This window comes from Malonomonas rubra DSM 5091 (assembly GCF_900142125.1).
Lineage (GTDB): Bacteria > Desulfobacterota > Desulfuromonadia > Desulfuromonadales > Geopsychrobacteraceae > Malonomonas > Malonomonas rubra.
Genome location: NZ_FQZT01000003.1, coordinates 1 through 55255 on the forward strand (window position 1 = coordinate 1; position 55255 = coordinate 55255).

The following is a 55255-nucleotide window of genomic DNA, read 5'->3' on the forward strand; positions in this document are numbered from 1 at the left end:
CCTGAAAGTGCGCAAGCGAGTCGAGGAGATCTTCGGCTGGATCAAGACGGCAGGCTTGCTCCGTAAAACCCGCCACCGGGGCCTTGATCGCGTTGAGTCTACCTTTACCCTGGCAGCGGCAGCCTACAATCTGGTCAGGATGCGCACCCTGATTTGGGGATTGTGACGAAAAGGGAGTCGATCACGCCGATTGCATCGCGATAAATCGCGAAAACGGTTCCAATGGCGCTTGAAAATGGTCAGAACTAACGAAACATAGATTGTCAAAGAGCAAAAAATTCTTCTCGGGAGGATAGAGGCCAACTCCCGGCTAGTTTTTCAACGGCCTGTTAGACTTTTGTGATAATCTATGCGCCAACCGCCATTTGCTGCGGACTGTCTGCAGGGCCGCCCGTCAGCGAAAGGTCATCGGCTGAGAAAACTCGGTCGATATCGAGAATGATGATGAACTGATCATCCTGCTTGCCCATGCCCTTGATAAAATCGGTGTTCAATCCCGTGCCCATTTTCGGTGCCGGCTCAATCTGTTTCGCTCCCAGGTCAAGCACTGCCTGCACTGAATCTGCCAGCGCACCGATCACCGCCACGTCCTCACCCAGGGTCACTTCGGTGATAATGATGCAGGTGTTCACGGTCTGTTCGGTTCTATCCATGCCGAACTTCAGGCGCATATCGACCACCGGCACAACACTGCCACGCAGGTTGATCACTCCACACATGAAATCAGGCATCTGCGGCACCTTGGTGATGCAGGTAAAATCGAGCACCTCACGCACTTTGGCGATGTCCAGGGCGAAAACTTCATCCGCCAGTTTGTAGGTCAGATATTGACCTGTTTCGAGACTCATACTTCCACTCATCTGTCACTCCTTCGGGTAAAATCGGATGCCTGTTGTTTTCACATCTATGTGGTCAATGCGCGAACCTGCCCCAGTAGATTCTCCGGTCGGCACAGGACAAATTCCGCGTCTTCGCCTGAAAAGCGAATTTCATCGCGCAACACCGACAACATTGGGACTGCAACCCCCTGCTGCTTCAATTGTGGCAACAGGTCAAGCAGCGACAAGCTCTGGCTGTGATCGTTAATTACCAGAAGGCTCGCCTGCGACGATGAGTTGGCCCGGCTGACCAGCCAGTTGAAAGCTTCCTCGCCACTTCGCACAACAGCGACACGATAATTGGCCAATTGCAGAAGAAACCGGGTTGAACTGACCTTTTCCAGCGATGAATCAAACAACAGAATCGACTGTTCACTCATAGAAAACTCACTTTCCCAGTGTTAGCTCATGCTAATTCAGCAAGGTCGATGCCAAACCCCAGAAAAACTATAAACAACCTGTTTTCACATGATTTTTGCCGACAGAGGGGACATTCAGGAGAGTCGTGGAAGGGTGTAAAAAAAGTTACGGCAGGAACATAAAAAGAGGCTAACCTCAGCAAAAGATTAGCCTTCTCAAATTTTAAATTTTTTTCACACTGTGCAAAAAGTTACTGGGTTCTGGAATCCTCTTCCCGCAATTTTTTCAATCGTTTGCTCAGTGCCGGTCGGCTGATACCGAGTAGCTGGGCAGCGATAGTCTGGTTGTTCTGCGCTCGTTTCATCGCTTCTTCGACCAACAGGTTGGCGGCTTCAGCCAACGTCGGCAATTCTTGATGAAAACTGAGCAGGGACTCGCCTGTACTTGTTCTGTCTTCTGCTTTTATCCCCTTCAGCGGATGACTGCCGATCGCTTGTTTGAATGAACTTTGCGACAACTTTCCAGTTTGATGACGGCTGACCGCATCGTACACCATCCCTGCCAGTTCACGCACATTGCCAGGAAAATGATACGTACTCAGCAGCACTTCCAGCTCCGGTGGTGGCGTCGGCACCTTTTTCCCCAGTTCGGCAGCGCTTAGCCGGAGAAAATGATCAAGCAGCAGCGGGATATCATCACGTCGGTTACGCAATGGTGGAAGCTCGATCTGGTGGGTCTTCAGCCGATAATAAAGATCTTTGCGAAATTCACCGGCATGCTGCATCTGCTCCAGATTGCGGTTGGTAGCAACCACAATCCGTGCCTGGGAACGTTTCGGCCGATCACTGCCAAGAGGGAAATACTCCCCTTCCTGCAACAATCGTAGCAGCTTGACTTGCGAACTCGGCGTCATGTCGCCAATTTCATCGAGGAACAACACTCCTGCGCCTGCCTGCTCGATCATCCCCGGCCGATCCTTATCCGCCCCGGTAAAGGCTCCTTTGCAGTGACCGAACAGGGTGTCAGAAAACATATTGTCGTCCAGCCCGGCGACATTCACCGCAACGTAAGGTGCATCCGGGTTATACAATCGAGCAATGGCCCGGGCGATCAGTTCTTTGCCGACACCACTTTCGCCGCTGATCAGGATCGGCTGTTTACTGCCTGACACCGCCTCGACATATTTCAGCAGGGTGGACATCTGCTTATTCTGGGTGATGATTTCAGAAAAAGCACCCGGGTGCTCCAGTTCATCATGAATCAAGCTTGTTTTGATGCGCTGGTTTTCACGCAAAGCTTCCTGCATACGCAGGGCTCGGCGGATACCGAGAGTCAGACGCTCCGCCTCGACACTTTTGACGAAGAAATCAAAAGCCCCCAGCCGCATGCATTCGACGGCAATCTCCAGCTGATTCAGGCCGGTCAGCACAATCACCGGGATTTCCGGGTACTCGGCCGAGATCAGTGGCAACAGTTCATCCCCGGTCAGGTAGGGCATGGTCAGATCGAGCAGAATCAGGTCGATCTTCTGCCGCTGCAGGATGCCCATCACTTCGCGGCTGTCGAGACACTGCTCCACACGAGTCAAGCCGATCCGTGCTAATGTCAGGCGCATCCCGTGCAGCCAAGCAGCCTCATCGTCGACCAGCAACAGCGTCGGGGTGTTATCCTGCGAATCGGTCATCGGTTTCATCCTTTTGCGTCGGCAGTTCTAGGGCAACAGTCGTTCCCTGCCCCGGCTCGGAAGCAAAGTGCAAACGCCCGCCATGTTCTCTGACAATGCGCGCGGCGATCGACAGTCCGAGCCCGGTGCCGCCCAGTTCCCTTCGGGTTGTAAAGAACGGATCTGTCACGTGTGGCAGGTCTGCTTCGCTGATGCCACACCCTTGGTCGGCCACTTCGATCAACATGCTCTCCCGCCCCTGGGCCATCTGCACCCGTAATTCAATCGCGCACTGGCGATCCGGCAGAGAATTACAGGCATTGAGCAACAGGTTGAGCAGAACCTGTTCAATCTGTGCCGCGTTCCCTTTCAGCAAAGACAAATCATCTGCCAGCTCGTAGTGGAAATTATCTGTCGATTTTTTCAATGTGTTGCCAGCCAATCGCAGGACCTTCTCAATCGATGGGCCGATAGCAAAAGGCCCTTCCAATTCACCGGGATCGCTGCGGACAAAGTTTTTCAGGTCATCGACGATCTGACGAATTCGCGTCGCCCCTTCCCGCAGCTCGCTCAATAATCGTGGCAGGTCCTCCCGCAGCATTGAGAATGGCAACCCGGCCAGGGTGTATTCGCCTTCGCGATCGAAACGCTCCTGCAGAATCGGCAGGGCATCGTTAAAGACATCCTCCAGCAACGGCAGGTTGAGCAGCAGCAGACCGTTCGGGTTATTGATCTCATGAGCAACACCGGCGGAGAGCTCGCCAAGGGCCGCAAGCCGTCCAGCCCGGTCCGCCTCGTCGCGCAGCTTTTTCTTCTCGGTAATATCGCTAGCCAGGTGAACAACATTGACCACTTTTCCGCTGGCATCCTTGATCGGACAGACTTTTATTCCCCAGATCCGACCATCTGCGTGCTTGCGAATGGCATCGACCGTTTTCCCGCTGGCAAAACTCTGTCTGGCAACGCAATCGTCACAGGGATCATCTGAATGCTCCCAAAGCTGATGACAAAAACGGCCGGGTATGTCGTCAAAATCATCGCCGAGTAACGCCGATGTATTACTGTTGGCCCAGACAATTTTCAGATCGCGATCAAGCAGCATCAGGGAATCGGGAATACCATCGAGCACAGTCTGAAATTCCTGCGACAGGGCTTTGTAGCGGCCCTCACTCTTTTCCAGAGTCATTTCGGCCAGCCGCCTGGCGGTGATATCGGTGTAGATGCCAAGCACGCCGGAAACTTTGCCGTCAGGGCCTTTCAGCGGCACCCGGCTGGTCAGCAGGGTCGCCAGGCTGCCATCCTCCCGCTGGTGCTGTTCCTCAAAATCGAGCAGGGGAAAATCCTTTATCATGACCTCTTGGTCACACTGTTGAAACAGCAAGGAATCCTCGCTGCCTCGTGGCAGCTCTTCTGCAGTTGTGCCGACCAGCTGCTGCGGAGAATCGAGCCCGACATCAGCAGCAAAGTTAAAGTTACCGCCGGCATAAACCAGGTCACGGTCTTTCCAGTAAATTGAATGGGGAATGTTGTTGATGATATTGCTGAACAGGTTGTTCTGCTCCAGCAGGCGGCCTGCCTCACTGCTACGCTCCGAGATGTTGCGGGCCACTAAAAGCAGACAATCCGGCTCTCCAGTCCGCTCAATCCGGCTGACCCGCACTTCAACGGGAAGGTTCAGCTCATCACCGCAGAGCAGGTTAAGTGCGTAAAGCCCAGGGACCAGCAGACGAGAGGGGCTCGCGCCTCCGACCTCCAGCTGCTGCAATGTCAACTGCTGCAAGCGTTCGCCAGACATCCTCAACAGTTTGCATGCGGCAGGATTCGCAGCCAGCAGCTGCCCCTGCAGGTCGCAAAGCAGTAGCGCATCACCTGCCTGGAGAAAAATTTCCGAGGTTAAAAAGTCTTGAGTCATGCATAAAGCAAAGCAAAAAAATCAGCAATTGTATAGCCACGGCGATCTTTTTTTCTTTGCAATCAAACGGAAAAAAGCACTACCTTGTCGCCGGGATAGATTCATATGTACAAGAGGTGGCAGCATGCAGTTGGTCTTTTTACACGGGCTCGAATCCGGCCCACATGGGGCGAAATTCCAAGCTCTGAAGAAACATTTCGGCGCAGTTATCTCGCCTGACTGCAGCGGCATTTCCGACCCGTGGCAACGACTGCAGATCATTCGGGAAACCCTGGCGGAGCAACCCGGCCCCTTTCTGCTGATCGGCTCGAGCATGGGCGGTTTGATGGCACTGTTGCTGCAGCGGGAAATCCCGCGACAAGTTGCCGGCATGCTGCTCTGCGCCCCGGCCCTGCATCGCCCGGCGGGTGAAGGTTTGACTTCGGCAGGACTGCCGCCGAGCCTCATCATCCACGGCCGACAGGACGATGTGGTGCCGATCGAAGCAAGCCGTAATTTTGGCCTGCCGCTACTGGAAGTGGATGACGATCACAGCCTGCGGGATAGCCTGCCACTGATCATTGCAGAAACGGAAAAATTGAAACAAATATTGGAACAGGAATGAAACAGGGAACACTCAAGGCCGATATTTTACTGGTGCTGACCGCCTCGATCTGGGGATTTGCTTTCGTCGCCCAGCGGGTGGGGATGGATTACGTCGGCCCCTTTACGTTCAATGCTATCCGTTTTGCTTTGGGCAGCCTGTCACTGATTCCGCTGATCCTGCTGCTGCAGAAAAACAAGCCGACGGCAGAGCTGACAGAAAAGAAATCCTTCTGGATCGGCGGGCTGCTGGCCGGGGGCGCGCTCTTCGCCGGCGCATCGCTGCAACAGGCCGGGCTGGTCTACACCACCGCGGGCAAGGCCGGCTTCATCACCGGCCTTTATGTCGTCATGGTGCCGCTGCTCGGACTGTTCTGGCGTCAGCGCCCCCACGCCGCCACCTGGATCGGTGCCCTGCTGGCGGCAATCGGCCTTTATTTTCTGAGTGTCACCGAAGAGTTCACCATCGCCTTCGGCGACCTGCTGGTTCTCTGCAGTGCTTTCTTCTGGGCAGGGCATGTGCTGCTGATCGGCTGGCTGGCGCCGCGCACCGACTCACTCAAACTGGCATCAGCCCAGTTTGCCATCTGCTCGCTGCTCAGTTTCGCCACCGCGTTCGCCATCGAAACCGTGGCGTTTGAAACCATCATGCAGGCGGCAATCCCGATCCTTTATGGCGGCCTCGGTTCGGTCGGCATCGCCTACACCCTGCAGGTCATCGCCCAGCGCGAAGCGCACCCGGCGCATTCGGCCATCATTCTCAGTATGGAAGGGGTTTTTGCAGCCATCGGCGGCTGGCTGATGCTGGGCGAGCTGCTGTCGCTGCGCAGCCTGCTCGGTTGTGCCTTGATGCTCGGGGGGATGTTGCTGTCAGAGCTGTCAAACTTTTTCGGCAGAAAAGCTGAGTCCTCTTAAACCCGCTTTACTTCAAGCAAAGATTTCTGCCGCACGGCAGGCAGACCCGACAATTCCAGCCTGGTTACGAAGTTCGGCCGGGAGTAGTTCGGCGTGCAGGTCGAGATAGGGAAAAAACTTGTCGTGCTTGCGGCTTACCCCACCACCAATAATGATCAATTCCGGCGAGAGAAGGGTTTCGACCTGGATAAAAAAGGTGTTAAGCCGCTTTGCCCAGGCTTTCCAGCCGAGATCTTCCTTTTTACGCACAGCAGCTGATGCGTACTTTTCGGCAACCCCGGTTTTCAGCCACAGGTGGCCCAGCTCACTGTTGGGATAAAGAGAACCGTTGTAAAAAAGAGCAGAGCCGATCCCGGTCCCGAGAGTCAACACCAGCACAGTCCCCTTGCGCTCGCGACCTGCACCAAAGCGCATTTCGGCCAGCCCGGCGGCGTCGGCATCGTTGATTACGCTGCAGTCGCACCCCGTGGCTGTTCGGATCAATTGTTCAACATCGATATCGATCCAGCTTTTATCGATGTTGGCCGCGCTTTTTGCCACACCATTGCTGATCACGGCCGGAAAGCCACAACCGATCGGCCCCTGCCAGTCAAACTGTGTCACCAACTCGGCGACAGTTTCCGAAACGGCCTGTGGTGTTGCCGGCTGCGGCGTCTCCAGCCGCAAACGTTCACCGACCAGACATCCTTTGTCGACATCGACCAAGGCTCCCTTGATGCCGCTACCACCGATATCGATCCCCAGAAATGTCATCAATCCTCCTGCGCGCTCGAAAAAACTTAGTATAGCCGTTTTTTTGCCCGGCGCAGTGCGCAATCGTACCGAAATGCTGCCCAGGAGTCATGTTTCCCGAGGCGGTTTCAACCTGTCTGCTTTAACCCGCAACGGCCACTGTCACAATCGTTTTTGCGTTTCGGCAGCAGATGGCGGTAACGGGCGAAAAGCTTGTAACCTCCCCGGCTGAGCAGGTCGATTCCGGGCAAACCAACCAAGGCACTGAACAGGCGATAAACTGAACCACTGGGGTACGCTTGCCAGATTGTGGTGAAGGCGTCGATACCGGTGGTGAAGTTTCCTTCACCGTCACGGACATGCAACTGGGCCATGAACTCGGCTTTGCTTTTTCCGTATTCTTCCGGCTGAAAATCTTCACGGCTGATATCGATAAACTGCAAATGCCCGTGCACATTGCGCTTGCGGTAATGATCCATCTCTTTGCTGCAAACGAGGCAGGCACCATCGTAAAATATCTGTAACGGAAATGCGGTCGCCATCGGCACCTCTCCTTTCCAGAACCTATTGGACTCATTCTACCAGCAGAACAGTCAACAACGGAAGTGCAAGCCGGCGAAATGTATACCGATACATGGGAGCAACAGGTCCTCAGCGGTTTTCTTTGTATCCAGAGGCCAGTTTGTGGTAATTTGCACAGCGTTTTCGTCGACACAAACAACCCGAAAAATAGAAAATATTCATAAAATGGCAAAAGGGGACACTAAAGGAATGTTCAGCGGCATGTTCGTGGCTTATGCCGTGCTGCTGCTGCACCTGCTGCTGATCGTCGGACTCGGTGCCGGAGTTGTTCTGATCAAAGGGATTTTCGACTTCCGCTGGTACATTCTCGGTGGGGGCACCCTGCTCCTTTGCATCTCTGCGATCCTCTTCTTCCGCTACCTGAAAGCCAGTAACAAGAGCCTGAAAGAGGCGATGAACGATCCAGCGCTGCGTGACAAAACGCTGGAAATCAGCTTTCTCGGTGGAATGGCCTCGGTCCGCGTCGGCCACAACCCGCAGATGCAAAACCAGCCACAGTTGATTGATGTGCATGAGGTTCAGGAGATCAAACAGCTGGCTGCGCCGCGCACCCAGGTCGAAGAGTTAAGCGATCTGGCAAAGATGCTGGAAAACGATCTGATTACCCGTGAAGAATTCGAGCGGATGAAAAAAGACATCGTCAACGGTCGGTGAGTGAAAAAAAGCTTGCAGATTTCGTTATGATGGTATAGATTCCTCTCCGCTTCAACGCAATGGGGCTGTAGTAGAGTTGGTTACAACGCCGGCCTGTCACGCCGGAGGTCGCGGGTTCGAGTCCCGTCAGCCCCGCCATCGCGTTGCAAACAAGTTTCAAGGGCGAATAGCTCAGCTGGGAGAGCGCCTGCCTTACAAGCAGGATGTCGGGGGTTCGAGCCCCTCTTCGCCCACCAATTTGGGGCTGTAGTAGAGTTGGTTACAACGCCGGCCTGTCACGCCGGAGGTCGCGGGTTCGAGTCCCGTCAGCCCCGCCATCTAACAATAAAAAGGCGATCCCGTTTCGGTGATCGCCTTTTTCTTTTCTCGGTGCATAGCGGGGTGATTCGATGGACGGAGCAAAAATCGACAGTCAACTCTGCAGCCAGTGTGGCGGTCGCTGCTGTCAGGGACATCCAGGGGTCTGGAGCGACCCGCAACGCTTCTTTGCCATTTTCTTTTCTGGGCAAACGCCAACTGCCGACCAACTGCGCCAACTGCTTGCCGAGCGGGATATCGAACTGCGTGATCTGGGGGGGATACTGATTCCAGCCCCGAAGAACACTGCCACCGGCTGTATAGCCCAAGGGAGCAATGGCTGCAGTTATCCGGTCGAGACCCGCCCCTGCCAATGTCTCGCCCTTATTCCGGACCTGGAAACACTCCTCGACGACACCATCCATTGCTCCCTGCCACCGGAATTCGGCTCCGGAACAGCTCGCAACAACTGGCGCCCTTTTCAGCCGCTACTACAAACAGTTGCCTCACCTGATTAATCATGTCAAAATTCCTTACATCTCCCCCGTTCTTTTGATTTATTCCTTAAAGTTCAACAACTTAAAAACTGGCTATTTTTTTGCATAACGAATATAAGTCCCTTTAATTTAAATTATGATTCCTTCCAGGAGGCTCATTCAAAATGCTGATACCGGTCATTTACCCGAACGGCAGCCATGATCAGGTCAAAGATTTCTATCTTGATTTCCTGATCAGGGAGGAAAAAATAGATCAATTCAAACGCAGCAGTGGCTGGGTGAGCATTTTTGATCACAACATTCGTGGAAAAAAAACAAGCAGTGCCTACAACGGCCCAGAACGTCGTCAGAGTTTGCTGGACAAAGAAGAGACACCATCGAACGAGATTGAGTTTTATCCACCTGCCTGAAATATCTGTTAACTCTCGACCGAATCATTCCTGCACCTTGCCAAACAACACCCGTTTCGCTAAAGTTACAAGCTATTGAACTTTTGTATCTTGATCGGGTTTTCTCATGCTGCTTCGCCACGTGCCTGCCAGAGCCTCCAAATATCTCTTCCCACTACTCCTCGCCGTAGTGCTCCTGCTTTGCCCCGGCAACAGTCAGGCAACAAATGGCTACTTACAACAGGGGATTGGAGCCAAGGAAGAAAGTCTGGCTGGAGCTGTTCTCGCCTTGCCTCAAAGCAGCATGTCTGCAGCGAGCAACCCGGCGACACTGTCTGCGACTGGCAATCGGCTCGATATTGGGCTCGACTGGTTCCGCCCCAGTCGCCATGCTGACAATAGTGACGGCAGCGGCTGGCACGAAAGCGATGGCAAAGATTACCTGATCCCGCAACTCGGCATCAGCTACCGCTGTAGCGACAGTCTTTCCTTCGGCCTGATCGGTTATGCCAACGGCGGCATGCAGACCGATTGGCGGAAAAACTTTTTTGGCACGACTCCGACCTACAGCAATTTAAGCCAACTGATTCTCGCACCTACGTTTGCTTACCGATTCAAGGAAAACCATTCTGTCGGAGCCTCCATCAACTATATCCGCCAAAGCTTTGAAGCCAGGGGTCTGCAGAACTTTGCGGCCTTCACGCCGAGCGGCAGCACTGCTTTCCTGACCAACCGGGGAGAAGATGATTCAGAGGGCTGGGGGGTTCGCTTCGGTTATTTCGGGCAGCTGACCGATCGAGTCAATATCGGCGCTTTCTGGCAACCGAAAACCAGTATGAGCAAATTTTCCCGCTACCGCGAATTACTGCCGGAACAAGGCGGGATGGATGTCCCGGAAAGCTACGGAATCGGCGTCGCGATAAAGCTGCACCCGGCTGTTTTTGTTGCTGCAGATTGGACCCACATCCGCTTTGCCGACGTCGCCACTCTCGGCAACCACAATACGATTGGAGCTACCCTGCTCGGCAGCGACAATGGGCCTGGCTTCGGTTGGCGCAATATTGATGTGATCAAGCTAGGCATAAGTTATCGGCCGACAGAAAACTGGACTTTGCGGGTCGGCTGGAACCATGGAAACAACCCGGTCCCCAGCAGCCAGACGGCAATAAACGTGTTGAGCCCGGCCACCATTACCGACCATTTTGCATGCGGACTCAGCTGGCAGCCGAACCAGAGTAATGAGATATCCCTGACTTACTGGAAAGGTTTCGGGAAGAAAGTGATCGGTGATTTTGCCGCACTCAACGGAGCCGATGCGGCAAACCTGAAAATGCGACAGGAGAATTTCGGCGTCGCTTACAGTTGGCTGTTCTGACAGATAAGAAAACGGCCACCGGACTTTCGTCGGGTGGCCGCTTTTTATTTGCTCAGTTATTCCCCGGGAGCTCCCATAGCGCGATTTCTGCCTCGCTCGATCGATTGCAACGCAAGGTATTCCTTGCCGAAACGATCCATGTTTTCAAGCTCACTGTCGTACTGATCGTAGTGAAGTTCTTCGTCCACGACCAGCTCTTCGAACAGCTTCTTCGAGACGGAATCGGCGTTGGTGCCGCACTCATTGGCCCACAGGTTGTAATCACGTGCGCTGTCGATTTCCATCTGTCGTGCCATCTTCAACATCTCGGTTACATCCTGAACTTTCTTCACATCTGCTGAAGCTTTCAGCTCAACATCTCCGCCGAGAAAAAGAATGCGCTCAGCCAGTTTTTCGGCATGCATCATCTCTTCGATGGCAGTCTTCTTGAACAGGCCTGCGAGCAGATCGTAGCCCTGGTCATCGCAGTGAAAATGAAAGTACATGTACTGCTGCAAAGCTGCGACTTCTTCTCCCACCGCTTTGTTTAACAGTTCGATACTCTTTTCGTGCATTTGCTCCTCCTGATGTAAAAGTTATTACCAGTTCTCTCCGAGCAGCTCAAAGTGAGCCTGCGGGTGAACACAAGCCGGGCACAGGCCCAGGGCTTCTTTACCAGTGTGCAGATAACCGCAATTGCGGCAACGCCAGGTTACCGTCTCTTCACGCTTGAAAACGCGATCGTTTTCAATATTGGCAAGAAAATCGTTGTAGCGTTTTTCATGCTGTTTTTCTGCAATAGAGATAGCACGCCAAGCGGCAGCAATCTCCGGGAAGCCTTCCTGATCAGCAGTATCTGCAAACGCCGGGTAGCACTCGGACCACTCTTCGTTTTCACCCATTGCCGCAGCCTTGAGGTTTTCGGCAGTTGTACCGATGACACCCGCCGGAAAGGTCGCGGTGATCTCCAGGTCACCTCCCTCGAGGAATTTGAAAAAACGCTTCGCGTGCTGACGTTCCTGCGCTGCTGTCTCCTCGAAGACATCCGCAATCTGAACGTAACCTTCCTTCTTGGCGACACCGGCAAAATAGAGGTAGCGACTGCTCGCCTGGCTTTCCCCGGCGAAAGAGGCGAGCAGGTTCTTTTCTGTTTCGGTTCCTTTAATACTAGCCATTTTCCACTCCTTGTTCTTCATGGTGTTGTATAAAATGCCGGCCTAGCCGGCTGCATGGTTGCATTAAATCAATTGTTCAGTTTAACGTGCATTTTTCAGAATTTGTGTAAAAAGTTTGCTGCAAATATAGTTTTTACTCCTACATAGTAACTGTTCTTACATATGGGGCAAAAAAAATGCTTGCCTAAACTAACCTTTCAGCAAGCATTTTTTACATGTGCCATATGCGATGACGCTTTTGCGGTTGACCTGCCCCCACCCACTGACTGTTTCAGGCAAGGACGCCTCATCGACATATTGCCACTGAAAATCCATGATCTGCTTGCAACTTTCACAGACCAGATGGTGGTGCGTTACATGCGCTGCTTCAAAGCGGGCCTGGCTTTCCACCGTCTCTACCTTATTCACCAGCCCATGACCGGCAAACGTACCGAGAGTGCGATAGACAGTGTCCAGAGAGAGGGTCGGCATTTTATCACTCAGGCGAAGGTGCAATGTTTCCGCCGATGGGTGATCGGTCGCCTTCGCCAGTTCACGAAAGATTTCGATCCGTTGCGGAGTCAAGCGTAAGCCTGCCTTGCGGCATGCATTTTCAAAGGCACTCAACTTATGTTTCAGCATTTCACTCATTGTCGCCACTCGAGCTAAGAAGATTTCCTACTTAAGAAACTAATCCAGTCATCATTCATTGTCAACTGATGAAGAAAAAAAGTTTGACAGCCAGAAACTATTTGGCTAAATTGCCAAATAGCCAAGGAGAGAGCCATGTATCAACAACGCAAAAACCATTTTGAAGCCCGCGCAAAAGTGCTAAAAGCTCTGGCCCATCCGAGCCGCCTCTACATTGTTGAGGAACTGGAAAAAGGAGAGCGCTGCGTCTGCGATTTTGCCGACGAGATCGGCGCAGACATTTCAACCATATCCAAGCATCTGTCGGTTCTCAAACAGGCCGGTCTGGTCATTGATGACAAGCGGGGCAACCAGGTTTTCTACCAGCTGCGCGTGCCTTGCATTCTCAACTTCTTCGGCTGCGTCGAATCGGTGCTGGAAGAACAGGCCAAAGAGCATAACGCCCTGCTCGGTCGCTGATATTTTTTTGCCCAAACGCTTGGCTATTTTGCCAAATAGGAACTACTTGCCATGGATATCAAAACCGAATGGAAACCGCTTTTCTGGATCATCGCCATTTTCTCGATCTGCTTCTTCCTGCCGATCGAGTTGCCACGTGTACAGGGAGCAGTGCTTGAATCCCTTTACCTGGTCAAATGGTACGCCCGCGAACACGTGCTGCTCTGCCTGGTGCCAGCCTTCTTCATCGCAGGGGCGGTCGCAGTTTTCGTCAGCCAGGCAGCGGTGATGAAATATCTCGGCCCGAACGCGAAAAAGTTGCTCGCCTACGGTGTCGCTTCGGTCTCCGGAACCATTCTCGCCGTCTGTTCCTGTACCATCCTGCCGCTGTTCGCCGGCATCTACCGCATGGGTGCCGGGCTCGGTCCGGCTTGTGCTTTTCTCTACTCCGGCCCGGCCATCAACATCCTGGCGATGGTGCTCACGGCAAGAATCCTCGGCCCGGAAATGGGCATCGCCCGTGCTGTCGGTGCCGTCGTTTTCGCCCTTATTATCGGCCTGCTGATGCATTTCTTCTTCCGCCGTGAAGAAGCGGAAAAAGCTGCCGCGGCACCGGTGATGATGGAGGAGGAAGCAGGTCGCCCGCTCTGGCAAACCGCACTTTACTTTGCCGCCATGGTCGGCATCCTGGTGTTCGCCAACTGGGGCAAAACCGATCAACCAACCGGGCTCTGGCATCTTATTTACACCTCGAAATGGTACATTGCCGCAGGCTTCTCCGTCGCCCTGGCATTGATGCTGGCAACCTGGTTCAAGCTCGGCTTCGGTCGGATTCTGCTCGCCTCACTGCCTGCCGTGCTGATGGCTTTTCTGCAACCGCAGCACCCGGAGCTGGCCTTTACCTTCGGCGTGGTCGGACTATCGGTGCTGAGCAATCTGAAATCGACCCGCGACGGGGAAATGGGTCAGTGGTTCGATGAAAGCTGGGATTTCGCTAAAAAGATTCTGCCGCTGCTACTGATCGGCGTACTGATCGCCGGCGTGCTGCTCGGCCGACCCGGTAACGAAGGACTGATTCCATCCGCCTGGGTCGCTTCGCTGGTCGGCGGCAACTCTTTCGGCGCCAACCTGTTTGCCTCGGTGTTCGGTGCCTTCATGTACTTCGCCACTCTGACTGAAGTGCCGATCCTGCAAGGGCTGCTCGGTGCTGGCATGGGCAAAGGCCCAGCCCTGGCCCTGCTGCTGGCGGGCCCGGCCCTGTCGCTGCCGAACATGCTGGTCATCCGTAGCGTCATGGGAACGAAAAAAACTGCCGTTTTTGTCCTGCTGGTGGTTATTATGGCGACCATCAGCGGACTTATTTACGGCGCTATTTATTAGCTAACAAAGGAGCCTTAAGATGAAAAAGATTCAGATTCTCGGAACCGGCTGTGCCAAATGCGAAAAACTCGCTGCCAACGCAAAACAAGCCGCTGAAAAACTCGGCCTCGACTACGAGCTGGTAAAAATCAAAGATCTGAATGAGATCATGGCCTTCGGTGTGATGACCACGCCAGGCCTGGCCGTCGACGGCAAAGTTCTGACCACCGGCAAACTGCCAAGCCCGGCTGAAATCGAGAAAATGATCGGATAAACAGATGAAGCTTTTTCTCAGCATCACCTTTTTTCTTTTGCTCTCGACCAGTGCTTGCGCAGAAGCCTTACCGAAGCTGGTCGACGTCGGTGCCGACAAGTGCATTCCCTGCATCAAGATGGCACCGATTCTTGATCAACTGAAAGAGGAGTTTGCCGGCCGGATGGACGTAAAGTTTGTCGATGCCTGGAAAAACCGATCAGAAGCAGCAAAGTACGGTGTGCGGATGATCCCGACACAGATTTTCTACGCCCCGGACGGCAGCGAACTGTACCGGCACACCGGCTTCTTCGGGCGTGAAGATATCCTCCGCACCTGGGACCGGTTCGGTTACGATTTCGGGGCGGAAACCAACTGATGCTGGAACAGGTCCTGAGCAGCTTGAGCACGGCCGTTGGCGAAGCACCACTGATCGCCTTGACGGCGGCCGTCGGCTGGGGAGTCCTGAGTATTCTGCTCTCCCCCTGCCACCTGGCCAGCATTCCGCTGATCGTCGGCTTCATCGACGGTCAGGGACGCATCAGTACTGGCCGGGCCTTCGCCATCTCCAACCTGTTTGCCGTCGGCATCCTGATCTCCATTGCCCTGATCGGTCTGCTGACAGCGCTGGCCGGGAGAATGCTCGGCGACCTCGGCCCCTGGGGTAACTGGCTGGTGGCGGGAATCTTCTTCCTTTTCGGCCTGCATCTGTTGGGATTGATCCCAATGCCCTGGTCGGGGCCGGCGCAGGTTGGCATGCAACGCAAAGGTTTGCTCGCCGCCCTGCTGCTTGGCCTGATCTTCGGTATCGCCCTCGGCCCCTGCACCTTCGCTTTCATGGGGCCGGTGCTCGGAGTCGCTTTTGCCGAAGCCGACAAAAGCACCTTTTATGCTGCGACCCTGCTGTTTGCTTACGGCCTGGGTCACTGCGCGGTTATCGTTTTCGCCGGCACCTTCACCGAAAAGGTACAAGGTTATCTCGACTGGAACGAACGCTCAAAAGGCAGTATCTGGCTGAAAAAAATCTGCGGACTATTGGTCATTACTGGCGGCATCTGGTTAATCTACTCCGCCCCCTGACATCAAAAGGAAGAACAAAAATGAAACAATTCACCTTCGCCCTGCTGACCATGCTGCTGCTCAGCAACCCGTCGGTCGCCAGCGATCAACTGCTGGAAGAATATGTCAAAAACTATGATTACGATGCCCGCCTGGAGATGAAAGCAAGCAGCAAAAAGCTGCTCGACCTGCTCGAAGACGGCAAGGCGGTGCTGGTCGATATCCGCTTCAAAGAAGAGCAGCAGGCCTGGGGACCAAGTTTCGCGCTGCAGATACCATTGAACGAATTACCGAGCAGGCTCAATGAGCTGCCGAAGGATAAAATCATCGTTACCGCCTGTCCGCACAAGGACCGGGCCATCATCGCCATGACCTACCTGCGCTCTAAAGGCATCAAGGCGAAATACCTGACCGACGGCCTGATCGGCCTGGCGGAGAATCTGCGCGGTGACGATGCGCTCTACTTTTTACAGCTGATGGAAGAGAATAAGCAATGAGCATCAAAGTCGGTATCAACGGATTCGGCCGCATGGGTCGGCTGGCAGTGCGGGCTGCCTGGGAGTGGCCGGAATTCGAAATTGTTCATATCAACGAGATCAAAGGGGGCGCCGAATGCGCTGCCCACCTGCTCGAATTCGACTCGGTCCATGGCCACTGGGACAAACAGATCGGCTTTAGCAACGACGCACTAACCATCGACGGCAAGAACATTGGTTTCAGCGAGCACAGCGCTCCGGGTGATGTTCCCTGGGATGAGCTGGGCGTCGATATCGTCATCGAAGCCTCCGGCAAGTTCCGCACCACCGAACTGCTGCAGCCCTACTATGATCGCGGGGTGAAAAAAGTGATTGTCGCCGCCCCGGTCAAGCAGGGGGCACTGAACATCGTCATGGGTGTCAACGACCACCTTTACGATCCGGCCGAACACCACCTGCTGACCGCCGCTAGCTGCACCACCAACTGCCTGGCCCCGGTGGTCAAGGTGCTGCATGAAAAGATCGGCATCGAGCACGGCGTCATCACCACCATCCACGACGCCACCAACACCCAGGTTGTCATCGATGCACCGCACAAGGATCTGCGCCGAGCGCGGGCGGCGAGCATGTCGCTGATCCCGACCACCACCGGCAGCGCCACCGCCATCACCCTGATCTACCCGGAGCTGAAAGGCAAGCTGAACGGCCACGCCATCCGCGTCCCGCTGCTGACCGGGTCGATAACCGATGCGGTGTTCGAGATGAAGCGCGAAATAACTGCCGAAGAGGTCAACCAACTGTTCCACGAAGCAGCTCAAGGTGAGTTAAAAGGCATTCTCGGAATCGAGGACCGTCCGCTGGTTTCCATCGATTTCAAGAGCGACACCCGCTCCGGCATCGTCGATGGCCCCAGCACCATGGTGGTCGACGGCAACCAGCTGAAAGTTTTCATCTGGTATGACAACGAAATGGGCTATGCCCACCGCATGATGGAACTGTGCCGGAAGGTTGCTGTAAGCCTTTAACCCGCACCTACAATTATCCCCTCTCCCCATGGGAGAGGGCTAAGGTGAGGGGCGCTCAAATGCCCCCTCATCCGGCCTTCGGCCACCTTCTCCCTTGGGGAGAAGGGAATTTTTCAGCGACGGACCCATGACCGACATCAAAAACTACAGCCTCGTCACCGCTGCCTACTGGGGCTTCACCCTCACCGACGGCGCTCTGCGCATGCTGGTGTTGTTGCACTTTCACGACCTCGGCTACAGCGCAGTGCAGATCGCTTTTCTGTTTCTGCTTTACGAGTTCTGCGGTGTGCTCACCAACCTGATCGGTGGTTGGATCGGTTCGCACATGGGACTGAAGGTGACCCTGTTCAGCGGGCTGGCGTTGCAAATCGTGGCGCTTTTTGCCCTCGGCCTGCTTGATCCAGAGTGGCCGGCGTTGCTGTCAGTCTGCTTTGTCATGGGCCTGCAGGCACTCTCCGGCATCGCCAAAGACCTGACCAAGATGAGCAGCAAAAGTGCCATAAAGGTGCTGGTGCCGGAAGATGCCGACAGCGCCCTGTTCAAATGGGTGGCGGTGCTGACCGGCTCGAAGAACGCGCTCAAAGGTGCCGGTTTCTTCCTTGGTGGTCTGCTGCTGACGCTGTTCGGTTTCCGTGTTTCTCTTTGGCTAATGTCGGCGGGACTGCTGCTGGTGCTAGCGGGGACGATGGTTTCACTGCCGGGTGAAATCGGCATGGCGAAAAAGAAAACCAAGTTCTCAGTCATTTTATCAAAAAGCCGCGACATCAACCTGCTCTCGGCAGCGCGCCTGTTCCTGTTCGGCTCACGCGATATCTGGTTCGTGGTCGGCCTGCCAGTGTTTCTTTCTGCCAGTCTCGGCTGGAGCCACACCCAGGTCGGCGGCTTCCTCGCCCTCTGGGTGATCGGCTACGGCGGCGTGCAGGCACTGGCTCCGAAGCTGCTGAAAACGGTGCTCGGCGACGGCACACCGCGCGGTGGCACCGCCACTAACGGCGCTTTTGCCCTGGCCGGCCTGACCGTGCTGATCGCCATTGGCGTGATGCTCGGACTCTCCCCTTGGCTGACCGTGGTTGCCGGACTGGCGTTGTTCGGACTGATCTTTGCCGTCAACTCCTCAGTTCATTCCTACCTGATCCTGGCTTACACCGAAGCCGATCAGGCGGCGCTGAATGTTGGCTTCTACTACATGGCCAACGCCGCCGGGCGGCTTGTCGGCACCCTGCTGTCGGGGATTGTTTTTCAACTGGCGGGGCTGGTCGGCTGTCTCTGGGTTTCGGCGGGGTTCGTACTGATTGCCGGGGGAATTTCTCTTTTTCTGCCACAAGGCAAGCAAGCATAATTGCCGCTTGCCTTTTTCCGCTAACAGGCGCAGATTCCCCGGATGCCAAACAGCAATCCCGACAATTCTCGGCAAGATGTCCTTTACGGCATCATTGCCTACACCATCTGGGGCTCTTTTCCGGTCTTCTTCAAAGCGCTGCACGGTGCGGCACCGCTGGAGATTGTCAGCCACCGGATTTTCTGGTCGGCGGTATTCCTCTGCGGCTTGCTGATTTTCAGGCACCAGTTCAGCAGTATCCTGACAACCATCAGGGATCGAGGGACACTACTGACTCTGTTCATATCAACCCTGCTGATCTCGGGAAACTGGCTGACCTTCCTGTTTGCCATTGAACGCGGCGAAGTGCTGCAATCAAGTCTCGCCTACTTCATCACGCCGCTGATCAGCGTCCTGCTCGGTTTCATTTTCCTGCGGGAACGACTCAATCGATGGCAAACCTTAAGTTTGCTGCTGGCAACCGCCGGTGTTTTCAACCTGACGTTCCAACACGGCCAGATTCCCTGGCTGGCGCTGATAATGGCATTCTCTTTCGGCTGCTACGGGCTACTGCGCAAACTGGCCCGAGTTGACGCGACCGTCGGTCTGACCGTCGAGACCAGTCTGCTGGCACCAATCGCCCTCTGCTACATCATTTTCCTCGGCAACGGTCTACAGGGACACTTCCTTAGCGGAGAGATACGACTCGACATCCTGTTGCCGCTCTCCGGCGTCGTCACGGCCATCCCGCTACTGCTGTTCGTCGCCGCCGCCCGGCGGCTGCAGCTGACCACCATCGGCTTTCTGCAATATATCACCCCCAGCCTGCACTTTCTGCTTGCCATCGGCGTCTACCGGGAACCCTTCTCCTCCAGTCAACTCACCAGTTTCCTGTTCATCTGGGCAGGGCTTGCGGTTTATTCAGCCAATGCGATTCTCAGCAGTCGAGCCAAAAGAGCGGCCGCTGTTTAATCAGCAGGGGCGATATCCCCTTTCAATTTGAGATATTGCCGGTAGATCATCGAAAAAAGAATCACCACATCGAGCAGCATAAACAGCAGAGCCACAGCCTGGGTCGCCGTGTAGGCAAGGGCATGCTTGTAGACAAAGGTGGTCAGCACCCCATAAGCGACCATCGGACAGATCAGGCCCCACTGCGATTCGTCGAAATACTGCATGCTGAACAGGTTGTTCTTGAAATAATCACGCAGCATGAAGAGGCCGAGCAAAAGGTACCAGGTCATCAGCGCGATGCCGGTTGAGACGACCATTGCAAAAACGGCATCCGGCAGCTTGGTGTGAAATTTGTGCTGGAAGTAGTAGCCATAACGCAGCAGCGAAATCGTCAGCAGGGTAATAATCGGCATGACGATGAAAAACGCCGGCAGAAATTCAATCTTCTGCGGCAGGCCGCTGGCGTAGTGCGAGCGGAACAGGCTGAAAACTTTCACCAGTAAGAGGAAAAATGCCATCGTGAAAAGAACCAGCGACAGGATAAAAACAAAATCCGCCAACCCACCATGGGCCAGATAAGCGATACCGGTCCCCGTCACTGCGGTCATCCCCATGGCGAAAGGCACCAGCAACCAGCCGAAGTGCATCTTGTCGACATCAAAGCCCTTCTGCAGCGCGATGGCCTGCAGGCGGATGGCGGTCAGCAAGGTCCAGAGCCAGAGGAGAAAATAGACGGCCGAAGCGATCGGCAGCAGCATCTCCATGTTCTCACGCATCCAGGGGACAAAGACATAGCCGAGAACCAGAGACACGTTAAACGCCATGCCGGAAGCGAGAACCGGCGAGATCAGCACCGAGTTACGTGACGTATCGTTGAGCAGCTCGCGGTACTTTTCCGGGTAAAGCTTACGCCAGCGATAATAGAGCCAGAAGCAGCCGATCAGGGCGACAATATGCAGGGCCCCGAAAAACAGCATGTGCCCCTTCATATAATTGGCCAGAAACGTCATCCCGCCCCCCACCTTTGCGGCGAAATCATTGATGACTTCGAGGTAAAGCATCCCCTTCATCGGCGGGTTTCGCTCCAAGGTGTTATTGAGAAAAGCGAAACCGGCGACAGATGTGCCACCGAAACCAAGGGCCATGATGAACCAGAGCATGTTGAAACGCTCAATCAGTGGGGAAACTTTCTGCGTTGTTGTTCTGTTTGTCATATCGCCTCACATTTTTTTACATGGAATTTATTGCAAAATCATCGGAAGAACTTTGAGGGACAAAACTACAGCATATACATTCGAGAATCAATATATTTATATCAACCAAGTCCTCAGGTTCTGTCAAGATCGGCAAACTGAGGAAAACCGCTTATTTCAACCAGCTGGAAATTCCCGGTACAAAACCGGGAAACTTAGCAGTATACTTTCCGTGACAAACCAACACGGAGCCCCGAATGAAAACTGCTTTTTTCTACATCCTGACTGCTGTTGTCCTGAGTCTGCCGGCAACAGATTCCTTTGCCCTGCGCTGTGGCAGCAAACTTGTCGCTGAGGGCGATTACAAATACAAAGTCCTGCTTGCCTGCGGCCCACCGGTTTCGCGGGAAGTGATCGGCTACATCGACCGCGAGCAGCGTGACGAGCGGATTCGGGTGATGAAAATCGAGGAATGGATCATTAAATCGAATAATGTCTATTATCGCCTGGAATTTGAGGGCAATGTGCTGGTGAATGTGGACTGGGTCGATCGCCAGTAAATTTGACAACACAGCCATCCAGGCCGGGCTTCAGCCCGGATGGCCATCCCCCTCCCAGGGTTATCCGTTTTCAGCTTTATCCAGATTATGCTTCTGGTTCAACCCGGCGATCGGCTGCATGATGTCGCGCATAATTTCCGCCGTTGCGGACTCCGCGTGATGACGAACAAATGGAGTTCCACTGTCGCCAGCAACAGCGACCCTAGGGTCGATTGGCAGGGAGCCGAGGAACGGAACTTTCATATCGCTGGCAATTTTAGCCCCACCGCCGGAGGACAGAATATGCGTAATTTCACCACACTTGGGACAGACAAAACCGTTCATGTTCTCGACCACACCGAGAACGGGCACATCCAATTGACGACAGAAAGTAATCGACTTACGCACATCAACCGCAGCCACTTTTTGCGGCGTTGTCACAATCACCGCCCCATCCAGTGAGCCGATCAACTGACAGACCGACAGAGGCTCATCCCCGGTTCCCGGAGGCGAATCGATAATTAGGTAATCGAGATCGCCCCAAACGACATCTTTCAGAAACTGCTCAATCACTCCCATTTTCCGTGGCCCGCGCCAGATTACAGCATCATCTTGATTTGTCAGCAGAAAACCGACCGACATCACTTTCAGACCATCGCAATCGATCGGCAATAAACCGTCGGCATTGCCATCAAGCAGTTTCCCTTCGACACCGAGCATGGTCGGAACACTCGGGCCATGGATATCAACATCGAGCAGACCGACTTTATTCCCGGCCTCACGCAGCGCCATTGCCAGGTTAACAGCGACTGTACTCTTGCCGACACCTCCCTTGCCGGACAGGACAGCGGTCTTGTGTTTGATGCGGCCGAGCCGGGCCTGCAGCCGATCCTGTGACTCCTGCATGTCATTCTGCTTCTGCGGGCTTTGATTTGAAGGACAAGCCGCTCCGCGCTGCTGCTGATAGTTTCGACAGGCTGCTGTTAAACTTTCTACTGCCAGCAAAGCACAATGTTCTGCGGCCTGCGGAACCTCCCCCAGAGCATCGAGAATATCCTCTGCCTGCAGTTCTTTCACTTTTTTCATCGGTTTGCCCTCGGCAAGAACCGTCAGCATGCCGCCACATGCGCGGGATGGTGCGCAGCCATCCGTCGCAAACGCTGCTTTCTTCAGCACACCCTCCTGCACGAAAAGCCAGAATTCCATTGTGTCGCCACAGTCGCCTTTGACTTTGGCATAAGCATTAAATACATTGAGAGGCCCCACATTGCGTGGGTTGTTCGCATATTCACAAGCGATGGGGGAATATCCCTCCAGTCCTTCTACAGCCATTTCTATCATCCTCCTGATTATTACGGCATTACACCCGGCAGGCCGATTGGCCAGACAAAACTTCGTACTGCTGTTCGTGTTCAACAGCGGAATAAAACAAATGGTCATCGCGCATGCTGGTTGTCAGCTTGCCCACTTTGTACAGATCAGAAAGGAGCTTGAGCGCTTCCATATTGTGGATGCCCAAGCCCGCAGCGACATCCTGAGACGTGCAGGGGCGACGACTGAGCAGAGCCAGCACTTCTGCTTCGCGCACCGGAGACAGTCCAAGCGGCTGCACCACCTGCGGCAGGGGATCGCTGATAATTTCGCAGTTGCCGGGGAAAAGTTTGGCGAATTTTTCCAGCTGCGCCTTGGCAACCGGAAAAGCGAAGTTCTCCACCGGTGGCCGGTCAACGCTGTTCAGCTGCACCCTGGTTGCACCGATCCGGCCACTGAGCTCTGCGATTTTCATGACTTCCGACTCAATTCCCGTCACCCCGGCAAGTAACAAGACTTCCAGATGAATTTCACCTTCGAATCGTTGAGCAAAAGTGACCAGTCCATCGACCATCTGCTCGAAAGACAGCTCTTTTTGGGGCCGGTTCACGTAACGGAACAACGCACTGCTGCCGGCATCGAGAGAGGGAACAACCAGATCGGCCTGCATCAACTCATCCTGCACGTCAGGCATCCACAGCAGAGACCCGTTGGTCAGGACCGCGACCGGAATATCGGTCAGCTGCTTTATCTCTCTGATCAAAACACCCAGATCCGAATTCAACGTTGGCTCTCCGGAACCGGCCAGACTGATATAGTCGGGCCGAGCACCGGCTGCCAGTTTCCGCTTCAGTTCCTCGACAATTTTTTCAGCCGGGACGTAACGCCGTCGCCTGAGGGTCAAATCGGTAGTGCGCCCAAGCTGGCAGTAAATACAGTCGTACGAGCAGACTTTATAAGGCACCATATCGATTCCGAGGGAACGCCCAAGCCGGCGAGACGGTACCGGCCCGTATAAATAGGTGTATCCATCTTCTTTTTTCGTCATATCTGCACTCCCTCACAATATCGCGCCTTCCGCTGCGTCTCTGGGTCTGCAACGAAAGGCACGTTTTTTTGACTGGCTAACATCCGGGACACTTCACCAGCATTTCATTTCTGCCACGAATCGATCAGCCGGTTATGCTTCGGTATCTTTCTCGACATCAGCCAGTCTCTTTTTAACTATCGCTAACTCCTCTTCCAAGGCCGCAGCCTGATTTTCCAGTGCCTGCGCTTCCAATTCCGGGGAAGCGACAACGTCCCATCCACTGCTTCGCCAACCGGGCTGACCAGTGGCATAAAACATGTTGCGCCGGCCCCGACCGCCAAAAGCGTTGCGTCCACCTCGAACGCCGCCACACTGCCAACCACGGCCTGCGACAATTCCGCCAGCTGTTCGTTTACTTCCGCAGTATCCTGCGCCCAACCCGGTCATTGCTCCCATTCCTTCTGGTCCTGTTCTGTCTCTTCCAGGCATAACGATCTCCTTTCATCTCCAAAATGTGTTTTCTCGGCCTCTTCTCATTCCGAGTCCCTTCGACTGGCGCATATTTCGCCCTTTTCCTGTTCCACCGGAGCAGCGGCAACCTGGCATCCTGAAATCTTCCGTTTCCAGCCGATTTTCCTGCCAACCTTGCAGCACCTGCTGCAACTCCCCTGCGACAAAAGGAATAACCTGAACACCGTAAGCGCTGATCATGTTTTGCAGCGGTTTTGAGATCGCCCCACAAACCAGCGCGTTAACTCCCAGTTCAACCAGCTGCATACAGCGCTGGGCAGGGGTTGCCGCAGCCAGGGTCAGTCTTTCCCGGGCGACAATGCGCCCCATCTCAGTCTCCACCAGCAATATTCGGCGGCTGTTATCAAAAACCGGTGAGATGCGCTGATCCCAGTATGAGAATGCGACTTTCATTCAGGTTGCTCCTTTTCCACCGCCCGATTTTCTGCTGCTACGGTTTTAAAGAGCAAAAGAAGAGCCAACTTGAAAAAAGCGCTCAACCAATCATAAACACTTGTAATAAAAGAGATATTCAGAGAAAGGCGAGAGAAGAATGAAAGCCACTTGACTGCATATTTGCAACCCTACTGGACAAACAGAGGTGCAAAAAAGCGACCCTTCAAGAAGAATTGCGTGTGCGGCCGTCTCGTTCCGGCAGGGGAATGTCAAGCTTCTTCATGCGCCGGAACAGGGTGGTTTTATGGATACCGAGTTCACGTGCCGCGGCCAGCCGGTTGAAACCGTTCCGTTCCAGGGCTGCGAGAATCGCCTGGGCGTCGAGAGCGGCACGAGCGCTGCGCAGATCAGCATCGGCTGCAGATTCTGCGCGCTGACCGGTTAACTCTGCCGGCAGGTGAGAAATATCGATCAGTCCATGGCTGCAGAGGATGAATGCCCGCTCGATGCTGTTTTCCAGCTCGCGGATGTTGCCGGGCCAATGATGTGCCATCAGTAGCGAAAGTGCCTCAGCGGCGATTCCTTGAACATTTTTCTGCTGTAGACGGTTAAAGTGAGAGATAAACTGCTCCACCAACAGAGGAACGTCTTCTTTGCGCCGCCGCAGCGGCGGCAATTCGAGCCGCACCACGTTGACCCGGTAGTAAAGATCTTCGCGGAAAAGGCCCTGTTTGACCAACTCGGCCAGATCCTTGTTGGTCGCGACAATCACCCGCACATCGGCGATCTCGGAACGGGTTGCACCGAGCGGCTCGAAGCTGCGCTCCTGCAGAACGCGCAGCAAACGCACCTGCAGAGCCGGGCTGATCTCACCGATCTCATCGAGGAAGATGGTTCCACCACGCGCCAAGGTAAAACGTCCCGGTTTGTCTTTCTGGGCACCAGTGAAAGCGCCCTTTTTGTACCCGAACAGCTCCGATTCAAGCAGTGTGTCGGGCAGCGCCCCACAGTTGACGGCAACAAAAGGGCCTTCGCTGCGCGCGCTGAGCGCATGAATGGTGCGAGCCATCACCTCTTTACCGGTGCCAGTTTCACCCAGTACCAGCACCGTACTGGGGCTGGCAGCGATGGCAGGAAGAACTTCAAACAGGCGTTGCATCAAGGGGCTGCGACTGGTCAGTTCGCCGACCCGGTAATTACCTTCCAGCTCCTGCCGCAACGCTTCCACCTCCGACAGGTCGCGAAAGGTTTCTGCCCCGCCGATCACCTTTCCGTCAGCATCGCGCAGCACCGCCGTGGAAATACTGGTCGGGATGCGGTTACCATCGGCGTCGATAATATAACCGGAGCTGCCGATGCTCGGTTTACCGGTCTGCAACGTCTTCTTCAAAGGGCAGCCCGGGCCACACATGCTGGAGCGGAAGACTTCGGAGCAGAGTTGGCCAACGGCATCATGGCGTGGCACGCCCGTGATCTCTTCTGCCGCACGGTTGAACGATGTAATACGCCATTGCAGATCGACAGTAAAGACACCATCGGAGATACTCTCCAAAATGGCTTCGGTCGGGGTCACATCTGCTGAATCCGATTTTTTCTTCTCCATCCCTGCGCTCCAAGAAAGGTTTGATCACCAGTCTACGCCTCAGAGTAGCACTTTTGCAACCACCTGTCTTTCCTGTTTCCTCGCAAAACATTCACCGATAAGAAATTGACTCCGATATCGAATTAAGGTAAATATTCAAACCTCTTTGCCACCCTAGCTCAGTTGGTAGAAATCTTGGGTCAGAGTGGCGAAGTGCTGAACTTTTAAGAGGTTAAGAGGTTATGCCACTAAATCAAGTCAGCACCACAGCTGATCGAGAGCGGCAGAACCAAATAAAACAAAAAAATAAATATTTACAAATACTTAGGCCGATGTAGCTCATTTGGTAGAGCAGTTCACTCGTAATGATCAGGTAGTCGGTTCAACTCCGATCATCGGCTCCATAAAAGCAAAGGGGGTTAGCGAAAATGCTAACCCCCTTTGCTTATTCTGAATGTCCCGAAACAAGCCCGATCGAACCACTGTGTCAATGTGTATGAATCGGCTCTGCCACCAGCTTTACCCCCAAGGCCGTACAGACTCGGCTGATGGTATCGAAGCGCGGTTTTGCCGTCGGCTTGAGTGCCCTGTACAGCGCCTCACGGGACAGACCGGTCGCCCTGGCGATGTCCGTCATCCCCTTGGCCTTGGCAATATCTCCCAAGGCGGCTGCCAGTAAGGCTGGATCATTTTCTTCCAGCACCACCGTCAGGTAAGCGGCGATATCCTCGTCATCCTTCAGAAGTTTTGCCGGGTCAAAATCTGACAGATCGTCAATGTGTAGTTTTTTAGCCATACCTTAATCCTCCAGCATACGTGCACGCTGTTTTGCGACGGCAATATCATTGCTTTGAGAACTTTTGTCTCCGCCACCAAGCATCACGATCAAAACATCTCCACGCTTCAGGTAATACATGCGCCAGCCCGGACCAAAATGCTCCCGCATTTCAAACAGACCACCTCCTACCGGCTTCACATCACCAAGGTTCCCGAGCATGGCCTTGCGCAGGCGAACGCTCAAGCGCTGCTTGGTCATTCGATCTTTCAACCCTCCAAGCCAGGCGTCAAATTCGGGAAGTGTTTTCACCGTGTACATATAAAAAGTGTAACCAAACGATCACACAAAGTCAATGCCCTGCAACTGAGCCCGCTAGCCCAAATTACGCACCAGCAATTCGTTATCGGTTGTGCTCATCTGCTAGAGCAGTTCACTCGTAATGATCAGGTCGTCGGTTCAAATCCGATGGGTGGCTCCAGGATGAAAGGGGTTAGCGATTTTCGCTAGCCCCTTGTTCTTTTCCTGAATATATTCTCGCAACCGTCTATTTCCTCCTCAGCAGAAACACACCGACAAAGATCAAAACTGTCGCCAGATAGTCGGTCCAACCAATCGGTTCGCCGACCAGCAATGTCCCGATGACCAAAGCGACTACGGGCGGGATGTAAGTCACAGAAGAGGCTGCAACGGCACCGAGGTTTTCGACAATATAGTAGTAGATGATATAAGCCAGCCCGGTTCCGAGCAGGCCGAGACCGACGATTAATCCCAGTGTAGCATGAGGATTTGTAAAGATCTGTGAGATTCCCTGGTAGTCGGTCACCAATGTCAGTGCCAGCAATCCGAGACCTAATTGGTAGGTTGTCAGTGCTGCCGCAGGGATTTTCAATGGAATGATAAACTTCTTTGCGTAAACAAAGGCCGCACCAAGGCAGAGTGAGCCGGCGACAATATACAAAACCCCTTCCAGGTTAGTGGTCGCAACGTCGATCTCCCATGGGCGACAGATGATCACGACACCGATAAAACCAACCAGTATGCCAGCAATTTTTATTATGCTCGCTCTTTCTTCAGCGAGAAACAAAACTGCCAGCAGAAAGGAAAAAAGCGGGATGGCGCCACTGACCGCACCTGCCACTCCGGATAAAAGCAAGGATGTCCCTTTGGCAAAACCGTAGTAATAAACCGCCGTCGCCAACATGGCCATGATGAAAAAATGACCGATGTACTTACTGTGTTGCCAACTCAGTACACCTCGCCACCGCGCATAGATAAGCACGGGAACAAAACCAAACAGCACGCGGAAAAACACAATCTGCATGGGAGATATCAGGTTGGCTGCCAGCTTCATGTAAATGAAATTACTCCCCCAGATGACACCAAGCGCACAAAAGGCAATGACCGGAAGGGATAAAAATCTGTTTGTTGTCATATTGAGATCGGTCCTTGAATTATGAGAAACCTGCCTGTATGCTTTGAAGATCATTTGTACGCAAAATAAATCAAAGGACAACATATTGTCAAGGTGTGTGCTATATGGAACATTCAAGCGAAGCGATTGCCGATAACCTGCGTTGCCAGCGAGAGCGCCGTGGGCTTAGCCTCGACCAGCTCGCTGAGCTGACAGGTGTGAGCAAAAGTATGCTTCGGCAGATCGAAACGGGCAAATCTAGTCCGACCATTGCAACTTTATGGAAAATCGCCAACGGGCTCCGACTGTCCTTTTCTGCCCTGCTCTGCAAAGAAGCCGTTGAGGCGGAGGTCAAGTCGTTTTGCGCTGAGCCGCCTCTGTCAGCGGAAGAGGGACACTATCGATTGTTTCCGCTAATCCCCTTCTCACCGCATCAGCCTTTCGAGAGCTACTATTTCGAGATCGATCCGGGTACGGAATTTCACGGCGAGCCTCACGAGGGAAACGTGCACGAGTATCTGTTTGTGACCAAGGGAGCAATAAGGCTGCGCCTGGAGGGGAAGGATTATCAGATAAATGCGGGGGAATTTCTGCAATTTCAGGCAGACAGACCCCACGAATACAAATGTGTCAGCGACAAGATGGCAACAGCAATCATGCAGGTCAGCTATCAAGCCTAAGAACAGGAGTGTGCTATGGAAGACTGTGTTGAAGTCTATTGGCAAAAACACCTGGGAAAATGTCGAGCCGCGCTGGAGGCAAACAACTTCGATGTGTATTTCGCCACAGACACTTCGGACGCCGGGAGAATTATCTACGAAGAGATTGTGCCGATGCTCTCTCCAAAGACGGCATCCTGGGGAGATTCCATGACCCTTCAGGCCACCGGAGCCATTGAACAACTGAGGAATGATCCGGAAATCGAATTTATCGAGACCTTTGAAGCAGGCGTCCCGCGACCAGAGATCATCGAACGTCGTCGGCAGGCTTTACTGGTCGACCTGTTTCTGACCGGCACTAACGCGCTCACCGAACGCGGTCAGCTGGTCAATCTGGACATGATCGGCAACCGGGTTGGCGGGATTCTTTTCGGCCCGAAACATACCGTTGTCACCATCGGCAGAAACAAGATCGTTCCTGATCTGGAAGCAGCCATGCAGCGGGTCAGAAATGTTGCCGCACCTATGAACGGTATCAAACACCCCCGCTTTAAGACTCCTTGCCAGAAGACAGGGTACTGTCACGATTGCAAAAGCCCGGACCGAATCTGCAACGCATGGACGATTATGGAAAAATGCTTTCCGCCCAAGCGTATCAAAGTAGTGCTGATCAATCAGGATTTTGGTCTCTAAAAGCACGACAGCAACTGTTCACATCTGGCGTTTGAAGGTTGGAGCCATGACTAGTCAAGCCCCTTCGGGGGCATGATAACTTATTTTCATACCCCCGAAGAAATCAGTTCCAGAGTTCAATCTAAACGTGCAGCCAGAACGTAATGCCTCAGCCGCAACTATCGAGGTAAAAATTACCACACCCGCGACAAAAGCAGATCCCCATCGGAGATACCAATAGCACTCATCGGTTTGATAAATTTTATCTATTTGACTGATTCGACTCCCACCTTTATAGCTATGTGCAAATCATTGTTCCATTGCCCGCCACGGAGGAAACACTATGAGTGAACAGTTTCAAGTCAAAGCCGATCCGGAACTCTGGGCCAAGCTCGATATGGATGTTGAGCGTTTTTCCAACATCCCGCCGATGCTGACCGGAGTCTTTAACGATGTCTTTTTGAGCCAGGAGAATCGCCCCCAGGGAATGGGATATTTCGACAATATGGTGAGCAACATTTTCACCGGCCGCATCCAGGAAATGTACGATGCCAGGGAAGAAGGCCGTCCGGTCGTCGGCACCTTCTGCGTATATGTCCCGGAAGAGATCATCCACGCCGCCGGCGGTGTTTGTGTCGGCCTCTGTGGCGGTTCACAGGGATCGATCGGTGATGCCGAAAAGATTTTGCCCCGCAATATCTGCCCAATGGTCAAGTCGGCCTTCGGCTTCAAGGTCGGCCGCATCTGCCCCTTCTTCCAGGTCGTCGATTTCGTCTACGGCGAAACCACCTGTGATGCCAAGAAAAAGACCTGGGAACTGCTCGACGAATATGTTCCGACCCATGTCATGGAAATCCCGCAGATGAAACGGGAACGGGACAAAAAACTCTGGGTGGAAGAGGTCAAAGATTTCAAAACGGCGATTGAGCAGCAAACTGGTAAAGACGTCACGGAAACAGAGCTGAAGCAGGCGATCGAAACGATGAATGCCAAGCGTAAAGCGATGCAACGCCTGAACGATCTACGTCACCATGACCCCTCGCCGATCAGCGGCCGCGACATGTTGCTGATCCAGCAGATTGCTTTCTACGATATCCCGGAGCGCTTCACCGAAAAGGTGAATGAACTGTGCGACGAACTCGAAGCGCGTATCAAAACGGAAAACTATGTCGCGCCGAAAGGCACGACCCGGTTGATGGTCTCCGGCACCCCGATGGCGCTGCCAAACTGGAAACTGCACAACATCATCGAAAAATCCGGCGCGGTCATCGTCAATGAAGAGAGCTGCATCGGCACGCGCTACTACAAAGATACCATCTCCACCGACGGCACCAACATGGAGCAGATGCTGGAGAAACTGACCGAGCGCTACATGCAGATCGACTGCTCTTGCTTCACCCCGAACGATGATCGCATTGACCAGGTCATCAAGGAATACCGCGAATCAGGTGCCCAGGGGATTATCGATTATTGCCTGCAGTTCTGTCACACCTACAACATCGAAGCGGTCAAGTTGCGTCAGGCCTGCGAAAAAGAAGGCATCCCCTTCCTGGCGATCGAATCGGACTACTCGCCCGAAGATGTCGGTCAGCTGCAGACCAGGATCGAAGCTTTCATCGAGCAGATTCAGGATTGAAAATAATGACCATAGGAATCGACCTTGGTTCAAGAACCATCAAGCTGGCTGTCCTCAAGGATGGCCAGCTTGATTCGTGGCAGGTGGTAGAGAGTAGCTTCAAGCCACACCTGCAGTCGCAGGAACTGCTCAAAGCCTATCCGGCAAAAAACATCATCGCCACAGGATATGGCCGGCATCTGGCCAAAAAGCATTTCGCCCAAGGTGTAATCACCGAAATCAAGGCACATGCCCTGGGTGCGCGTCACCTCTTTCCCGGCTGTCGCACTATCCTTGATGTCGGTGGTCAAGATTCGAAAGTGATCAGTCTCGACGCCAACGGCAAAGTCAGTAATTTCCAGATGAATGATAAATGCGCAGCTGGGACCGGAAAATTTCTTGAAATGATGTCCACCTCTCTCGGCTACGAGTTGAGTCAATTCGGCGAAGCTGCAGCGAAATCATCCGGAAACCTGGGCATCGGTAACATGTGCGCAGTTTTTGCTGAATCGGAAGTGGTTTCACTGCGCAACGATGGGCATTCCCCCGAAGACATTGCCCGGGCGGTGCATATGTCCGTCGTCGACAGGGTGGCTGCAATGCTTGAACGGATCGGCATTGCAGGGGAGCTGGTCTTCTCTGGCGGGGTCGCCAACAACCGCTGTATTGCCGAGTTACTTGAGAAAAAACTGGGCCGGACGGTTTTTGTGCCAAAAGTTCCTGATATTGTCGGCGCCCTGGGCGCGGCACTGCATCAAACCTGACATCCTGCTGCTACAAGCAGAGAACCATCCCTGCAACCTTCTCTCGTTGTCTAAAATCAAAAAGAAAACAGGCACTTCGGTAACGCTGCTGCCTGTTTTCATTCACAAGCCGCCACCCTCTTAACAATTCTTAAATCTTTTATTTAAGGCAATCGGTTACATTACTATCTCAGTAATGGTCTTGATTATTTTGCTCAAGATAGCGCAAAATTCAAAAACCGATGCTGCTATGGGGGATTTACGAGGGGGGATTATGCGAAAGGCTTTTCGTGCCATCGTTATCGACGACATGGATTTCTGCCGGGAACTGTTGACTGATTTTCTGCAGGATCGTGGCTACCAGGTCGTCAGTTATACGGATGTCACAACCTGCCCCCTTTTTCCTGCGCGCGACGCTCTGTGTCCAAAAACTGGGAAGTGTGCGGATTTTCTGCTCACCGACAACCGCATGCCACATATGCAGGGACTTGATTTCATCGAACTGCTACAACAGGGAGACTGTAAAATTTCCCCCTTCGGCAGGGCAATCTTTTCAGCTCATTGGTCCCAGGACGAGCGGACAAAAGCTGAGCAACTCGGCTGCAGAACGTTTGATAAACCTTACGACCTGGAACGGCTGGCCCACTGGTTGGACGAGCAGGAAAGAAAAATCCCCTGCGATCGTTCCTTGCTCGACATTGCTGATATTATGTCAGGTCGGCCTGGGAAATAAAAATAACGGCATTGACCTGCAATTCGATTAATTGAGAAGTAGATCTGGATTTGAACACACAAGAAAAAATGCATATTTTAGTCATCGACGATGGCCCTGAGATCCGCCAGCTCCTGACAGACTACCTGACACCGGAAGGTTTTACCGTTGAGACTGTTGCTGACGGGGTCGCCGGGCTCGAACGCAGCCTGTCAGGAGAGCATGCATTCGTCATTCTTGATGTCCAGCTACCGAGAATGGACGGTTTTGAGATCCTGCGCAAAATCAGGGAAAAATCAGACATTCCGATTCTCATGCTGACCATCTGCAGCGAACATGAAGACCGCGTTCGCGGTCTGAAAATGGGAGCGGATGACTACCTGAACAAACCATTCAACCTGCAGGAGTTGCTGGCTCGCATCAACACCATCATGCGTCGATGCGCCAATAATGAAATCAGGCCGAACGGCAAACCAGGCAGTTTGCGTGTCGGCGACCTGCTGCTCAACCCTGGTTCACGCCGGGTGTACCGTGATGACGAAGAAATTTGCCTGACGGCAGCTGAGTTTACCCTGCTGGAGGTGCTGCTTACCAACGCCGGGGAAGTCATCCCGCGGGAAGAACTTGTGCGCCGGGTGCAGGGACGTAGTCACAACCCATACGACCGCAGCCTGGATGTCCACATCAGCCACTTGCGCAAAAAACTGTCGCCCCACAGAGATGGTTCCGACCGCATTAAAGCAGTTCGCGGTGTCGGCCATTTCTACACCCTGCCGACAGCTGTTTCCAGCGAACCAGAGAAGGTTTAATAGTTAAACCCATCCCCTTCACGGTCGGGATTCCTGGCACTCTGCCACAGATAGCCGATGACCTCCCTGGCACTACGGACCTGAAACTTATCTTCCGCTCGCGTCGCCCAGGCAAGACTGAGCGGTAATGTCAACCAGCCTTTCTGCCATATCTGCACCTGACCGGCGTCGACCATCGGTCGCGCTTCGTCCTCACGCATAATTGCCACCCCCTGCCCGTCCAACACCAGCTCCTTAACGATATATTCATCAACCGTTTTCACCATCTGTTGTGGAGCCAGTTGAAGACGGGAGAACTCCTGCTGCAAGGTATCGTAAGGCAAAGACCCCTGCTCGACCCAGATCCAGGGCAACGCAGCGATATCTGACCAATCGAGAGTTTGTCGCTGCGGGTTCAATCCGGTCGGTATGACCACGCAAAAACGGATATCGTCCAACAGGATGCTGCTGACATCGGCCTCAGCAGGAACACCATAAACAAAAGCCAGATCAAGCTGCCCCTGCCGCAGAAGCTGCGCCGCCCGGCTACTGGGGCTGGTCAGATAAACAATGTTCATTTCGCTGTAAAGCTGTAACATCCGCCGGTTAATCAACCCGGCGCGTAAAAAACCGGGGTCGGCATTCAGGCCGATATGCAGCGTCTCACCTTCACCATGCGAAAGAGCATGGGCCTTCTGCAGCAGATGCTTCTCTGCCTCGAGGACAGCATCAATATATGGCAGCAGCTCCCGTCCTGGGGCAGATAAATGCATACCACGTGCAGACCTTTCGAACAGTGACAGCTCGAGTTCTTCTTCCAACTGTTTCAACTGGCTTGAAAGCGCAGATTGGCTGATGTGCTGCTGCTCGGCAGCTCGCGTCAGATTCTTTGCCTTGGCGATTGCGAGAAAACTTTTTAAACGATAGAGTTCCATCACATTCGTTCGATATTTCCGAACGCTCCATGTCGAAAGTGAAATTAGGATTTTCTCTACAAATACAATAAAAATAGCAATGAAAAAAGACTTATCGCATCCTCAGAACAAAAAATACTGTTCGATTTTACCAATTGAATTTGCACTTCCAGAAGAAACTGGTACTGAAAAAATCTACTGACAATACTAACTCTTCGAACTCTTTGTTGTGGTCAGCTTTCACAATTAAATCGAAACCGATCGCAAGCAAATGGTCGCCATGGCCGAGCCGGACTATCAACTTTAAGACACGGGTGCTAGCTGGACTGAGAGCTCAATACCCTGAGACAATAAACACGAATCAGCTTCTGCCAAAAGCAAACAGCTCGCCACCTCTATGAGCCGTCTTTGGTCAGACCATTTCTACGTTTGCTGCGATTCCAGTGATAGAAAAGGCGCCTTTTACCTGAAATCTCATATTAATTAACAAACAATCCAAAACCCACATGCCGCACTGTGCTTTTTTCTTTTCTTTGCTATTTTTTTTCTGTTATGATTCCCCCGCTTGCAATCAGCGAGGAGTGTGCTTTTCTTTACTATTCAAACCTTCAGAATTGACAAAGGAGGATGGGCGACATGATTCGGGTGATTTACAGGGACGGCAAAGAGGATCTGGTGACACAAAAGTTCCTAGACATTTTGCTGTTCATGGGAGAGGTTCAGATGTTCCAACGTGACGAAGACTGGGCGGTCGTCGGTGTTGACCCGCTTCGGGCAGAAAGCCGTCAGTTGTTTGATGGCCAGGATCGGCGTTTGCATCAACAAGTCGATCTCGCTCCGTTGCAGATGTGTTGCTGATTGCAATTTCAGTTTAAAAACCAAGGCCGGGAGATTCGTTGAATCTTCCGGCCTTTTTTAGTGCGCAGAGTAGACTAGTTGCTGCCACCTGGCAGTTCCGGGAATCGATCCGGCATCTTTATTTCCGGCGGTTCGGTCGGGTCTTTCGGGCCCTTTTTGAAAAAACTGATCAACGCCGTAAACACCAGCTTGACGCCACGCCACAATTTCGGCAGCAGCCAGACCATCACCAGCACAAAAACAACCAGTAACACAATGAACAGTGATGGATAATTCAGGGCCGCCCAAAGGCCGGCAAACACAGTCAGATCCTCGGCCAGAGAAACAATCCAGTTGGAAAACGGCTCCGGTGAAGTATTAATCAGAACCCGCGAGCCGGCCTTTGTCGCATGCGTTCCGGCGGCAAGACCACCACCGACAATCGCCGCGGCCAGAGATACGGCTGGATCCATTTCCCCGACCGCCCCAGCCGCCAGCATCGCCCCGGCGGGAATACGGATGAATGTGTGCAGGGTATCCCAGGAGTTATCCACCCCCGGCACTTTATCTGCGGTAAATTCGACCAGGTACATCGCACCTGCCGCGAAGATAACCAGCGGGTTGGTAAGTATCTGCAGATCGGGTGGCAGCACCAGGTTCCCACTGGAGCCAAGCAGACCGAGCATGAGGATGGCGGCATAAAGATTGATGCCACTGGCCCATGCGGCTCCCATGCTGAGTGCTATTATCGCTGCAATCTGATCAAACTGTTCCATATCCATCCTTTCGAAAAGATAATTTCTTCTTATATCATAGCCGGAAACAGAACAAAATCGATAGACATCTACCGATATTCCCCCTGATACGGGTGTTTAGCAGCAGCGGGTAAAGGGATGATCAGACCAGAACGACCTGATCACGGCCGTTGTTTTTAGCGCGATAGAGCGCATTGTCGGCCCGCTTGAGGACAGAGTCAATCGACAGGTCATCCGCAGTCAGCATGGTCAGGCCGATACTGGCGGTTACACTCAACTCCCCCTGACGGGTGCGTATTGTCATTTCCGCAATCGCTTCCCGAATTCGTTCACAAACCAGCATCGCACCGTCCTGGTCGGTCTGCACAAGCGCAGCAGCAAACTCTTCGCCACCGAAACGGCAAAACAGATCGGTCTCGCGCAACATGCCGAGGCAGCAATCGACCAGCTTGATCAGAACCTCGTCGCCGATGTCGTGGCCGTAGCTGTCGTTGACCGACTTGAAATGATCGACATCCAGCTGCAGAATTGCCAGCGGCATCCCGTGACGCCGGCAACGTTTGACCTCGGTGTTGACATGATCAATAAAGTAGCGCCGGTTGTTCGCACCGGTCAATGGATCGGTGGTCGCCAGATGACGCAACTCCTCTTCCATCTGCTTGCTTGTGCTGATATCCCGGATAACGGAAAAGACCAGTTTGCGCTCCATATCAGGGTAAGCGCTCCAGGACAACCACTTGAACGAGCCATCCTTGCAGCGACAGCGATTTTCAAAGCCGACCAGCGTATCCCCCTGGTTAAGACGCAAGGAAGCATCACGAGTGACGTCACGGTCCTCTTCGAGAACCAGATCGAGCCAGGGCTTCTGTTTCAATTCATCGGCACTCCAGCCGAGAATACGGCTCCAGGCCCGGTTCAGTTCTTTGAAATGGCCGGAAAAGTCAGTAACGCAGAGCATGTCGAGGGAGACATCAAAAACCCGCTGTCGATCATCTTCTGCCTGCTTTTCAGCAGTAATGTCGCGGTAATTGATAACGACCGACTCTGACGTCAGGTCCTGCCCACGCAGCGGCTGAAAGGTCACCGACATCAGGCGCCGTCCCAGCTCAGGCAGATCGAGCCAGAATTCGCTCAGTACGGTCTCGCCACTAAATGCGATTTCCAGGTGTAGTTCAACATCGGTATGGAACGTTTCCCGGCCGATCAAGTCTCTAAAATCAAGCTTGAGCACCTCGTCACGGGTTTTATTGAAGGCACCGATGTAAGAATCATTGACCACCAGATGCCGGTACTCGCGATCGATCAGGGCGATAAGGTCGGGCGTAGAGGAGATCAGCAGCTCAAAACGGCGCAGATGTTCTTCCAAGCGGTGAACTTCGGTAATATCATGCCCAAGCACAGAGACACCGAGAGCCTCGCCCTCCAACTGGATCGGCTGCAGCACCATGGCGTAGACACGACCGTTGGTTCCGGTGTGATTGAACCTCATCGTCGTGCCGGAAAGAACGCGTCGATAAAGCTGATCGAAATATTCGGCCGCATTCGGCGAAAGCAGATCAGAACTTAGCAACCCCGGCCGCGGATCGCCATCAAGCAATTCGAAAAAGCTGTCGCGACTCTTGCCATTGGCCAGCAACAACTGCATCTGCCGATTGACAAACCAGATCAGGTCATCACACTGATCGATCAAATCAGTCAGCTGTTCAAAAGCCTGTTTCAGTTCCGCCTGGCCAACCGTTGCATCCGCCTGTCTCAACTGGCTCAGCAGGCCAACAACATGTTTGCAAGCCCGTTGGAAACAAGGATCGTTTTTCAGTTCAGTTGTCATTCCTGCCCGCGCGTGAAATCAAACAAAACAAAAGCACAAAGTTATCGACTTATCTGCTCGTACAAAGGAGCAAAAACATTAAACCACTCTTATTCAAATAACTCAACCTCTCTTCGTGCAAATAATCCACTTCAACTAAAGAAAAAAGTGCTGCTACACTACAATCTGTACCAGTTCTATCGATGGGTGGAGCAAACGGAGGAAAACAAATGGAAGAACAGGGCAAAAGGATTTTTGTTGCTGGAGCGAGCGGATACATCGGTGGTCGGCTGGTGCCCCGTCTCCTCGATGCCGGGTACAAAGTCAGGGCGCTGGCGCGCAGCCCACAAAAGCTGGCGGCCAGATCCTGGGGCAGGCATCCGAACCTGGAGATCGCCCGCGGGGACGTCCTCGATGGCGAAGAGTTGACGCGTGCACTTCATGGCTGCCACGCGGCCTATTACCTGGTGCACTCGATGAACCCGCAGACAAGTGATTTCGCCGTCAGTGATCGACAGGCAGCACTCAACATGGTCCAGGCCGCTGCCGAAGCAAAGCTCAGCCAGATCATCTACCTCAGTGGCCTGGGTGAAGAAGAGGGCGAGCTCAGCCATCACCTGCAGTCCCGCAGTGAAGTTGCCGGACTGTTACAACAGGGTGAAGTTCCCGTCACCGTGCTGCGCGCTGCCATGATCATCGGTTCCGGCAGCGCCTCGTTCGAAATCCTCCGCTACCTGGTTGAGCGGCTGCCGATCATGATCACACCGCGCTGGATCGACACTCCCTGCCAGCCGATCGGTGTGCGCAATGTCCTGCACTACCTGATCGGCTGTCTTGACCACCCTGCGACAATCGGTCAAACTTTCGATATCGGCCAACCTGAGGTCACCAATTACCGCCGCCTGATGGAAATTTTTGCCGAAGAGGCCGACCTGCCGAAACGCTTGATCCTGCCGGTTCCGGTATTGACCCCGCGCCTCAGTTCCTATTGGATTCACCTGGTCACTCCGGTTCCCGCAGCGCTGGCACGTCCGCTGGCCGAAGGCTTGAGCAACCCGGTTGTCTGCCGTGACGACCGCATCACCGAGATCCTGCCACAAGATCTTTTCGACTGCCGTGAAGCGATCCGCCGTGCTCTCGATCGGGTGCGTCAGCAGCGGATTGAAACATCCTGGAGTGATTCCGGCCTGATCCCCCCGGCCGAGTGGAGTCAGGCGGACGACCCGACCTGGGCGGGCGGCAGCGTTTTCGACGATTCACGCAAAGTAATCATTCAAGGGCAGGCTGATGAAATCTGGCCTGCACTGGCCTCAATCGGTGGCAAATCCGGTTGGTATTACGCCAATGGCTTATGGCGGTTGCGTGGAATCATCGATCGCCTGATTGGCGGTGTCGGTCTCAGCCGGGGTCGACGTGATGCGGAAGAGATATTCCCCGGCGACTCTCTCGATTTCTGGCGGGTGGTAGAAGCGGACCGCCCCAAGCGGCTGCTGCTGGCTGCTGAAATGAAATTGCCGGGCAAAGCAATCCTCAGCCTATCCCTTGAACAACTGGATGATGAAACAACCGAGCTGCGTCAAATCGCGCGTTTTCTGCCCCTCGGCCTCTCAGGCCTGCTCTACTGGTACGCGGTGACGCCTTTCCACAACCTGGTCTTCAACGGCATGTTACGCGGCATCGCGCAAAAGAGCGGAAAAGTCATTTTACGCGGACCGGAGCCGATCGGCTCAAAGCAGGAGACAGCTTAAGGCAAGAATCAGTCGACAACGACCAGCAGCAGGGTCTGGTCGTCATCCGCCGGGCGACCGGCGACAAAGTCTGCGACATCGGCATAAATCTGCTGCAGCTTTTCTTGAGGAGAGGCAGAAACCGCCTTACCCAGTTGCTCGCTCAGGCGCTCGACCCCGTACATCAGGCCATCACAATCGAAACGCTCGATCAGGCCATCGGTATAAAACAGCATCTGGTCACCCGACTGCAGTTTGACCTCCTCAACCGGGACATGCTCGCCGTCGTAGGACTTCAGCCCCATCGGGTAAATCCCCTCGCAGAAAATCTCGCGGACACCGATCGAAGGGCGGTAGAGCAGCGGCTGCAAGTGCCCGGCACGAGCGATGCGCAGGTCCTTGCGATTGGCGTCGTAAACCGCGTAAAGCGCTGTCACCATGCGCGAATCGGAAACCTTGCAGAGTTGCGTATTCAGGTAATCGAGCACGGCAACCGGGTCGCGGCCGTCACCGGGAAAAGATCGCAGCAAGGCGCAGCTCATCGCCATCAGCACCGCCGCCTGGGTACTGTGCCCTTCGACATCGGCCACCAGCAGCCCCCAGCAATTATCCGCCAGCGGCAGAACATCGTACAGGTCGCCTCCTGCGTAGCGACTGGTTTCGTAGCTGATGGCCAAACTTAAACCATCAATCTGTGGCAACTGTTTCGGCAACAGTGAACGCTGAGCATCAGCCACTTGCTGCAATTCGTGCTCGAGCTCATCACGTTGTTTCTGCAGTTTTTTTTGCAGGTCGTTAATGGTCAAATGGGTGTTAACCCGAGCCACCACCTCCTCCAACCGGAACGGCTTTGAGATGTAATCGACAGCACCCTCTTCCAGGCCGCGCACCCGATCTTTCAGTTCATCGAGAGCGGAGAGAAAAATAATCGGGACATCTTCTGTGCGGGGATCCTCTCGCAGATGACGACAGACCTCAAAACCATCCATTCCCGGCATCATGATATCGAGCAGAATCAGGTCCGGCAGTTCATTGCGCACAACGTCGAGCGCAGTTTCGCCATTGATCGCATCAAGCAGACGATAGCCAAGGCCGCCCAGGGTTTCTTTCAGCAACTCCAGGTTGATCGGACTATCGTCGACCAGCAGGATGGTTTTATTGACAAGCTCTTGTGGCTGCAGCATAAAGGCCTCTTCCTCATGAACATGGTCTATAATTTTTGCCCATGATACTGTCGCTGTCAAATGCCGAGGGGCAATAAATGATTGAAATGATAAAATTTGACGGCAGCAGAGCATCATGACATTTTCTTTACAAATCTTTGACTGCATGCTGACCACTCTGTTCGCAGCGACTGCTCTAATGGGGGCAAATCCCAGCCCACAAAGGAGTGAACGATGAAAAGGTATCTGACCAGACTGTTAATCGCCCTGACAACCTTGCTGCTCTGCAGCGGATTTGTGACTGCGGCACCGCTGCTCAACCTCGACCTCAGCCTCGACCGCGATGTCCTGCCGGCCGGGCAGCGAGAAACCGCCGTCATCAAGGTGGCACTGAACGTACCGGAGATTCCGCGTGAGGTCGAGCGGCCACCGGTCAACCTGACGCTGGTCCTCGACCGTTCAGGCTCGATGGCGGGCGACAAAATCACCAAGGCACGCGACGCCGCTATCACCGCGCTTCGCTTGCTCGGTCCACAGGACCTGTTCTCACTGGTTGTCTACGATCACAACGTTCAGACCCTGATCCCGCCTCAAAGTGCGGCCAACAGCGAATGGCTGGAGACCCGCATTCGCCAGATCGCCGTTGGCGGCAACACCGCCCTGTTCGGCGCTGTCAGTCAGGGAGCCGCAGAAGTACGAAAAAACCTGGAGCGCAACTTCGTCCACCGTGTCGTGTTGCTCTCCGATGGACTGGCCAACGTCGGGCCCAGCTCGCCTGCCGACCTGGCTCGACTTGGCGCGGCACTGTTGAAAGAGGGAATTTCGGTGACCACCATCGGCATTGGCAACGGTTTCAACGAAGACTTGATGAGTCAGCTCGCCGATCGCAGCGATGGTAATCATTATTTCGTCGAATCGAGCATCGACCTGCCACGTATCTTTGCCGCCGAACTGGGAGATGTGTTGAGCGTCGCTGCCCGCCGCATCAGCCTCGAACTGGAGACACCGCAGGGCGTGCAACCAGTGCGCATCATCGGTCGTGAAGGCCGCATCGTCGGTAACCGGGTGGAGCTGCACCTGAATCAGCTCTACGGCGGGCAGGAAAAATACGCCCTGATCGAAGTCCAGGTCGAACCGGGCAAGCCGGAACAACAGCTCGATATCGCCAACGCACGCTGCTATTACGAAAATGCCCTGACCAATCATCAGGAAAACACTATCGCGCTGGCACAGGTCCGGTTCTCACCGAATCAGCAAGATGTTCTGCGCTCGGCCAATAAGCCAGTTATCAAGGCAATTGTAGAAAATGAAATCGCCACCAGTCAGGAACGCGCACTTGACCTTTACAACGCCGGACGTAAAGATGAAGCAGTCGCCGAAATTCGCGCCAAGAGTGCCCAACTGAGGAGCCAGAGTGACAGCCTCGGTTTCAGCGACCTGTCGCAGGAAGCACAGGTTTTCGAAGAAGCGGCCGAGACCTTTGCTGCCCCTGCATTGCCGAGTGCGGTCAAAAAAGAAATCCGCTCCGAAAGCTACAAAGTGCGCAAACAGCAGAAAGACTATTGATAAAGGGATTCATGCGGAAATCGAAGCTGATCATACTCGCCTGGCTGCTGCTTCTGGTGCCGACCCTGCTGCTCGGGGTCGGTGCCCTGCGTCTGCTGCAAAGTGAAGAAGCTCGCTTGCAGAGCAGCCAGCAGGCAGCAGCAACAGATCGTGTCACGGCGATTGCAGGGAATATCGATCTGGCGATCGCCGAAGTGAAAGACGGCCTGCAGGCGACCCTGCAGCAGATGCCGCAGCAGCAACTGGCCAGTCAACTGCATCGTTGGAAGCGGGAAAACCCGCTGGTACGTAATGTCTTTATCTGGCAGCAGGGGCGCGGCCTGCTGCTGCCGGACCCGGAACGACCGGCCAGCGATGAGGAAGCAGCATTTATCCGGCGATTCCTGCCGCTGTTCGCTGACCAGTCGAGCTGGCAAGCCCCAGAGCCTGATCAGCAGAAACTGCCTGCGGAGAATAACGTTCTCGCCGAAAGACGCGAGCTGCGTTTGCTAGCCCAGAGGGCTCCTGCTCCGGCGAAAGTTGCCGAATCCTACAGCAGCGACATAGCCTCCTCGGCGCCAATGATGGCTGAAACTGAAATTGCTGAAGAGCCAGCTCAAAAGCAGGGTGAGACCCACTGGCGCAGCTGGTACGCAGATGATCAACTGCACCTGCTCGGCTGGTTCACACCAGTCAATGAACAGCAACGTTACGGCGTTGAAGTGGAAATGATGGCACTTCTCAGTCGCCTGCTCGGGAATCTGCCAGCGCAAAGCAGCAGCGAAAGCTACGCCCTGCTCAACGGCAACGGCAAAATCTTCCATCAGGTTGGAAAAAGAGAAGTCAGCGCAAACGACAGGCCAATCGCAGCGGTCAGCATGCAGAACCTGCCACACTGGCAAGTAGCAGCCTACAGTGGAAAAGCCGCAGGCGGCACCGGTGCGAGCATCATGCTGATCGGCTCACTGCTGATCGGTACCTTCATTATCGCTATCCTGCTGGGTGGTTCATTGCTGCTCTGGCAGGCCTGGCGCAACCAGCGGGACGCATCCCGCAAGACATCTTTCGTCTCCAACGTTTCACACGAACTGAAAACCCCGCTGACCACCATCCGCATGTACGCCGAACTGCTCGGCGAAGGCAAAATTCACGAAGCGGAAAAACAGCGGCGCTACCTGCAAACAATCATCAAGGAGAGTCAACGGCTGACCCGGCTGGTCAACAACGTGCTCGATTTCAGTCGGCTGGAGCAGGGGCGCAGAAACTACCAGCAGGAGCCTCTCGAACTGAAGCAACTCCTGCAGGACCTATTGGAGAGCCAGCAACCACGTTTGCGCGATGCAGACATACGACTCGATCTGCAACTGCCGGAAACGGCTTGCGCCGTGAAAAGTGATCGCGATGCGCTGGAGCAGATCATCCTCAACCTGCTTGACAACGCCGTCAAATACGCGGCTGTGGGGGAAAAAATTCAACTACAGCTCAGCTGCAGCGACCAGCAACTGACCCTGCGCCTGCGTGACTGGGGACCGGGCATCCCTTCTGCCCACAAGCAGCGCATCTTCGATAAATTTCACCGCGTTGACAATTCTCTCACCACGCGTCAGCAGGGCTCTGGGTTAGGTCTCAGCATCGCCCGGCAACTGGCACAGGGGCTGGGGGGGGAATTGAATTACCTGCCGATGCAAGACGGCAGCTGCTTCGAACTGCTGCTGCCCCGTGAGGGAGCCAAATAATGGCTGAAATCAGCATTCTGCTGGCTGAAGATGACACCGACCTGCGTTTGGGCCTGATCGACTTGCTCGAACTGGAAGGCTACCGCGTGCTGCCCTGCGTCGATGGTACTGAGGCTCTCGCCTGCTACCAACGGGAGAAGCCAACTTTGCTTTTGCTCGACGTGATGATGCCGGGGAAAAGCGGCTACGATCTTTGCCGCGAAATCCGTAAAAGGGACAGCCAGACGCCCATCATCCTGATTACCGCCAAAGGGGAAGAGATCGATAAAGTCGTCGGCCTGGAGCTGGGCGCTGACGATTACATCACCAAGCCTTTCGGCTTGCATGAACTGCGCGCCCGGATTGCCGCCATGTTACGCCGTGTCAGGCCAGCACAAAGAGAAGAATCGGCTGAGCTGTCGGACGAAATTGAACTGGCAGGCATTCGGATCGATCGAAAAAACTATTGCCTGCACAAAGGACGTGGGACGGTCGCACTGACCCCGCGCGAGATGAACCTGCTCGATGCCTTTCTGCAACACCCCAACCAGGTACTCAGCCGCAACGACCTGCTCAACGCCGCCTGGGGCGTTGACTACTTCGGCACCACCCGCACCCTCGATCAACATATCGCGCAGCTACGCAAAAAGATCGAAAGCGATCCGGCCTGTCCGAAAATCATCCAGACGGTACATGGGGTAGGCTATCGGTTGGGGAAAATCGAAACGGAATAAAGGGATCATTCCCGGAAAAAAATCTGTACCACTTCCTTGAATTCGGCATCAACCTGACGAATGGTCGGCGCGATCATGTCTTCTTTCAGCCCGGTCGCTTCCCAGGCTTCCATCTGCAACGGCGGGATCTCGTTGACCAGGTTGACCTCATGCCCACAGGAGTGAGCGAGGACATCGGCGACATGCATCAGAGACGCCTCAATGGCATAGTCATTGTTGCGCGGGGCGTGATGGCCACCGATCATCCGGGTCAACGGCAACGGCAAGCGCCAACGCATTGCCAGCAATTTGCCGACAGCGCCGTGATCGGTCTGCATCACTTCCAGTTCAGCGCGGTACATCGGCAGGTGCTCTTTGCGCGCCTTGGCGACGGCACGTTTATAGTGATGTGACGCCCGGCCGAGCAACGTCAGACGACCGATATCGTGCAGCAAGCCGCCGGTGAAAAAGGCTTCTTCCCCCTGCAGGCCGAGATGCTTCGCCAAAATCCGCGCAAACAGCCCGCAGCGGATCGAATGCCGCCAGAAGGCATCCATGTCGAGCATATCGCTCGGAATATCTTTGAACTTATTGACTACCGAAACCCCCAGTGCCAGCGAGGTCAGCTCGTTGGTTCCGAGCAGGGAAACAGCGCGGGTGACCGAGTCGATTTTGCCGGAGAAGCCGAAGACCGGGCTGTTAACCAGCGTCAGCAAACGCACAGACAGGCTGGCATCCTTGCTGATGACCTTCGCCAGCATGTGGGACGAGGAATCGGGATGGTTGAGCACTTCAACAATATGGTTATAGACACCGGGCAGAGAATTCAGCTCGACATCCCCGGCCAGCAGTTTTGGCACGCTGAGCGGCTGCAATTTCTCCTCGAAGTCGACATCGATCTCGCTGGTCACGCTGTCGGGTTCCCAGCCGTGAGCCAAACTCTGGGCAAACCGATGCGCGACATGGCGGTAGATGGTCGCCACGGGTTCTTTTTCTACATCGTTGAGGATGAAACGGCGAAAGAGATAGGTTTCCGCCTGTTCCATGAACTGGGCGATCGCTTCCTGCTTGCGGCGATACTCTTCCCCCAGGCTGTCATCGTCGATTTCGACTTCGATCACACCCCAGGTTTTGAACATCCGCAGATGCTCATCTTGCAGAGCGACCCCTTCAGCCAGGACCAATCGGTTTTTGGAGGTAAAAAGATCTTCGCCGAGGATCATTCCCGGTGTCAGATCGTCGATATAAACCAGCGCCAATGTCTTCTGCCCTTGTTACACGTCAGTAAATACTGTGAAAATTAACTGAGACGGCCATCGAAATCAACAGCTTATTAGAATAGCATAATTATACATAAAAGGAACTTTTATCTGCAACAATCGCAAACTCTTTGTATTTCTGACAAAAATCGAATTTCCATGCTAGGATCTGATGGTATCAACAGCAGCCGGAGCCAGCGTGAAACTGAACTGGAAATTCAGCCAAAACCGGGAAAACCTGATCGCTCTGCTGGTGGTCGCCGTGCTGATCGGCATGACCACCGGTGCGCTGGCTGTCGCCTTCCGTTACCTGCTGCTCTACGCCACCGACCTGTTCTGGCCCGATCCACGCCACCTGCTCGACGTTGGACAAGCTTACCCCTGGTACCTGATTCTGCTGATTCCGGTCTGCGGCGGCCTTCTCGTCGGTCCGCTGATCAACCGGCTATCACCTGAAACCCGTGGCGCCGGCGTGCCGGAAGTGATCGAAGCTGTGGTTAACCGTGAAGGCACCATCCGTCACCGCACTGCCCTGTTCAAGACCCTGTTCACCACCCTCTCGATCAGCTGCGGTGCTTCGGTCGGGCGCGAAGGTCCGGTCGTTCATATCGGCTCTTCGGTCGGCTCTTCCATTGCTCAATTGATCAAATTGCCAGCCGAGTGGAAGCGGGTTTTTCTCGCTTGCGGTGCAGCTGCCGGCATCGCGGCCACCTTCAATGCACCGATGGCAGGGATGCTGTTTGCCGCAGAAATCATCCTGGTCGATTTTCAGGTCAGCTACCTGAGCCATATCGCCATTTCGGCCGTCACGGCAACCGTAGTCTCGCACCATTTTCTCGGCAGTCTGCCAACATTTGAGGTCCCTGCTTACGAGCTGATCAGTTACGCCGAGCTGCCGCTTTACGGGCTTCTCGGCTTCCTTGCAGGGCTGCTGTCGATCCTCTTTGTCCGCTCGGTGTCAACGGTCGAAGACCTGTTCGGCAAAGCTAAGATTCCCTTTATCTGGCGGCCAGCCATCTCCGGCGTGCTGATTGGCGCCATGGCCATCGGTTGGCCCCACGTGCTCGGCGTCGGATACGAATCGATCAACCTTGCCCTCACAGCAAAAATGACAATCGGCCTGATGGCGATTGTCCTGCTGCTGAAACTGGTTGCCACGGCCTGTTCGGTCGGAGCCGGTTTTTCCGGCGGCATCTTCGCCCCCTCGCTGGTGCTCGGTTCGCTACTCGGTGGCCTGTTCGGCAGCATTCTGGAGATTATTTTTCCCGGCAGTGTCGCCACCAGCGCCGATTACAGTCTGATCGGCATGGGTGCAGTGGTCGCCGGAACAACGCTGGCACCGATCACGGCGATTTTTACCATCTTTGAACTGACCTACAATTTCGACATCATTCTGCCGCTGATGACCTGCTGCATCACCAGCCTGGTCACGGTGCAGAAATTTTATGGCTACTCGATCTACGAAACCAAGCTGCTGCGCAAGGGCATCCGCATGGTGCGCGGGCACGACGTCAACCTGCTGCGTTCGATGCAGGTCGGCGACTTCATGACCTGCGAGTTCGAAACCGTCCGCCAGGACATGCGCCTGGGCGCGGTACTGGAAATTGCTGAAAACAGTCCCTACCCTCACTTCCCGGTGCTCGACAACAGGGAAAAACTCGTCGGTATGCTGTCGATGAGCGACCTGAAAAGTTTTCTCGGTGAGATCGGTGAATTGAGCGAACTGGTGATCGCCTCGGAGATCATGACCAGCCGGGTCGTGATCGTCAGGCAGGAGGATAATTTCGAGACTGCTTTCGAAATCTTCGAGGGCAAACAGATATCGACCCTACCGGTGGTTGCCGATGATGGCAGCTTGCTCGGCATCCTGAAAAAAAACGACCTGCTGCTGGCCTATAACCAGAAAATTCTCAAGTTGAACGTGGTCCAGCGCAATTAAACAGGTGGGAACAGGCAGGCGACGATATCACTTTCACTCAGCATTCGGTACTGCGAGTCTGATTACGCCCCTTCTCTTTCGCCAAGTACAGACAGCGATCAGAACAGTCGACAATAATCTGCGGATCGTCAGTCAATTTCGGCTGCAGACTGCAGACACCGATACTCAGAGTCACCACCGACTCAACGGCAGAGCCCTTGTGCTCAAGCTGCTGTTGCAGCAAATTGTTGCGAATCCGCTCGGCGATATGACTGGCATCGGCCTGGCCAGTGTCGGAGAGGAGAGCAACAAACTCTTCCCCACCGTAACGGGCGACAAAGTCCTCCGGCCGCATGCAGGAGTTCTGGATAACCTCCGCCACGGCACGCAAGCATTCGTCCCCCTTTTGGTGTCCATAAGTATCGTTATAGGCCTTGAAGTGATCGATATCCATCAGCAACAGCGATAAAGGTTTCTGGTGGCGGCAGGCCGATTTCCAGTAGTTCTGCAACACCTGGTCAAACAGCCGCCGATTGGCAATCTGCGTCAGACCATCGATGTGAGCGATGCGGGCAAGATGGCGGTTCGCTTTTTTCAGCCGCTTCTGCGTTTCCGCCAGTTCTCGCTCCTGCTGCTGGCGCGCGCTGATATCCTGGAACAGGGTAATGGTGCCGGCAATCTTCCCCTGCTTTTCGATCGGCGTAGAGGTCAATTCGACTGGCAACCTGACGCCATCACTGCGGCGGAAAAAATTCTCCTGCTGCTCGTAGGCCCTATTGTTGAGAATCGCCTCGAGAACGGGGCAAACGTCTTCCTCGTGGGTATCGTTCGGAACATGGAAGAGTGCGTGTGCGTCCCGGCCGAGGCATTCTTTTTCTTTCAGGCCAAGCAGCTTTTCCGCCTCGTGATTGAGGAAGGTAATCTTGCCGGTCAGATCAGTCGCATAAAGCCCCTGCCCCATATGATCGGTCAAGGTCTGCAAAAACTTCTGCGTACTTAACTGGGCGGCCCGTGACATGCTCAAGCGAAATTGCAAAAAAGTGAGCAATGCTGCAAAAACAACAGCGATGATCAACTGCATCCGAACATTACCCTGCAGAGCAACCAAATAGTCTTCCGGATGCATATTGATAATGTAGGCCGCGTGCTTGTCGTCTACATTTTTGACCGAATGGAACAGTACGGAATACGTTTTCCCCTTGAAACAGCTGGCAACAATAAAATCCTGCTCTGCCCTGAGCCCTTCAGCAACGGCCGGATCTGCCCGTAAATGGTCCAGCAGTTCGCGCATCTCGGTTGTCATCATCACCGAGCCGCCAAGCATATCGTATACCTTTGCCAGGCTGTTTTCGCACAGGTAGGCGTCACTTAACTGCGAGGGGTGATAATTTTCCCGCTGGCCGCTCGACAACTTATACCAGAGGTCATCTTTGAGCAAAATAAAGTGATACTGGTTGTTGCCACCATCGACATGCTTGATCAGCTCTGTATAAATTTCCTGAAACGAGTTACTGATCTCCACCGACCCGATCACCTCACCCCGATACTGAAGCGGATAGACATGGCGGAAGCCATGCACAATTCGGCCACTTTCATAACCGTGCACTTCCCGTCGTTCAGTATTGGCGATCCGCACCGAGGGGCGAAAAGGAGTCAGGTCATCATCCGCCTTGTGTGGTGCGTGAAACCTGAGCATGGAACGACCATCCGGAAAATGGAAGTGCAACTGCCGAACCGAGTACTGGCGGATGCGATTGTACATGGGGGATAGTTTGCGAAAGAGCAGCCCACGGTAATGATTTCTCTCATCTCCCTCGTGGGTGACGATGGCATGCACCAGCTCGATCACATCTTCCTGCAGCAATAACTCTTCGGCAATCGTCTGAGAAACCAGTTGATAGGTGCTGACAATACTTTCACATGTGCTTTTGAATCTCGCCAGACGCAGGTCAAGGTGCTTGCTGTGCAGGTTCTGGAAACGCAGCCAGACCAAACCGCTGAGCAGGAGGAGAATCAAGAGAAACAGAAAGATTGCCCGCAGGTAAAGCTTCATTCGTTCACTCCGGGAACCTTGATCTGCAACAGCAGCTTGTTGATCTCAGCGTAATCATCCGGGTGGACCGGGATGGCACCGTAGCGAAACTCGACACCCCACTCGGCCGTCAGCTCGCGGTCTTTCAGATCGGTTCTTGGCCTGAGAGCCAACAAGGCTGTGCGCAAAACCTTTATTTGCTCTGCAGACAAAGTCCTCTTATTGGCAACCAGAAGATGCCCCGGTAGCAGAATCGAATCTTCACGGAAATGAAGCCCCAGATGCCTGTACTGTTTTGCCACCGGCGTCTTGACTCCGGCAAGCGATGCCTTGCCACGGATCACATCGAGTGCAGCTTCGGAGTGATTACCCGCGTAATAATAAGGTAACTCCTCCAGGTTTTTCCCGAACGACCTTAACTGATGAGCGGTTAACAGATAACCACAGGTAGAATAAGGCTGTGTCAAAACAATCGGCGTCTCAGAGCTGATTTGCGTCACATCGAGTTTGGGTCCAAAACTTGCCAATGCACAGGTATAGGTCGAATCCCCCTCGGCATTGACAAAGCGGGCAAGCGGAACGATATCGGGATCTTGCTGTTGCGCCAGGACATATGGCAGAGGGCCCAGATAAGCTAGGTCGACACTGTCATTCCACAGTCCTTCGATTAACGTTCGATAGTTGCGGTGGTGGAGTAACTTAACCTCGGTCCTGAGGTTAGCAGCCAGAAAGCGAGAGAAAGGTTGAAACTGCTGCCGGATGGCGTCTTTCGATTCCATCGGCTGGGGCGCAAAGCGCACTGCTCCCGCAGCAAACAGAGAACTGGCGCAGAGTAGCACCAACAATTGCAATGCGACAAACAGAGAAATTTGCCAAATTCTTTTTCCGCCCAACAAATCTAGACCCTCCGGAAAAGGCCAAACAAAGATTAACAAAAGATAATCTTATTTTTTAAATGTAACAGCTTTTCCCAGAAATGCCAAAACTTTATCCACAATTGGCAAATGTCGGCCGAAGAATTCGGCTGAAATCTCAACACAACAAAAAAGCTGCCCCCAAAAATGCAGGACAGCTTTTTTACCTGGTGAATAACAGGATTATTCGTGATCTCTGGTGCCGTTTAACGCGCGGGCAGGATCGGTTTTTGCCTCGCCAACCGGATGGGCGGGAACTTTCTGCAGACCCCAGATATCCCGATTGTACTCGAGCATCGTGCGATCAGTGGAAAATTTGCCGCTGCCGGCGGTGTTGAGAATACTCATCCGCGTCCAATTCTTTTTGTCGCGGTAAGCAACAGCTGCGATTTCATGCATTTTCACATAATCGGCAAAATCGGCTGCCACCAGCCATGGATCGAAGGGGTTCTGGATGGCGCCGATTATGGGATCGAAAATCCCGGCTTCGAACTGGCAGAAGTGACCGCTCTGCAGCAGATGCATAACCCGCGACAGGTTTTCGTCCGCCTCAATTATTGCATGCGGATCGTAATGACGGCGAGTTTCTGCAACCTCCGCTGCGGTCAATCCAAAGAGGAAGAAGTTTTCCTCGCCCACCTCTTCGCGAATTTCGATGTTCGCACCGTCGAGGGTGCCGATGGTCAGGGCGCCGTTCATCATAAACTTCATGTTGCCGGTGCCGGACGCTTCTTTGCCAGCAGTGGAAATCTGTTCTGACAGATCAGTGCCGGGGGCGATCACCTCCATCGCTGACACCCGGTAGTTCGGCAGGAATGCGACCTTGAGTTTATCACCGACTTCCGGGTCGTTGTTGACCACCCGGGCGACGTTGTTGATCAACTTGACGATCAGCTTGGCCATGGCATAGCCGGGCGCAGCCTTACCGCCGATCAAAACACAGCGCGCTGTCCAGTTTTCAGCCTCTCCTCGCTTGATGCGATCGTAGAGGTGAATCACATGCAGGATATTGAGCAACTGACGCTTATACTCATGAATCCGTTTGACCTGCACATCGAACATGGCGTCCGGGTTAAAAAGCACGCCGCACTCAGCTTCGACCAAGGTCGCCAGCCGCTGCTTGTTGTCGAATTTCACCTCCTGCCAACGCTTCTGGAAGGCTTGGTCATCGACCAGATTTTTCAGCTGTCTGAGCTGACCCAGATCGGTCACCCACTCTTCGCCGATGCTGTCGCTGATCAAGCTTCCCAGCCCCTTGTTGCACCAGGACAACCAGCGTCTCTGGGTGACACCGTTGGTCTTGTTATTGAATTTTTCCGGCCACATCTCGTAAAAGTCGCGGAACAGGCCCTCCTGCAGCAGTTTCGAGTGCAACTCGGCAACACCGTTCACCGAGAAACTCCCGACGATCGCCAGGTAGGCCATGCGCACCATCGGCTCGGGACCTTCTTCGATAATCGACATTCGCCGCTGCCGCTCCATATCCCCTGGCCAGCGCGCTGCGACCTCTTTCAGGAAGCGGGCGTTGATCTCGTAGATGATATCAAGCAGGCGCGGCAACAGCTGTTCGAACAACCGAACAGGCCACTTTTCCAATGCCTCCGGCAACAGGGTGTGATTGGTGTAAGCCATGGTATTGCTGACCACCTGCCAGGCTTCGTCCCAGCCAAACTTGTGTTCATCCAGCAGGAGTCGCATCAGTTCGGCGACAGCACAGCTTGGGTGGGTATCGTTGAGCTGAAAACAGTTCTTTTCGGCAAAATCGCTCAAATCACCTTCGTTGATCGTCTGCCAGCGCTCAAGGATATCCTGCAAACTGGCCGAAGCGAGGAAATACTGCTGTCGTAAACGCAGATCTTTGCCGTTTTCGCTGGCATCGTTCGGGTAGAGCACCATGGTGATCTTTTCCGCTTCGTTCTTTGCCGCAACCGAACCTGGGTAGTCACCGGCATTGAATTCACCAAGATCGAAATCGGCTGTTGCGCGCGCTTTCCACAATCGCAGCGTATTCACCGTACCGTTCCGGTAGCCGGGGATCGGTACGTCATAGGGGAAAGCCAGCACATCACGACTATCAACCCAGCGACAGCGCATGGTGCCATCGTGATCAGCGTAGAATTCGCTGCGCCCACCAAACTTTATCCGCTGGGTATACTCGGGTCTTTCGATCTCCCAGCGATTCTCGGCGCCGAGCCAGTGATCCGGCTCTTCAATCTGGAACCCATCCTGAATCCGCTGGCGGAACATGCCGTACTCGTAACGGATCCCGTAACCCATAACCGGCAGCTGCAAGGTCGCGCAACTATCCAGAAAGCATGCCGCCAGGCGGCCGAGGCCACCGTTACCGAGGCCGGCATCCTGTTCGGTATCTGCCAGTTCTTCATAATCCAGACAGATGCGGTTCATCGCCTCAGCAACCTCATCATCCAGCCCGAGGTTAAGAATCGAATTACCGAGGGAGCGTCCCATCAGGAACTCGAGAGACAGGTAATAGGCCCGCTTACAATCACTGTCATCATAAGCGTAGCGGGTTTTCTTCCAGCGTTCCATCAAGCGGTCACGCACCACCAGCGCCAGGGCTTCATAGGCGTAGTGCAGCAGGTTGCAGCTTTTATCTCGACCGAGATGGTTGGTGTAGTAATGACGAAAGGCGCGCGCCAATGTCGTGCTATCGAGACCCAGGGGAGGGATATCGGTCAACTCGGGGCAAAGATTACTTTTCACAAAACGTTTTCTATTCATAAAGGCTCTCTTGCTATTCGGATTGTTTTTCACCTAATAGGCGACAAAATTTTGTACGCTTAGTTTACTCTTCCAGCCCGGAAGTTAAAGCAGGTATACGGAAAAAAGAAATTTTCAGCAGCTCACCCCTGAAAATACTGCTCCACAGGAACAGCGGCCATCCTTCAGCCTGTTCTCCTGGATGCTGAAGCCGTAACGTTCAATCAGCAATTCACCACAGGCGTGGCAATAGCTGTTCTCTCCGCCTTCACCAGGGATATTGCCTTGATAAACATAGCGCAGCCCGGCGTCAAAACCGATCTGTCGTGCTCGTTGCAGGGTTTTCGCTGGAGTTCGTGGGGCATCAAGCAGCTTGTGGGTCGGATAAAACGCAGAGACATGCCAGGGGATATCTTCACCAACACTGCAGATAAACTCAGCGATCTGCCGCAACTCTTCATCACCATCGTTATAGCCGGGGATAATCAGGGTGGTCACCTCGATCCAGATGCCGAGTTGACGATAAAGTCTGATCGTATCGAGCACTGGCTGCAGCCTCGCACCGCAGACTTTTCGATAGAAATCATCGCTGAACGATTTTAGGTCGATATTAGCGGCATCCAGGAAAGGAGCTATCGTCCGCAAAGCTTCGCCACTGGTATAGCCGTTACTGACAAAAATATTTTTAATTCCGGCAGTGTTGGCCAATTTTGCCGTGTCAAATGCGTACTCGTAAAAGATGGTCGGTTCGGTGTAGGTATAAGCAATAGAAGCGCAACCAGCAGCCATTGCCTGGTCGACGATAGTCTTCGGGCTGAGCGCCTGCCCTGGAATCTCACCCGGTTGCAGCTGTGGGTACTGGGCGATTTGCCAGTTTTGGCAATGACGACAACGGAAATTGCAACCGACCGTTGCCAGAGAAAAAGACTTGCTCCCCGGCTGCAGGTGAAACAACGGCTTTTTTTCAATCGGATCGACATTCGTCGCCACCGAGCGTCCGTAAACCAGCGAATACAAGCGCCCGTCCCGATTTTCCCGGACACCGCAAACTCCCAACTGCCCATCTGTTAAAGTGCAATGGTGCGAGCAAAGTCGACAGCGCACCCGGTCGGCATCAAGTTGCGAGTAGAGCATCGCTTCCTGCATAAAATCGTCTCCGTAAAGTTAGTGACGGATCAAATTATAGCGCTCCCTCCCTGGCAGGCAACTCTTGGGGCCGAACAAAACCCTGCAACAATTTTCAGTCGAATCCAATATTTTTTCAACCTACTTCATGAAATAAATCCTATATCGGTTAAAATATATCGCAACCTCTCCCAAGGCATAAGCCACAAGACTCTTTATCTTTGCTAAAGGAGGCAGACCCTATGGCGAACATGGACTATTGGACTCCCCAGCTTGAGTCGAAGCTGCACTGCTGGCATCGGGCACAAACGATGAGCTCAACACAAAAAAACGCCCCTTGCCTGACCATTGCCCGGGAGTTCGGTTGCCAGGCCTACCCGTTGGCTGAAGCTTTGGCCGCAAAACTGAACGCCGAAAACCACAACCTGCCCTGGATTATCGTTGGCAAAAAACTGCTGAAAGAAGTCTCCAAGCTCTCCGGATACAGCGTGGAACAGATCGAAAAAGCGCAGGACGTACACCCGACCGTCAAAGCTGTCTTCTCCATGTTTCTCGATAAGCACCTGGCCGAAGAAACCGAAATTTTCCAGCATATGAAGCCGGTTATCCGTTCCTTCGCCAAACGCGGACACTGTATTTTCGTTGGCCATGGCGCCGTCATGGCGACCC

At 53.9% G+C, this 55255-nt stretch carries 57 protein-coding genes and 4 tRNA genes (1 of these 61 cut by a window edge); 34 read left to right on the forward strand and 27 right to left on the reverse strand.

Annotated features, from left to right (window positions below):
• On the forward strand, positions 1 to 166 hold a 166-nt coding region (locus BUB13_RS05040), incomplete at its 5' end, for a transposase (RefSeq protein ID WP_139249316.1).
• A 181-nt stretch (positions 167 to 347) separates the two neighbouring features.
• On the opposite strand, the gene BUB13_RS05045 is transcribed toward BUB13_RS05040, so the two are convergent.
• The 4 genes from BUB13_RS05045 to BUB13_RS05060 all read right to left on the reverse strand — a co-directional run bounded on the left by BUB13_RS05045 (position 348) and on the right by BUB13_RS05060 (position 4813).
• Positions 348 to 860, reverse strand: coding sequence for a chemotaxis protein CheW (locus BUB13_RS05045; RefSeq protein WP_072906343.1), 513 nt, complete (start codon positions 858 to 860; stop codon positions 348 to 350).
• Between the two features lie 44 nt (positions 861 to 904).
• Positions 905 to 1258 (reverse strand): response regulator, encoded by a 354-nt coding sequence (locus BUB13_RS05050; RefSeq protein ID WP_072906345.1) that lies wholly within the window; start codon positions 1256 to 1258, stop codon positions 905 to 907.
• A gap of 230 nt (positions 1259 to 1488) precedes the next feature.
• Positions 1489 to 2922 (reverse strand): sigma-54-dependent transcriptional regulator, encoded by a 1434-nt coding sequence (locus BUB13_RS05055; RefSeq protein ID WP_072906347.1) that lies wholly within the window; start codon positions 2920 to 2922, stop codon positions 1489 to 1491.
• The gene (locus BUB13_RS05060; protein WP_072906349.1) at positions 2903 to 4813 is read right to left on the reverse strand and encodes a PAS domain-containing protein; all 1911 of its coding nucleotides are present in this window, start codon (positions 4811 to 4813) and stop codon (positions 2903 to 2905) included. The genes BUB13_RS05055 and BUB13_RS05060 overlap by 20 nt, the downstream gene beginning before the upstream one ends.
• A gap of 124 nt (positions 4814 to 4937) precedes the next feature.
• Between BUB13_RS05060 and BUB13_RS05065 the strand changes: the two genes are divergently transcribed.
• Both BUB13_RS05065 and BUB13_RS05070 read left to right on the forward strand, forming a co-directional pair.
• Positions 4938 to 5417 carry an alpha/beta hydrolase gene (locus BUB13_RS05065; protein ID WP_072906351.1) on the forward strand — a complete coding sequence of 160 codons (480 nt, stop codon included), beginning with the start codon at positions 4938 to 4940 and terminating at the stop codon, positions 5415 to 5417.
• Positions 5414 to 6310, forward strand: coding sequence for a DMT family transporter (locus tag BUB13_RS05070; RefSeq protein WP_072906353.1), 897 nt, complete (start codon positions 5414 to 5416; stop codon positions 6308 to 6310). The genes BUB13_RS05065 and BUB13_RS05070 overlap by 4 nt, the downstream gene beginning before the upstream one ends.
• Before the next feature lie 12 nt (positions 6311 to 6322).
• Here BUB13_RS05070 and ppgK read toward each other — a convergent pair whose 3' ends face one another.
• Together ppgK and BUB13_RS05080 are read right to left on the reverse strand one after the other, a co-directional pair.
• Positions 6323 to 7063 (reverse strand): polyphosphate--glucose phosphotransferase, encoded by a 741-nt coding sequence (gene ppgK, locus BUB13_RS05075; protein WP_072906355.1) that lies wholly within the window; start codon positions 7061 to 7063, stop codon positions 6323 to 6325.
• A 107-nt stretch (positions 7064 to 7170) separates the two neighbouring features.
• A complete protein-coding gene (locus tag BUB13_RS05080) occupies positions 7171 to 7584 on the reverse strand; it encodes a thiol-disulfide oxidoreductase DCC family protein (protein ID WP_084091761.1) in 414 nt (137 codons plus the stop codon).
• Between the two features lie 205 nt (positions 7585 to 7789).
• Between BUB13_RS05080 and BUB13_RS05085 the strand changes: the two genes are divergently transcribed.
• The 7 genes from BUB13_RS05085 (at position 7790) to BUB13_RS05115 (ending at position 10836) form a co-directional block, all read left to right on the forward strand.
• The gene (locus BUB13_RS05085; protein WP_161947624.1) at positions 7790 to 8278 is read left to right on the forward strand and encodes an SHOCT domain-containing protein; all 489 of its coding nucleotides are present in this window, start codon (positions 7790 to 7792) and stop codon (positions 8276 to 8278) included.
• Positions 8279 to 8339: 61 nt separating this feature from the next.
• Positions 8340 to 8416 (forward strand) — tRNA-Asp (locus tag BUB13_RS05090).
• Between the two features lie 22 nt (positions 8417 to 8438).
• A tRNA-Val gene (locus BUB13_RS05095) sits at positions 8439 to 8514 on the forward strand.
• A 4-nt stretch (positions 8515 to 8518) separates the two neighbouring features.
• Positions 8519 to 8595, forward strand: a tRNA-Asp gene (locus BUB13_RS05100).
• Positions 8596 to 8667: 72 nt separating this feature from the next.
• The gene (locus BUB13_RS05105; RefSeq protein WP_072906361.1) at positions 8668 to 9093 is read left to right on the forward strand and encodes a hypothetical protein; all 426 of its coding nucleotides are present in this window, start codon (positions 8668 to 8670) and stop codon (positions 9091 to 9093) included.
• A gap of 143 nt (positions 9094 to 9236) precedes the next feature.
• Positions 9237 to 9482, forward strand: coding sequence for a GSU3473 family protein (locus tag BUB13_RS05110; protein ID WP_072906362.1), 246 nt, complete (start codon positions 9237 to 9239; stop codon positions 9480 to 9482).
• 106 nt (positions 9483 to 9588) lie between these two features.
• On the forward strand, positions 9589 to 10836 hold the full coding sequence (locus BUB13_RS05115) for an OmpP1/FadL family transporter (RefSeq protein ID WP_072906364.1): 1248 nt from the start codon (positions 9589 to 9591) through the stop codon (positions 10834 to 10836).
• A 56-nt stretch (positions 10837 to 10892) separates the two neighbouring features.
• Here BUB13_RS05115 and BUB13_RS05120 read toward each other — a convergent pair whose 3' ends face one another.
• The 3 genes from BUB13_RS05120 to BUB13_RS05130 all read right to left on the reverse strand — a co-directional run bounded on the left by BUB13_RS05120 (position 10893) and on the right by BUB13_RS05130 (position 12620).
• Positions 10893 to 11390 carry a bacterioferritin gene (locus BUB13_RS05120; RefSeq protein WP_072906366.1) on the reverse strand — a complete coding sequence of 166 codons (498 nt, stop codon included), beginning with the start codon at positions 11388 to 11390 and terminating at the stop codon, positions 10893 to 10895.
• 24 nt (positions 11391 to 11414) lie between these two features.
• On the reverse strand, positions 11415 to 11990 hold the full coding sequence (rbr, locus tag BUB13_RS05125; protein WP_072906368.1) for a rubrerythrin: 576 nt from the start codon (positions 11988 to 11990) through the stop codon (positions 11415 to 11417).
• 189 nt (positions 11991 to 12179) lie between these two features.
• On the reverse strand, positions 12180 to 12620 hold the full coding sequence (locus tag BUB13_RS05130; protein WP_072906370.1) for a Fur family transcriptional regulator: 441 nt from the start codon (positions 12618 to 12620) through the stop codon (positions 12180 to 12182).
• Between the two features lie 135 nt (positions 12621 to 12755).
• On the opposite strand from BUB13_RS05130, the gene BUB13_RS05135 reads away from it, so the two are divergent.
• From BUB13_RS05135 to rarD, 9 genes are all read left to right on the forward strand, one after another.
• The gene (locus BUB13_RS05135; RefSeq protein WP_072906372.1) at positions 12756 to 13079 is read left to right on the forward strand and encodes an ArsR/SmtB family transcription factor; all 324 of its coding nucleotides are present in this window, start codon (positions 12756 to 12758) and stop codon (positions 13077 to 13079) included.
• Positions 13080 to 13130: 51 nt separating this feature from the next.
• On the forward strand, positions 13131 to 14438 hold the full coding sequence (locus BUB13_RS05140; protein ID WP_072906374.1) for a permease: 1308 nt from the start codon (positions 13131 to 13133) through the stop codon (positions 14436 to 14438).
• A 19-nt stretch (positions 14439 to 14457) separates the two neighbouring features.
• On the forward strand, positions 14458 to 14691 hold the full coding sequence (locus BUB13_RS05145) for a thioredoxin family protein (RefSeq protein ID WP_072906376.1): 234 nt from the start codon (positions 14458 to 14460) through the stop codon (positions 14689 to 14691).
• A gap of 4 nt (positions 14692 to 14695) precedes the next feature.
• Positions 14696 to 15049, forward strand: coding sequence for a thioredoxin family protein (locus tag BUB13_RS05150; RefSeq protein WP_072906378.1), 354 nt, complete (start codon positions 14696 to 14698; stop codon positions 15047 to 15049).
• Positions 15049 to 15750 (forward strand): cytochrome c biogenesis CcdA family protein, encoded by a 702-nt coding sequence (locus BUB13_RS05155; RefSeq protein WP_072906380.1) that lies wholly within the window; start codon positions 15049 to 15051, stop codon positions 15748 to 15750. The genes BUB13_RS05150 and BUB13_RS05155 overlap by 1 nt, the downstream gene beginning before the upstream one ends.
• A gap of 20 nt (positions 15751 to 15770) precedes the next feature.
• On the forward strand, positions 15771 to 16226 hold the full coding sequence (locus tag BUB13_RS05160) for a rhodanese-like domain-containing protein (RefSeq protein WP_167366802.1): 456 nt from the start codon (positions 15771 to 15773) through the stop codon (positions 16224 to 16226).
• On the forward strand, positions 16223 to 17230 hold the full coding sequence (locus tag BUB13_RS05165) for an ArsJ-associated glyceraldehyde-3-phosphate dehydrogenase (protein ID WP_072906382.1): 1008 nt from the start codon (positions 16223 to 16225) through the stop codon (positions 17228 to 17230). The genes BUB13_RS05160 and BUB13_RS05165 overlap by 4 nt, the downstream gene beginning before the upstream one ends.
• 127 nt (positions 17231 to 17357) lie before the next feature.
• Positions 17358 to 18569, forward strand: coding sequence for an organoarsenical effux MFS transporter ArsJ (gene arsJ / locus BUB13_RS05170; RefSeq protein WP_072906384.1), 1212 nt, complete (start codon positions 17358 to 17360; stop codon positions 18567 to 18569).
• 42 nt (positions 18570 to 18611) lie between these two features.
• Positions 18612 to 19520, forward strand: coding sequence for an EamA family transporter RarD (gene rarD / locus BUB13_RS05175; RefSeq protein ID WP_072906386.1), 909 nt, complete (start codon positions 18612 to 18614; stop codon positions 19518 to 19520).
• Here the strand turns inward: rarD and BUB13_RS05180 are convergent.
• Positions 19517 to 20716, reverse strand: a complete 1200-nt coding sequence (locus tag BUB13_RS05180; RefSeq protein WP_072906387.1) for a TsoY family (seleno)protein — start codon at positions 20714 to 20716, stop codon at positions 19517 to 19519. The two genes, rarD and BUB13_RS05180, sit on opposite strands and share 4 nt — an antisense overlap.
• 236 nt (positions 20717 to 20952) lie before the next feature.
• On the opposite strand from BUB13_RS05180, the gene BUB13_RS05185 reads away from it, so the two are divergent.
• Positions 20953 to 21255: a DUF2845 domain-containing protein gene (locus BUB13_RS05185; RefSeq protein ID WP_072906388.1), complete on the forward strand. Its 303-nt coding sequence runs from the start codon at positions 20953 to 20955 to the stop codon at positions 21253 to 21255.
• Between the two features lie 60 nt (positions 21256 to 21315).
• Here the strand turns inward: BUB13_RS05185 and BUB13_RS05190 are convergent, their stop codons facing one another.
• The 5 genes from BUB13_RS05190 to BUB13_RS05210 all read right to left on the reverse strand — a co-directional run bounded on the left by BUB13_RS05190 (position 21316) and on the right by BUB13_RS05210 (position 26084).
• Entirely contained in the window at positions 21316 to 22566 is a 1251-nt protein-coding gene (locus tag BUB13_RS05190; protein ID WP_072906389.1) for a P-loop NTPase, read from the reverse strand.
• Positions 22567 to 22594: 28 nt separating this feature from the next.
• Positions 22595 to 23593, reverse strand: coding sequence for a radical SAM protein (locus BUB13_RS05195; protein ID WP_072906390.1), 999 nt, complete (start codon positions 23591 to 23593; stop codon positions 22595 to 22597).
• A 132-nt stretch (positions 23594 to 23725) separates the two neighbouring features.
• Entirely contained in the window at positions 23726 to 24064 is a 339-nt protein-coding gene (locus BUB13_RS05200) for a DUF5320 domain-containing protein (protein ID WP_072906391.1), read from the reverse strand.
• 12 nt (positions 24065 to 24076) lie between these two features.
• Entirely contained in the window at positions 24077 to 24499 is a 423-nt protein-coding gene (locus BUB13_RS05205) for a NifB/NifX family molybdenum-iron cluster-binding protein (RefSeq protein WP_072906393.1), read from the reverse strand.
• Positions 24500 to 24704: 205 nt separating this feature from the next.
• On the reverse strand, positions 24705 to 26084 hold the full coding sequence (locus BUB13_RS05210; protein WP_072906395.1) for a sigma-54 interaction domain-containing protein: 1380 nt from the start codon (positions 26082 to 26084) through the stop codon (positions 24705 to 24707).
• 307 nt (positions 26085 to 26391) lie between these two features.
• Between BUB13_RS05210 and BUB13_RS05215 the strand changes: the two genes are divergently transcribed.
• Positions 26392 to 26467 (forward strand) — tRNA-Thr (locus tag BUB13_RS05215).
• Between the two features lie 83 nt (positions 26468 to 26550).
• On the opposite strand, the gene BUB13_RS05220 is transcribed toward BUB13_RS05215, so the two are convergent.
• From BUB13_RS05220 to BUB13_RS05230, 3 genes are all read right to left on the reverse strand, one after another.
• Positions 26551 to 26859 carry an addiction module antidote protein gene (locus BUB13_RS05220; RefSeq protein WP_072906396.1) on the reverse strand — a complete coding sequence of 103 codons (309 nt, stop codon included), beginning with the start codon at positions 26857 to 26859 and terminating at the stop codon, positions 26551 to 26553.
• A 3-nt stretch (positions 26860 to 26862) separates the two neighbouring features.
• A complete protein-coding gene (locus BUB13_RS05225; RefSeq protein ID WP_072906398.1) occupies positions 26863 to 27159 on the reverse strand; it encodes a type II toxin-antitoxin system RelE/ParE family toxin in 297 nt (98 codons plus the stop codon).
• Between the two features lie 226 nt (positions 27160 to 27385).
• The gene (locus tag BUB13_RS05230) at positions 27386 to 28273 is read right to left on the reverse strand and encodes a DMT family transporter (protein WP_072906400.1); all 888 of its coding nucleotides are present in this window, start codon (positions 28271 to 28273) and stop codon (positions 27386 to 27388) included.
• 104 nt (positions 28274 to 28377) lie between these two features.
• Between BUB13_RS05230 and BUB13_RS05235 the strand changes: the two genes are divergently transcribed.
• The 6 genes from BUB13_RS05235 (at position 28378) to BUB13_RS05260 (ending at position 33462) form a co-directional block, all read left to right on the forward strand.
• Entirely contained in the window at positions 28378 to 28932 is a 555-nt protein-coding gene (locus tag BUB13_RS05235) for a helix-turn-helix domain-containing protein (RefSeq protein ID WP_072906402.1), read from the forward strand.
• A gap of 15 nt (positions 28933 to 28947) precedes the next feature.
• On the forward strand, positions 28948 to 29604 hold the full coding sequence (locus BUB13_RS05240) for a lactate utilization protein (RefSeq protein WP_072906404.1): 657 nt from the start codon (positions 28948 to 28950) through the stop codon (positions 29602 to 29604).
• A gap of 322 nt (positions 29605 to 29926) precedes the next feature.
• The gene (locus BUB13_RS05245; protein WP_072906406.1) at positions 29927 to 31219 is read left to right on the forward strand and encodes a double-cubane-cluster-containing anaerobic reductase; all 1293 of its coding nucleotides are present in this window, start codon (positions 29927 to 29929) and stop codon (positions 31217 to 31219) included.
• Between the two features lie 5 nt (positions 31220 to 31224).
• On the forward strand, positions 31225 to 31962 hold the full coding sequence (locus BUB13_RS05250; protein ID WP_072906408.1) for an acyl-CoA dehydratase activase: 738 nt from the start codon (positions 31225 to 31227) through the stop codon (positions 31960 to 31962).
• A 253-nt stretch (positions 31963 to 32215) separates the two neighbouring features.
• A complete protein-coding gene (locus tag BUB13_RS05255) occupies positions 32216 to 32674 on the forward strand; it encodes a response regulator (RefSeq protein WP_072906410.1) in 459 nt (152 codons plus the stop codon).
• A 68-nt stretch (positions 32675 to 32742) separates the two neighbouring features.
• Entirely contained in the window at positions 32743 to 33462 is a 720-nt protein-coding gene (locus tag BUB13_RS05260; protein WP_072906412.1) for a response regulator transcription factor, read from the forward strand.
• On the opposite strand, the gene BUB13_RS05265 is transcribed toward BUB13_RS05260, so the two are convergent.
• Positions 33459 to 34376 (reverse strand): LysR family transcriptional regulator, encoded by a 918-nt coding sequence (locus BUB13_RS05265; RefSeq protein WP_072906414.1) that lies wholly within the window; start codon positions 34374 to 34376, stop codon positions 33459 to 33461. The genes BUB13_RS05260 and BUB13_RS05265 overlap by 4 nt on opposite strands.
• Before the next feature lie 615 nt (positions 34377 to 34991).
• On the opposite strand from BUB13_RS05265, the gene BUB13_RS05270 reads away from it, so the two are divergent.
• Positions 34992 to 35213: a GSU3473 family protein gene (locus tag BUB13_RS05270; protein ID WP_072906416.1), complete on the forward strand. Its 222-nt coding sequence runs from the start codon at positions 34992 to 34994 to the stop codon at positions 35211 to 35213.
• Positions 35214 to 35287: 74 nt separating this feature from the next.
• Here the strand turns inward: BUB13_RS05270 and BUB13_RS05275 are convergent, their stop codons facing one another.
• Positions 35288 to 35968 (reverse strand): DUF4126 domain-containing protein, encoded by a 681-nt coding sequence (locus BUB13_RS05275; protein ID WP_072906418.1) that lies wholly within the window; start codon positions 35966 to 35968, stop codon positions 35288 to 35290.
• 121 nt (positions 35969 to 36089) lie between these two features.
• Positions 36090 to 37775 carry a sensor domain-containing diguanylate cyclase gene (locus BUB13_RS05280; RefSeq protein WP_072906420.1) on the reverse strand — a complete coding sequence of 562 codons (1686 nt, stop codon included), beginning with the start codon at positions 37773 to 37775 and terminating at the stop codon, positions 36090 to 36092.
• A gap of 209 nt (positions 37776 to 37984) precedes the next feature.
• Between BUB13_RS05280 and BUB13_RS05285 the strand changes: the two genes are divergently transcribed.
• The gene (locus BUB13_RS05285) at positions 37985 to 39502 is read left to right on the forward strand and encodes an SDR family oxidoreductase (RefSeq protein WP_072906421.1); all 1518 of its coding nucleotides are present in this window, start codon (positions 37985 to 37987) and stop codon (positions 39500 to 39502) included.
• 8 nt (positions 39503 to 39510) lie between these two features.
• Here the strand turns inward: BUB13_RS05285 and BUB13_RS05290 are convergent, their stop codons facing one another.
• Positions 39511 to 40665, reverse strand: coding sequence for a PP2C family protein-serine/threonine phosphatase (locus BUB13_RS05290; RefSeq protein ID WP_072906423.1), 1155 nt, complete (start codon positions 40663 to 40665; stop codon positions 39511 to 39513).
• A 213-nt stretch (positions 40666 to 40878) separates the two neighbouring features.
• On the opposite strand from BUB13_RS05290, the gene BUB13_RS05295 reads away from it, so the two are divergent.
• From BUB13_RS05295 to BUB13_RS05305, 3 genes are read left to right on the forward strand one after another with little or no spacing between them, the layout of a single operon-like run.
• Positions 40879 to 42210: a vWA domain-containing protein gene (locus tag BUB13_RS05295; RefSeq protein WP_072906425.1), complete on the forward strand. Its 1332-nt coding sequence runs from the start codon at positions 40879 to 40881 to the stop codon at positions 42208 to 42210.
• 11 nt (positions 42211 to 42221) lie between these two features.
• Entirely contained in the window at positions 42222 to 43925 is a 1704-nt protein-coding gene (locus BUB13_RS05300; RefSeq protein ID WP_072906427.1) for a sensor histidine kinase, read from the forward strand.
• Entirely contained in the window at positions 43925 to 44638 is a 714-nt protein-coding gene (locus tag BUB13_RS05305) for a response regulator transcription factor (RefSeq protein ID WP_072906439.1), read from the forward strand. The genes BUB13_RS05300 and BUB13_RS05305 overlap by 1 nt, the downstream gene beginning before the upstream one ends.
• Before the next feature lie 5 nt (positions 44639 to 44643).
• Here BUB13_RS05305 and BUB13_RS05310 read toward each other — a convergent pair whose 3' ends face one another.
• The gene (locus tag BUB13_RS05310; protein WP_072906441.1) at positions 44644 to 45876 is read right to left on the reverse strand and encodes an HDOD domain-containing protein; all 1233 of its coding nucleotides are present in this window, start codon (positions 45874 to 45876) and stop codon (positions 44644 to 44646) included.
• Between the two features lie 199 nt (positions 45877 to 46075).
• Here BUB13_RS05310 and BUB13_RS05315 point away from each other — a divergent pair, with 199 nt between their 5' ends.
• Positions 46076 to 47815, forward strand: a complete 1740-nt coding sequence (locus tag BUB13_RS05315; protein WP_161947625.1) for a chloride channel protein — start codon at positions 46076 to 46078, stop codon at positions 47813 to 47815.
• A gap of 37 nt (positions 47816 to 47852) precedes the next feature.
• Here BUB13_RS05315 and BUB13_RS05320 read toward each other — a convergent pair whose 3' ends face one another.
• The 4 genes from BUB13_RS05320 to amrS form a co-directional block, all read right to left on the reverse strand.
• Positions 47853 to 49847, reverse strand: a complete 1995-nt coding sequence (locus BUB13_RS05320; protein WP_072906445.1) for a diguanylate cyclase domain-containing protein — start codon at positions 49845 to 49847, stop codon at positions 47853 to 47855.
• Positions 49844 to 50719, reverse strand: coding sequence for a PhnD/SsuA/transferrin family substrate-binding protein (locus BUB13_RS05325; protein ID WP_208610129.1), 876 nt, complete (start codon positions 50717 to 50719; stop codon positions 49844 to 49846). Before BUB13_RS05325 ends, BUB13_RS05320 begins: the two co-directional genes overlap by 4 nt.
• Positions 50720 to 50923: 204 nt before the next feature.
• Positions 50924 to 53482, reverse strand: a complete 2559-nt coding sequence (locus BUB13_RS05330) for a glycogen/starch/alpha-glucan phosphorylase (protein ID WP_072906447.1) — start codon at positions 53480 to 53482, stop codon at positions 50924 to 50926.
• A 114-nt stretch (positions 53483 to 53596) separates the two neighbouring features.
• A complete protein-coding gene (gene amrS, locus BUB13_RS05335) occupies positions 53597 to 54607 on the reverse strand; it encodes an AmmeMemoRadiSam system radical SAM enzyme (RefSeq protein ID WP_072906449.1) in 1011 nt (336 codons plus the stop codon).
• Between the two features lie 221 nt (positions 54608 to 54828).
• On the opposite strand from amrS, the gene BUB13_RS05340 reads away from it, so the two are divergent.
• Positions 54829 to 55255 carry the 5' portion of a cytidylate kinase-like family protein gene (locus BUB13_RS05340; protein WP_072906451.1) on the forward strand. The gene runs 260 nt beyond the window's last position, so the window shows 427 of its 687 coding nt (coding positions 1-427); its start codon is at positions 54829 to 54831; its stop codon lies beyond the right edge, outside the window.

What these genes read in the sequence shown, in the direction of transcription:
- BUB13_RS05135 (WP_072906372.1), top strand. Translation starts at nt 12,756, where the DNA reads ATGTATCAACAACGCAAAAACCATTTTGAAGCCCGCGCAAAAGTGCTA.
- BUB13_RS05055 (WP_072906347.1), bottom strand. Translation starts at nt 2,922, where the DNA reads ATGACCGATTCGCAGGATAACACCCCGACGCTGTTGCTGGTCGACGAT.
- BUB13_RS05185 (WP_072906388.1), top strand. Translation starts at nt 20,953, where the DNA reads ATGAAAACTGCTTTTTTCTACATCCTGACTGCTGTTGTCCTGAGTCTG.
- BUB13_RS05130 (WP_072906370.1), bottom strand. Translation starts at nt 12,620, where the DNA reads ATGAGTGAAATGCTGAAACATAAGTTGAGTGCCTTTGAAAATGCATGC.
- amrS (WP_072906449.1), bottom strand. Translation starts at nt 54,607, where the DNA reads ATGCAGGAAGCGATGCTCTACTCGCAACTTGATGCCGACCGGGTGCGC.
- BUB13_RS05180 (WP_072906387.1), bottom strand. Translation starts at nt 20,716, where the DNA reads ATGACAAACAGAACAACAACGCAGAAAGTTTCCCCACTGATTGAGCGT.
- BUB13_RS05225 (WP_072906398.1), bottom strand. Translation starts at nt 27,159, where the DNA reads ATGTACACGGTGAAAACACTTCCCGAATTTGACGCCTGGCTTGGAGGG.
- BUB13_RS05235 (WP_072906402.1), top strand. Translation starts at nt 28,378, where the DNA reads ATGGAACATTCAAGCGAAGCGATTGCCGATAACCTGCGTTGCCAGCGA.
- BUB13_RS05230 (WP_072906400.1), bottom strand. Translation starts at nt 28,273, where the DNA reads ATGACAACAAACAGATTTTTATCCCTTCCGGTCATTGCCTTTTGTGCG.
- BUB13_RS05155 (WP_072906380.1), top strand. Translation starts at nt 15,049, where the DNA reads ATGCTGGAACAGGTCCTGAGCAGCTTGAGCACGGCCGTTGGCGAAGCA.
- BUB13_RS05270 (WP_072906416.1), top strand. Translation starts at nt 34,992, where the DNA reads ATGATTCGGGTGATTTACAGGGACGGCAAAGAGGATCTGGTGACACAA.
- BUB13_RS05190 (WP_072906389.1), bottom strand. Translation starts at nt 22,566, where the DNA reads ATGGCTGTAGAAGGACTGGAGGGATATTCCCCCATCGCTTGTGAATAT.
- arsJ (WP_072906384.1), top strand. Translation starts at nt 17,358, where the DNA reads ATGACCGACATCAAAAACTACAGCCTCGTCACCGCTGCCTACTGGGGC.
- BUB13_RS05060 (WP_072906349.1), bottom strand. Translation starts at nt 4,813, where the DNA reads ATGACTCAAGACTTTTTAACCTCGGAAATTTTTCTCCAGGCAGGTGAT.
- BUB13_RS05275 (WP_072906418.1), bottom strand. Translation starts at nt 35,968, where the DNA reads ATGGAACAGTTTGATCAGATTGCAGCGATAATAGCACTCAGCATGGGA.
- BUB13_RS05285 (WP_072906421.1), top strand. Translation starts at nt 37,985, where the DNA reads ATGGAAGAACAGGGCAAAAGGATTTTTGTTGCTGGAGCGAGCGGATAC.
- BUB13_RS05210 (WP_072906395.1), bottom strand. Translation starts at nt 26,084, where the DNA reads ATGGAGAAGAAAAAATCGGATTCAGCAGATGTGACCCCGACCGAAGCC.
- BUB13_RS05250 (WP_072906408.1), top strand. Translation starts at nt 31,225, where the DNA reads ATGACCATAGGAATCGACCTTGGTTCAAGAACCATCAAGCTGGCTGTC.
- BUB13_RS05195 (WP_072906390.1), bottom strand. Translation starts at nt 23,593, where the DNA reads ATGACGAAAAAAGAAGATGGATACACCTATTTATACGGGCCGGTACCG.
- BUB13_RS05240 (WP_072906404.1), top strand. Translation starts at nt 28,948, where the DNA reads ATGGAAGACTGTGTTGAAGTCTATTGGCAAAAACACCTGGGAAAATGT.
- BUB13_RS05300 (WP_072906427.1), top strand. Translation starts at nt 42,222, where the DNA reads ATGCGGAAATCGAAGCTGATCATACTCGCCTGGCTGCTGCTTCTGGTG.
- BUB13_RS05070 (WP_072906353.1), top strand. Translation starts at nt 5,414, where the DNA reads ATGAAACAGGGAACACTCAAGGCCGATATTTTACTGGTGCTGACCGCC.
- BUB13_RS05150 (WP_072906378.1), top strand. Translation starts at nt 14,696, where the DNA reads ATGAAGCTTTTTCTCAGCATCACCTTTTTTCTTTTGCTCTCGACCAGT.
- BUB13_RS05290 (WP_072906423.1), bottom strand. Translation starts at nt 40,665, where the DNA reads ATGCTGCAGCCACAAGAGCTTGTCAATAAAACCATCCTGCTGGTCGAC.
- BUB13_RS05145 (WP_072906376.1), top strand. Translation starts at nt 14,458, where the DNA reads ATGAAAAAGATTCAGATTCTCGGAACCGGCTGTGCCAAATGCGAAAAA.
- BUB13_RS05320 (WP_072906445.1), bottom strand. Translation starts at nt 49,847, where the DNA reads ATGAAGCTTTACCTGCGGGCAATCTTTCTGTTTCTCTTGATTCTCCTC.
- BUB13_RS05165 (WP_072906382.1), top strand. Translation starts at nt 16,223, where the DNA reads ATGAGCATCAAAGTCGGTATCAACGGATTCGGCCGCATGGGTCGGCTG.
- BUB13_RS05140 (WP_072906374.1), top strand. Translation starts at nt 13,131, where the DNA reads ATGGATATCAAAACCGAATGGAAACCGCTTTTCTGGATCATCGCCATT.
- BUB13_RS05085 (WP_161947624.1), top strand. Translation starts at nt 7,790, where the DNA reads ATGGCAAAAGGGGACACTAAAGGAATGTTCAGCGGCATGTTCGTGGCT.
- BUB13_RS05160 (WP_167366802.1), top strand. Translation starts at nt 15,771, where the DNA reads ATGAAACAATTCACCTTCGCCCTGCTGACCATGCTGCTGCTCAGCAAC.
- BUB13_RS05245 (WP_072906406.1), top strand. Translation starts at nt 29,927, where the DNA reads ATGAGTGAACAGTTTCAAGTCAAAGCCGATCCGGAACTCTGGGCCAAG.
- BUB13_RS05295 (WP_072906425.1), top strand. Translation starts at nt 40,879, where the DNA reads ATGAAAAGGTATCTGACCAGACTGTTAATCGCCCTGACAACCTTGCTG.
- BUB13_RS05110 (WP_072906362.1), top strand. Translation starts at nt 9,237, where the DNA reads ATGCTGATACCGGTCATTTACCCGAACGGCAGCCATGATCAGGTCAAA.
- BUB13_RS05120 (WP_072906366.1), bottom strand. Translation starts at nt 11,390, where the DNA reads ATGCACGAAAAGAGTATCGAACTGTTAAACAAAGCGGTGGGAGAAGAA.
- BUB13_RS05065 (WP_072906351.1), top strand. Translation starts at nt 4,938, where the DNA reads ATGCAGTTGGTCTTTTTACACGGGCTCGAATCCGGCCCACATGGGGCG.
- BUB13_RS05330 (WP_072906447.1), bottom strand. Translation starts at nt 53,482, where the DNA reads ATGAATAGAAAACGTTTTGTGAAAAGTAATCTTTGCCCCGAGTTGACC.
- BUB13_RS05265 (WP_072906414.1), bottom strand. Translation starts at nt 34,376, where the DNA reads ATGGAACTCTATCGTTTAAAAAGTTTTCTCGCAATCGCCAAGGCAAAG.
- ppgK (WP_072906355.1), bottom strand. Translation starts at nt 7,063, where the DNA reads ATGACATTTCTGGGGATCGATATCGGTGGTAGCGGCATCAAGGGAGCC.
- BUB13_RS05255 (WP_072906410.1), top strand. Translation starts at nt 32,216, where the DNA reads ATGCGAAAGGCTTTTCGTGCCATCGTTATCGACGACATGGATTTCTGC.
- rarD (WP_072906386.1), top strand. Translation starts at nt 18,612, where the DNA reads ATGCCAAACAGCAATCCCGACAATTCTCGGCAAGATGTCCTTTACGGC.
- BUB13_RS05305 (WP_072906439.1), top strand. Translation starts at nt 43,925, where the DNA reads ATGGCTGAAATCAGCATTCTGCTGGCTGAAGATGACACCGACCTGCGT.
- BUB13_RS05260 (WP_072906412.1), top strand. Translation starts at nt 32,743, where the DNA reads ATGCATATTTTAGTCATCGACGATGGCCCTGAGATCCGCCAGCTCCTG.
- BUB13_RS05280 (WP_072906420.1), bottom strand. Translation starts at nt 37,775, where the DNA reads ATGACAACTGAACTGAAAAACGATCCTTGTTTCCAACGGGCTTGCAAA.
- BUB13_RS05050 (WP_072906345.1), bottom strand. Translation starts at nt 1,258, where the DNA reads ATGAGTGAACAGTCGATTCTGTTGTTTGATTCATCGCTGGAAAAGGTC.
- BUB13_RS05115 (WP_072906364.1), top strand. Translation starts at nt 9,589, where the DNA reads ATGCTGCTTCGCCACGTGCCTGCCAGAGCCTCCAAATATCTCTTCCCA.
- BUB13_RS05080 (WP_084091761.1), bottom strand. Translation starts at nt 7,584, where the DNA reads ATGGCGACCGCATTTCCGTTACAGATATTTTACGATGGTGCCTGCCTC.
- BUB13_RS05105 (WP_072906361.1), top strand. Translation starts at nt 8,668, where the DNA reads ATGGACGGAGCAAAAATCGACAGTCAACTCTGCAGCCAGTGTGGCGGT.
- BUB13_RS05200 (WP_072906391.1), bottom strand. Translation starts at nt 24,064, where the DNA reads ATGCCTGGAAGAGACAGAACAGGACCAGAAGGAATGGGAGCAATGACC.
- BUB13_RS05045 (WP_072906343.1), bottom strand. Translation starts at nt 860, where the DNA reads ATGAGTGGAAGTATGAGTCTCGAAACAGGTCAATATCTGACCTACAAA.
- rbr (WP_072906368.1), bottom strand. Translation starts at nt 11,990, where the DNA reads ATGGCTAGTATTAAAGGAACCGAAACAGAAAAGAACCTGCTCGCCTCT.
- BUB13_RS05205 (WP_072906393.1), bottom strand. Translation starts at nt 24,499, where the DNA reads ATGAAAGTCGCATTCTCATACTGGGATCAGCGCATCTCACCGGTTTTT.
- BUB13_RS05220 (WP_072906396.1), bottom strand. Translation starts at nt 26,859, where the DNA reads ATGGCTAAAAAACTACACATTGACGATCTGTCAGATTTTGACCCGGCA.